At 38.4% G+C, this 57,671-nt stretch carries 55 protein-coding genes and 1 pseudogene (1 of these 56 running past the window's edge); 30 read left to right on the forward strand and 26 right to left on the reverse strand.

What is annotated here, in order from left to right:
• Positions 1-201: 201 nt before the first annotated feature.
• From glpK to QV04_RS04585, 11 genes are all read right to left on the reverse strand, one after another.
• A complete protein-coding gene (gene glpK / locus QV04_RS04535; protein ID WP_018346816.1) occupies positions 202-1,716 on the reverse strand; it encodes a glycerol kinase GlpK in 1,515 nt (504 codons plus the stop codon).
• 23 nt (positions 1,717-1,739) lie between these two features.
• Positions 1,740-2,546, reverse strand: a complete 807-nt coding sequence (locus QV04_RS04540) for an MIP/aquaporin family protein (RefSeq protein WP_039134634.1) — start codon at positions 2,544-2,546, stop codon at positions 1,740-1,742.
• A gap of 301 nt (positions 2,547-2,847) precedes the next feature.
• Positions 2,848-3,168 (reverse strand): stress response translation initiation inhibitor YciH, encoded by a 321-nt coding sequence (gene yciH, locus QV04_RS04545; protein WP_065230819.1) that lies wholly within the window; start codon positions 3,166-3,168, stop codon positions 2,848-2,850.
• A 3-nt stretch (positions 3,169-3,171) separates the two neighbouring features.
• The gene (gene pyrF, locus QV04_RS04550) at positions 3,172-3,867 is read right to left on the reverse strand and encodes an orotidine-5'-phosphate decarboxylase (RefSeq protein WP_039150388.1); all 696 of its coding nucleotides are present in this window, start codon (positions 3,865-3,867) and stop codon (positions 3,172-3,174) included.
• 23 nt (positions 3,868-3,890) lie between these two features.
• Positions 3,891-5,063 (reverse strand): lipopolysaccharide assembly protein LapB, encoded by a 1,173-nt coding sequence (gene lapB / locus QV04_RS04555; protein ID WP_065230818.1) that lies wholly within the window; start codon positions 5,061-5,063, stop codon positions 3,891-3,893.
• On the reverse strand, positions 5,063-5,359 hold the full coding sequence (locus tag QV04_RS04560; RefSeq protein WP_065230817.1) for a LapA family protein: 297 nt from the start codon (positions 5,357-5,359) through the stop codon (positions 5,063-5,065). The genes lapB and QV04_RS04560 overlap by 1 nt, the downstream gene beginning before the upstream one ends.
• 109 nt (positions 5,360-5,468) lie before the next feature.
• Entirely contained in the window at positions 5,469-6,116 is a 648-nt protein-coding gene (locus tag QV04_RS04565) for a YczE/YyaS/YitT family protein (RefSeq protein ID WP_065233242.1), read from the reverse strand.
• An 84-nt stretch (positions 6,117-6,200) separates the two neighbouring features.
• The gene (locus QV04_RS04570; protein WP_158305803.1) at positions 6,201-6,512 is read right to left on the reverse strand and encodes an integration host factor subunit beta; all 312 of its coding nucleotides are present in this window, start codon (positions 6,510-6,512) and stop codon (positions 6,201-6,203) included.
• A gap of 55 nt (positions 6,513-6,567) precedes the next feature.
• The gene (rpsA, locus tag QV04_RS04575) at positions 6,568-8,217 is read right to left on the reverse strand and encodes a 30S ribosomal protein S1 (protein WP_065230816.1); all 1,650 of its coding nucleotides are present in this window, start codon (positions 8,215-8,217) and stop codon (positions 6,568-6,570) included.
• A 101-nt stretch (positions 8,218-8,318) separates the two neighbouring features.
• Entirely contained in the window at positions 8,319-8,999 is a 681-nt protein-coding gene (gene cmk / locus QV04_RS04580) for a (d)CMP kinase (RefSeq protein ID WP_065233243.1), read from the reverse strand.
• Positions 9,000-9,097: 98 nt separating this feature from the next.
• Positions 9,098-10,426 (reverse strand): cation:proton antiporter, encoded by a 1,329-nt coding sequence (locus QV04_RS04585; RefSeq protein WP_039171767.1) that lies wholly within the window; start codon positions 10,424-10,426, stop codon positions 9,098-9,100.
• 105 nt (positions 10,427-10,531) lie between these two features.
• Between QV04_RS04585 and QV04_RS04590 the strand changes: the two genes are divergently transcribed.
• On the forward strand, positions 10,532-11,407 hold the full coding sequence (locus QV04_RS04590; protein ID WP_065233244.1) for an endonuclease/exonuclease/phosphatase family protein: 876 nt from the start codon (positions 10,532-10,534) through the stop codon (positions 11,405-11,407).
• Here QV04_RS04590 and QV04_RS04595 read toward each other — a convergent pair.
• Genes QV04_RS04595 through QV04_RS04605 form a run of 3 tightly spaced genes read right to left on the reverse strand, consistent with a single transcriptional unit; the run spans position 11,404 to position 13,574 of the window.
• Positions 11,404-12,087: a M15 family metallopeptidase gene (locus QV04_RS04595; protein WP_065233245.1), complete on the reverse strand. Its 684-nt coding sequence runs from the start codon at positions 12,085-12,087 to the stop codon at positions 11,404-11,406. The genes QV04_RS04590 and QV04_RS04595 overlap by 4 nt on opposite strands.
• 3 nt (positions 12,088-12,090) lie before the next feature.
• Positions 12,091-13,224, reverse strand: a complete 1,134-nt coding sequence (gene dapE / locus QV04_RS04600) for a succinyl-diaminopimelate desuccinylase (protein ID WP_065233246.1) — start codon at positions 13,222-13,224, stop codon at positions 12,091-12,093.
• The gene (locus QV04_RS04605) at positions 13,221-13,574 is read right to left on the reverse strand and encodes an ArsC family reductase (protein WP_039134606.1); all 354 of its coding nucleotides are present in this window, start codon (positions 13,572-13,574) and stop codon (positions 13,221-13,223) included. Before QV04_RS04605 ends, dapE begins: the two co-directional genes overlap by 4 nt.
• Before the next feature lie 106 nt (positions 13,575-13,680).
• Between QV04_RS04605 and QV04_RS04610 the strand changes: the two genes are divergently transcribed.
• On the forward strand, positions 13,681-14,079 hold the full coding sequence (locus QV04_RS04610; protein WP_065233247.1) for an NUDIX hydrolase: 399 nt from the start codon (positions 13,681-13,683) through the stop codon (positions 14,077-14,079).
• An 83-nt stretch (positions 14,080-14,162) separates the two neighbouring features.
• On the opposite strand, the gene ribA is transcribed toward QV04_RS04610, so the two are convergent.
• Positions 14,163-14,786 carry a GTP cyclohydrolase II gene (ribA, locus tag QV04_RS04615; protein WP_065233248.1) on the reverse strand — a complete coding sequence of 208 codons (624 nt, stop codon included), beginning with the start codon at positions 14,784-14,786 and terminating at the stop codon, positions 14,163-14,165.
• A gap of 209 nt (positions 14,787-14,995) precedes the next feature.
• Between ribA and nagK the strand changes: the two genes are divergently transcribed.
• From nagK to yfaE, 5 genes are read left to right on the forward strand one after another with little or no spacing between them, the layout of a single operon-like run.
• Complete coding sequence (gene nagK / locus QV04_RS04620; RefSeq protein WP_065233249.1) at positions 14,996-15,907, forward strand: N-acetylglucosamine kinase; 912 nt, start codon at positions 14,996-14,998, stop codon at positions 15,905-15,907.
• 30 nt (positions 15,908-15,937) lie between these two features.
• On the forward strand, positions 15,938-16,582 hold the full coding sequence (locus tag QV04_RS04625; protein ID WP_065233250.1) for a hypothetical protein: 645 nt from the start codon (positions 15,938-15,940) through the stop codon (positions 16,580-16,582).
• 13 nt (positions 16,583-16,595) lie between these two features.
• Positions 16,596-18,008: a nicotinate phosphoribosyltransferase gene (locus QV04_RS04630; RefSeq protein ID WP_039134594.1), complete on the forward strand. Its 1,413-nt coding sequence runs from the start codon at positions 16,596-16,598 to the stop codon at positions 18,006-18,008.
• A gap of 14 nt (positions 18,009-18,022) precedes the next feature.
• A complete protein-coding gene (locus QV04_RS04635) occupies positions 18,023-18,754 on the forward strand; it encodes a kinase (protein ID WP_065233251.1) in 732 nt (243 codons plus the stop codon).
• Positions 18,751-19,008 (forward strand): class I ribonucleotide reductase maintenance protein YfaE, encoded by a 258-nt coding sequence (gene yfaE, locus QV04_RS04640; protein WP_065233252.1) that lies wholly within the window; start codon positions 18,751-18,753, stop codon positions 19,006-19,008. The genes QV04_RS04635 and yfaE overlap by 4 nt, the downstream gene beginning before the upstream one ends.
• 126 nt (positions 19,009-19,134) lie before the next feature.
• Here yfaE and QV04_RS04645 read toward each other — a convergent pair whose 3' ends face one another.
• The gene (locus QV04_RS04645) at positions 19,135-20,898 is read right to left on the reverse strand and encodes a YadA family autotransporter adhesin (protein ID WP_065233253.1); all 1,764 of its coding nucleotides are present in this window, start codon (positions 20,896-20,898) and stop codon (positions 19,135-19,137) included.
• A gap of 161 nt (positions 20,899-21,059) precedes the next feature.
• On the reverse strand, positions 21,060-21,392 hold the full coding sequence (locus QV04_RS04650; RefSeq protein WP_065233254.1) for a hypothetical protein: 333 nt from the start codon (positions 21,390-21,392) through the stop codon (positions 21,060-21,062).
• A 249-nt stretch (positions 21,393-21,641) separates the two neighbouring features.
• Here QV04_RS04650 and QV04_RS04655 point away from each other — a divergent pair, with 249 nt between their 5' ends.
• Both QV04_RS04655 and glmS read left to right on the forward strand, forming a co-directional pair.
• A complete protein-coding gene (locus QV04_RS04655) occupies positions 21,642-22,412 on the forward strand; it encodes a DeoR/GlpR family DNA-binding transcription regulator (RefSeq protein ID WP_039171789.1) in 771 nt (256 codons plus the stop codon).
• Positions 22,413-22,434: 22 nt separating this feature from the next.
• Positions 22,435-24,267 (forward strand): glutamine--fructose-6-phosphate transaminase (isomerizing), encoded by a 1,833-nt coding sequence (gene glmS / locus QV04_RS04660; RefSeq protein WP_065233255.1) that lies wholly within the window; start codon positions 22,435-22,437, stop codon positions 24,265-24,267.
• Positions 24,268-24,352: 85 nt separating this feature from the next.
• Here glmS and dapB read toward each other — a convergent pair whose 3' ends face one another.
• Genes dapB through QV04_RS04680 form a run of 4 tightly spaced genes read right to left on the reverse strand, consistent with a single transcriptional unit; the run spans position 24,353 to position 27,578 of the window.
• Positions 24,353-25,165 (reverse strand): 4-hydroxy-tetrahydrodipicolinate reductase, encoded by an 813-nt coding sequence (gene dapB, locus QV04_RS04665; protein WP_039134580.1) that lies wholly within the window; start codon positions 25,163-25,165, stop codon positions 24,353-24,355.
• An 11-nt stretch (positions 25,166-25,176) separates the two neighbouring features.
• Positions 25,177-26,268, reverse strand: a complete 1,092-nt coding sequence (rlmM, locus tag QV04_RS04670; protein ID WP_065233256.1) for a 23S rRNA (cytidine(2498)-2'-O)-methyltransferase RlmM — start codon at positions 26,266-26,268, stop codon at positions 25,177-25,179.
• A gap of 27 nt (positions 26,269-26,295) precedes the next feature.
• Positions 26,296-26,691, reverse strand: a complete 396-nt coding sequence (locus tag QV04_RS04675) for a DUF423 domain-containing protein (RefSeq protein WP_065233257.1) — start codon at positions 26,689-26,691, stop codon at positions 26,296-26,298.
• Complete coding sequence (locus QV04_RS04680; RefSeq protein ID WP_065230807.1) at positions 26,691-27,578, reverse strand: transcriptional regulator GcvA; 888 nt, start codon at positions 27,576-27,578, stop codon at positions 26,691-26,693. Before QV04_RS04680 ends, QV04_RS04675 begins: the two co-directional genes overlap by 1 nt.
• 539 nt (positions 27,579-28,117) lie before the next feature.
• On the opposite strand from QV04_RS04680, the gene argG reads away from it, so the two are divergent.
• From argG to artM, 15 genes are all read left to right on the forward strand, one after another.
• The gene (gene argG, locus QV04_RS04685) at positions 28,118-29,449 is read left to right on the forward strand and encodes an argininosuccinate synthase (RefSeq protein WP_013745517.1); all 1,332 of its coding nucleotides are present in this window, start codon (positions 28,118-28,120) and stop codon (positions 29,447-29,449) included.
• A 147-nt stretch (positions 29,450-29,596) separates the two neighbouring features.
• The gene (gene dnaB, locus QV04_RS04690; protein WP_065230806.1) at positions 29,597-31,045 is read left to right on the forward strand and encodes a replicative DNA helicase; all 1,449 of its coding nucleotides are present in this window, start codon (positions 29,597-29,599) and stop codon (positions 31,043-31,045) included.
• Between the two features lie 17 nt (positions 31,046-31,062).
• Positions 31,063-32,136 (forward strand): alanine racemase, encoded by a 1,074-nt coding sequence (alr, locus tag QV04_RS04695; RefSeq protein WP_018346843.1) that lies wholly within the window; start codon positions 31,063-31,065, stop codon positions 32,134-32,136.
• Positions 32,137-32,159: 23 nt separating this feature from the next.
• Positions 32,160-33,806 (forward strand): glucose-6-phosphate isomerase, encoded by a 1,647-nt coding sequence (pgi, locus tag QV04_RS04700; protein WP_065230805.1) that lies wholly within the window; start codon positions 32,160-32,162, stop codon positions 33,804-33,806.
• Between the two features lie 129 nt (positions 33,807-33,935).
• Positions 33,936-35,552: a phosphoethanolamine transferase gene (locus QV04_RS04705; protein ID WP_065233258.1), complete on the forward strand. Its 1,617-nt coding sequence runs from the start codon at positions 33,936-33,938 to the stop codon at positions 35,550-35,552.
• A 127-nt stretch (positions 35,553-35,679) separates the two neighbouring features.
• Positions 35,680-36,078 carry a YhcB family protein gene (locus QV04_RS04710; RefSeq protein ID WP_039171809.1) on the forward strand — a complete coding sequence of 133 codons (399 nt, stop codon included), beginning with the start codon at positions 35,680-35,682 and terminating at the stop codon, positions 36,076-36,078.
• Between the two features lie 142 nt (positions 36,079-36,220).
• Positions 36,221-37,822: a bifunctional phosphoribosylaminoimidazolecarboxamide formyltransferase/IMP cyclohydrolase gene (gene purH / locus QV04_RS04715; RefSeq protein WP_065230802.1), complete on the forward strand. Its 1,602-nt coding sequence runs from the start codon at positions 36,221-36,223 to the stop codon at positions 37,820-37,822.
• 14 nt (positions 37,823-37,836) lie between these two features.
• Complete coding sequence (gene purD / locus QV04_RS04720) at positions 37,837-39,123, forward strand: phosphoribosylamine--glycine ligase (protein ID WP_065230801.1); 1,287 nt, start codon at positions 37,837-37,839, stop codon at positions 39,121-39,123.
• Positions 39,124-39,293: 170 nt separating this feature from the next.
• Positions 39,294-40,556 (forward strand): serine hydroxymethyltransferase, encoded by a 1,263-nt coding sequence (gene glyA / locus QV04_RS04725; RefSeq protein WP_039171817.1) that lies wholly within the window; start codon positions 39,294-39,296, stop codon positions 40,554-40,556.
• Between the two features lie 279 nt (positions 40,557-40,835).
• Positions 40,836-41,852 carry a hypothetical protein gene (locus QV04_RS04730; protein ID WP_156539678.1) on the forward strand — a complete coding sequence of 339 codons (1,017 nt, stop codon included), beginning with the start codon at positions 40,836-40,838 and terminating at the stop codon, positions 41,850-41,852.
• 42 nt (positions 41,853-41,894) lie between these two features.
• Positions 41,895-43,115, forward strand: coding sequence for an ATP-grasp domain-containing protein (locus QV04_RS04735; protein ID WP_065230799.1), 1,221 nt, complete (start codon positions 41,895-41,897; stop codon positions 43,113-43,115).
• Positions 43,116-43,188: 73 nt separating this feature from the next.
• Positions 43,189-43,917, forward strand: coding sequence for an arginine ABC transporter ATP-binding protein ArtP (artP, locus tag QV04_RS04740; RefSeq protein ID WP_039134742.1), 729 nt, complete (start codon positions 43,189-43,191; stop codon positions 43,915-43,917).
• A 21-nt stretch (positions 43,918-43,938) separates the two neighbouring features.
• Positions 43,939-44,661, forward strand: coding sequence for an arginine ABC transporter substrate-binding protein (locus tag QV04_RS04745; RefSeq protein WP_065230798.1), 723 nt, complete (start codon positions 43,939-43,941; stop codon positions 44,659-44,661).
• 5 nt (positions 44,662-44,666) lie between these two features.
• Positions 44,667-45,338, forward strand: a complete 672-nt coding sequence (artQ, locus tag QV04_RS04750; RefSeq protein ID WP_065230797.1) for an arginine ABC transporter permease ArtQ — start codon at positions 44,667-44,669, stop codon at positions 45,336-45,338.
• The gene (gene artM, locus QV04_RS04755) at positions 45,338-46,018 is read left to right on the forward strand and encodes an arginine ABC transporter permease ArtM (RefSeq protein WP_039171828.1); all 681 of its coding nucleotides are present in this window, start codon (positions 45,338-45,340) and stop codon (positions 46,016-46,018) included. The genes artQ and artM overlap by 1 nt, the downstream gene beginning before the upstream one ends.
• A gap of 48 nt (positions 46,019-46,066) precedes the next feature.
• Here artM and ruvX read toward each other — a convergent pair whose 3' ends face one another.
• Genes ruvX through rsmE form a run of 3 tightly spaced genes read right to left on the reverse strand, consistent with a single transcriptional unit; the run spans position 46,067 to position 47,818 of the window.
• Positions 46,067-46,507, reverse strand: a complete 441-nt coding sequence (gene ruvX / locus QV04_RS04760; RefSeq protein WP_065230796.1) for a Holliday junction resolvase RuvX — start codon at positions 46,505-46,507, stop codon at positions 46,067-46,069.
• Positions 46,507-47,067: a YqgE/AlgH family protein gene (locus QV04_RS04765; protein ID WP_065230795.1), complete on the reverse strand. Its 561-nt coding sequence runs from the start codon at positions 47,065-47,067 to the stop codon at positions 46,507-46,509. The genes ruvX and QV04_RS04765 overlap by 1 nt, the downstream gene beginning before the upstream one ends.
• A gap of 19 nt (positions 47,068-47,086) precedes the next feature.
• Positions 47,087-47,818 (reverse strand): 16S rRNA (uracil(1498)-N(3))-methyltransferase, encoded by a 732-nt coding sequence (gene rsmE, locus QV04_RS04770; protein WP_039171892.1) that lies wholly within the window; start codon positions 47,816-47,818, stop codon positions 47,087-47,089.
• A gap of 159 nt (positions 47,819-47,977) precedes the next feature.
• Here rsmE and tpiA point away from each other — a divergent pair, with 159 nt between their 5' ends.
• On the forward strand, positions 47,978-48,745 hold the full coding sequence (gene tpiA / locus QV04_RS04775; RefSeq protein WP_065230794.1) for a triose-phosphate isomerase: 768 nt from the start codon (positions 47,978-47,980) through the stop codon (positions 48,743-48,745).
• A gap of 193 nt (positions 48,746-48,938) precedes the next feature.
• A pseudogene (gene gshAB, locus QV04_RS04780) lies at positions 48,939-51,198 on the forward strand (bifunctional glutamate--cysteine ligase GshA/glutathione synthetase GshB).
• A 207-nt stretch (positions 51,199-51,405) separates the two neighbouring features.
• On the opposite strand, the gene QV04_RS04785 reads toward gshAB, so the two are convergent.
• Together QV04_RS04785 and msrP are read right to left on the reverse strand one after the other, a co-directional pair.
• Complete coding sequence (locus tag QV04_RS04785) at positions 51,406-52,005, reverse strand: protein-methionine-sulfoxide reductase heme-binding subunit MsrQ (RefSeq protein WP_039083182.1); 600 nt, start codon at positions 52,003-52,005, stop codon at positions 51,406-51,408.
• Position 52,006: 1 nt separating this feature from the next.
• Positions 52,007-52,960, reverse strand: coding sequence for a protein-methionine-sulfoxide reductase catalytic subunit MsrP (gene msrP / locus QV04_RS04790; RefSeq protein WP_039083184.1), 954 nt, complete (start codon positions 52,958-52,960; stop codon positions 52,007-52,009).
• A gap of 186 nt (positions 52,961-53,146) precedes the next feature.
• Here msrP and QV04_RS04795 point away from each other — a divergent pair, with 186 nt between their 5' ends.
• From QV04_RS04795 to leuA, 4 genes are all read left to right on the forward strand, one after another.
• Positions 53,147-54,235 (forward strand): PhoH family protein, encoded by a 1,089-nt coding sequence (locus tag QV04_RS04795; RefSeq protein ID WP_065230793.1) that lies wholly within the window; start codon positions 53,147-53,149, stop codon positions 54,233-54,235.
• Entirely contained in the window at positions 54,225-54,701 is a 477-nt protein-coding gene (gene ybeY / locus QV04_RS04800; protein WP_231924147.1) for an rRNA maturation RNase YbeY, read from the forward strand. Before QV04_RS04795 ends, ybeY begins: the two co-directional genes overlap by 11 nt.
• Positions 54,702-56,654 (forward strand): GNAT family N-acetyltransferase, encoded by a 1,953-nt coding sequence (locus tag QV04_RS04805; RefSeq protein WP_065230792.1) that lies wholly within the window; start codon positions 54,702-54,704, stop codon positions 56,652-56,654.
• Between the two features lie 375 nt (positions 56,655-57,029).
• Positions 57,030-57,671 carry the beginning of a 2-isopropylmalate synthase gene (gene leuA, locus QV04_RS04810; RefSeq protein ID WP_065230791.1) on the forward strand. It continues 912 nt past the right edge of the window, so 642 of the gene's 1,554 nt are visible here — the first part of the coding sequence; its start codon is at positions 57,030-57,032; the stop codon falls past the right edge of the window.

The raw sequence follows: 57,671 nt of genomic DNA on the forward strand, positions 1-57,671 counted from the left end.
ACCGCCATTTATTTTCTTAAAAAATTTTCTTATATAACCTTTTTTTCTCTTATTCCCATTAAGTTTTTATTAAACATTCTGGAACCTTCGGAATAGTTGAAACGCTACTGTATTGAAAAATCTTTTTTGCAAGAAAAAAGAAAACCTGCAATTTAAAGCTATTGCAGGTTTTGATTACAATTAAGAAACGGTTAATTTAAGCTATTCTTCATCGTCCTCTTTTGCCCATTCTAAGGCACGTTTAACGGCTTTTTTCCAACCTTTATAACGGCGTTGCTGTTTAGCTTCGTTTTGATCCGGCAAGAATGTTCTTTCGATAGAAGCTTTGTCACGCAACTCTTCGAGATCTTTCCAGAATCCGGTCGCCAAGCCGGCAAGATAAGCGGCACCGAGTGCGGTGACTTCTTTGACAGTCGGGCGTTCCACTTGCGTGTTAAGAATATCAGCTTGGAACTGCATTAAGAAATTATTCGCGGTGGCACCTCCATCAACACGCAATGATTGCAATTTTTCACCTGAGTCGGACAACATCGCTTCCAAAACGTCCTTAGTTTGGTATGCGATAGATTCAAGCGTTGCTCTGACAATATGATTGCGGTTAGCCCCACGAGAAAGACCAACAATAGCACCACGTGCATATGGATCCCAATAAGGTGCACCTAAACCGGTAAATGCCGGAACAACATAGACGCCGTTACAATCCGGCACTTTTTGAGCGAAATATTCGGTATCGGCACTGTCGTGTACAATTTTTAATTCATCGCGCAACCATTGGATTGACGCACCGGCAATAAAGACAGAACCCTCTAAAGCGTAAGCAGGTTCACCTTTGGCGTTACAACAGATAGTGGTTAATAGCCCATTTTGTGAGGTAATAGCTTTATCACCGGTGTTCATTAACATAAAGCAACCTGTGCCGTAAGTGTTTTTTGCCTGACCGGCGTTAACGCAAAGATGCCCGTAAAGCGCAGCTTGTTGGTCACCGGCAATACCGGCGATTGGAATACGCACGCCACCTTTACCACCGATATTGGTTTGACCATAAATTTCGGAAGAATTTTTCACTTCCGGCAACATACTACGAGGAATATCCAAAATTTCTAACATCTTGTCATCCCACTGTTTGCTATGAATATTAAACATCATTGTACGAGAGGCATTAGTGTAATCGGTAACGTGCACACGACCTTGAGTAAGTTTCCAAATCAACCAAGTATCGACCGTACCGAATAACAATTCACCTTTTTCCGCCTGTTCTCTCGCACCTTCAACGTTATCTAAAATCCATTTCACTTTTGTTCCGGAGAAATAGGGGTCGACCACCAAACCGGTAGTATTACGAATATAATCGGTATAACCTTTCGCTTTTAATTGATCGCAAAATTCGGCGGTACGGCGGCATTGCCACACAATCGCATTGTAAACCGGTTTGCCGGTATTTTTATTCCAAACGATCGTTGTTTCACGCTGATTGGTAATTCCGATTGCAGCGATCTGATCGGAAGTAATACCGGTTTTCGCCACCACTTCATTTAAGGTCGAACTTTGTGTTGCCCAGATTTCCATAGGATCGTGTTCAACCCAACCAGTTTTTGGATAAATTTGTGTGAATTCGCGTTGTGCAATGCCGACAATATTGGCATCGTGGTCAAGCAAAACTGCACGAGAGCTGGTTGTACCTTGGTCTAAAGCAATAATATATTTTTTATCTGTCATAATAAGTTACCTTTTCAAGAAATTTAGTTGTCAATTTTACAGCTATTGCACGGAAGATTTCTGCCAATAAAGCGACGATAACCCCACGCACCGAATAATCCGCCAAGAATCGGCGCAATGATTGGCACTAATGCATATGGAATAACGTGTCCGCCGGTCATTGCGATTTCTCCCCAGCCGGAAAGTGCAGCGAATAATTTAGGGCCGAAGTCACGTGCAGGATTCATTGCAAAGCCGGTTAACGGCCCCATTGCACCACCCAATACCGCAATTAGAATACCGATAAGTAAAGGAGCTAAAGCACCACGCGGTACGCCGTTACCATCATCAGTCAAAGCTAAAATAACACCGACTAAAGTGGCAGTAAGAATAAATTCAACTGTTCCAGCAGTGAGTAAATCAATATGAGGGTTTGCATAGGTAGAGAAAATACCAGCAGTAAATAGGCTTTCGGCAGAACCTCTTACAATATGTTGAGTTGTTTCGTAATCAATGATGACTCCTCGATATAGCAGGTAAACAACTGCGGCTCCGAAAAAACCTCCTAACATTTGAGCGATAATGAAAGGTACTACTTTTTTGCCATCGAAGCAGGCGAATTTCCAAAGAGCGATAGTGACAGCAGGATTAAGATGAGCTCCGGAAACACCGGCGGTAAGATAAACTGCTAATGCAACCCCCATTCCCCAAACGATACTGATTTCCCATAAACCGAATGAAGCACCTGCAACACGGGCTGCAGCTACACAACCGCAACCAAAAAAGATCAATAATGCCGTTCCGAGAAATTCGGCAATACACTGTCCTTTTAATGAATGATCGAGTGCCATAAAGACTCCTTATTTGTAAGACTAAAGTAGAAAAGAAAATATAAATAATGTTCTTAATCGAACTTATGTTTTGTATTTAAAAGAAAAAATGAGCGTTTATAAAGTGTAAATTTTCCAAAATGAGAAGTGTGTCAAAATTTTTATTGCAGATTTATTTAAAAATGAGTGATATGTCGCAAAATGAAATCTTAATGATGCAATTAATGCTAGAAATTTTTCTAAAAAGAGAATATTTGGCGTGAAAGAAAAACTCTCGTATGTGAATTGTTGAATACGAGAGTTTTTAACGAATGTTCAATGCTTAACCACCTGACAGCTTAACTTTAAAGCCTTTTTCTTCCAGCAACTGTTTTAATAGATCACGATTTTCCCCTTGAATTTCAATGGTACCGTTTTTAACTGAGCCACCACAGCCACAACGCTTTTTCAGTAATGAAGCAAGATCAGAGAGAGCTTTGTCGTCTAAAGGCAAACCGCTGATAACACAAACACCTTTTCCTTTACGTCCTGATGTTTGGCGTTGAATACGAACAATACCATCACCTTGTGGACGTTGCTGTACTTGCTTTTGAGGTTTGATACGTCCGTTTTCAGTTGAGTAAACAAGTTGACTGTCAGACATTGATTATCCTTGAATTGATGCATTGATCTGTTTTAATACAGCAACAGGATCTGCGGCTTGTGTAATTGGACGACCGATAACTAGATAGTCTGAGCCGGCATTAATCGCCTCTCTTGGTGTCATTACGCGACGTTGATCACCTAGTTGAGTACCTTCAGGACGAATTCCAGGGGTGATTAATTTAAATTCGCTTCCACAGCGCTGACGTAAGATTTCCACTTCTTGTGGTGAACAGACTACGCCATCCAATCCGGCACGTTGGCTTAGACGCGCTAAACGAATAACGTGTTCTTCTGGAGAAGTATTAACGCCGATTTGCAATAAATCTGCTTCTTCCATACTGGTTAGAACAGTGATAGCAATTAAAATCGGCGCATCTTTGCCATAAGGTTCCAGAATTTTTTTCGCTGCTTCCATCATTCTTAAACCACCACTGGCGTGCATATCGACCATCCAAACACCTAAATCGGCGGCGGAACGTACCGCACGGGCAACAGTATTCGGAATATCGTGGAATTTTAGATCTAAGAACACATCAAAATTACGTCTTTGCAATTCTTTGACAAATTCTGTACCTAGTGTAGTAAACATCTCTTTACCCACTTTAAGGCGACATAAACTGGGATCAAGCTGATCAACCAGTTGCATTGCTTCTTTTTTCGTTTCATAGTCTAAGGCGACAATAACTTTATTTTCCATGATGTTCCCTCTTTGTTTGCAAATTAATTTTCTATTGGTGTAACCGTTTCCCATCGCCGACAGGATGGACATTGCCAAATCAGTTTATGGCTCTGAAAACCGCAATGATTACAGCGATATTCAAAGCTTTTTTTCAAACGTTCGTCAACGATATTATAGAGTAGTTTTAGACTCTCTTTGCCGTTTCCTTCATCAAGCTCATTAATTTGATATTGAATGAATCGATGAAATATTCGCATTGTCGGACGTTTCTCAAGCTGACGATAGAGATGATTTTTTGCAACTTCAGCACCTGATTTCCGTTCAATATAATCTGTTAAGGCAATAACTACGGAGCTATTAGCTTTATGCTGTTGTAATTTGATAAGAAACAGTTCCAAATCGTGGCTATTCGGCAAATGTTGATAATATTCGATAAGTGGTGGTAAGGCTTCACTGATATAGGCAAGATTTTGCTCGGTAATTTGTTGTAATGTCTTGATGGCTTTGGGGTAATTGCCTTGTTTTGCATATTGTTCGGAAAGAATAAGCGTTGCTCTAACGCAAGTTGGTGAAACGATTAAAGCTTTTGTAAGAGCATCTATAATCTGTTGTTGCTGATTGGATTCTAAGGCAAATTCGCAATAGTAATGTGCCAATGCGATATTTTCACTGTGCTGCGTCAATTTACGATAACGCTCTCCCACCTCGATAGCTTTATCCCACTCTTTAGTACGTTGATAAATATTTGCCAGTTCGTGTAAGGCATTTTCTGCGTAGTCTGGCTCTTCACTTAATTTCTGGTAGAGTTTTTCGGCTCTATCCAAGAACCCTACAAACATAAAATCTTTGGCTAATTGCTGGCGAGTGAGCAATTTTTGTTCATAACTGTAATTAGGATTGTTATCGATATTTTGGTGGATACGTAATGCACGATCCACCTCTCCTCGAGAACGAAACAAATTACCTAAAGTCAATTCCGCTTCAAATTGGGAGTCGTTGTCAATAGCGTTTTCCGACTCCTGCTTTTCTAGCATTTTTAAGAAAAGATCAACCGCTTTTTCTTGTTGGTTAGATAAAAGAAAATTTACCCCGGTCATATAATCACGGGATAATTTATTGCTGATCTCCTCCTGATCTTTTTTAGCGCTACGATGTCCCATATACCAGCCATAGGCAGCGGCGATAGGTAACAGCAAAAAAAGCAGTTCCAGCATTATGCGTTTTTATCTCTTGCGGTCATTAATTCATTGATTTGTTGTAGCTGCTTTTTAGTTTGGCGTGTTAATGCCATATTTTTTACTTTAAGCTTGATGTAAAAAATCCCGGTTACTAACCAACCGAGTAAGAAGCCGAAGCCGAATAAAAGTGCAACTAAGCTAGAGAGTTGAATATTGCTTTTTGCGATAATATAGTTTACCGAAATCACTTGATCGTTATTGGCTCCGACAGTAATGCCAACAATGATTAATGCAATAACAATAACTAAAGTTAGAATGTATTTTAATTTCACATTGCCCCCTAGTAGAAAATGAAATGATGCCCATTATGCCAAAAATAGAGCAACTATAATAGCAAAATTCCGAATCGAAAAGGAAAAATGGCGGAGACTTAGCTGTTATTTATTGGGTATTAAATTTTTTGATAATCAATCCGAGCGTAGTTTGTAATACCCAACCGATCGATAACGCAAAAACCAATGTTCCAAGACCGACAACGCCACCTAATAACCAGCCGACAAAACAGACACTGCCTTCGATTAAGGTTCGGATAGTGCCGATTTTGAGACCTGTAGTTTGATAAAGCCCGACCATTAAGCCGTCACGAGGGCCGGCACCCATATGGCAGGTGAGGTAGAATGCAGAGGTGATGCCGCCGATAATAACGCCGATGAGCATAAATAGAAATTGTCCGATAAAGGTTTGAGGTGCAGGAATAAAAGTAACGGTTAGGCCAAGAGAAAGTGCGATTAAAGTGATATTAAGCAATGTACCTAAACCGGGCTTTTGCCGGAAAGGTATCCAAGTCAACATTACAATGATGCTGATGATAAAACTAATAATGCCTATATTGTTCCCTGTTTTAATAGAAAGACCTTGTGCTAATACAGTCCAAGGTGTAGAACCGAGTTGAGATAAAACTAAAAAACCATCTCCAATACCAAAAGTTAGTAGTGAAATAACTAATACAGCGAGGGCAGAAGGAGTTGGTTTCCAAAACGAAAGTGATGACCAAGGTGGTCTAGGCAAACTATGTTTAGGGCAGCTCATAAAATGATAATAGGAGAAAAGTAACGTTGCTAATAAAACGAGAATAGATCAGCAACGTTAAATTGGTATGATCATATTAGTTAATTAAATGTTATCAACACGTTCACGCAATTCTTTCCCTGCTTTGAAATGCGGAACTGATTTTGCTTCAAGACTGACTTGTGTACCGGTTTTTGGGTTTCGACCAGTACGAGGTTGACGATAGCGTAATGCAAAACTACCGAAACGGCGGATTTCAATACGATCACCCTTTTCTAAGGTAAGAGAGAGATGTTCAATAATTTCTTTAACAGAAAATTCAATATGTTTAATCGACATAGTAGGATGGCGATTTATCAACTTTTCAATCAATTCTGATTTTGTCATATGAGTATCCTTCTGTTTTAGGTAGAAAATCCGATATGCCGAAACATATCGGATTTATTGCAATTAAGCAAAACGATAAGGAAGATTATTCACCTTTTGCTGCTTTGAATGCTTCAGCCATTGCGTTAGGAATAACAACTTCTTCTTGTTTGTTATTTACGCTTGCTAATGCTGCAGCTTCTTCAGCTTCATCTTTTGCACGGATTGATAAGTGAACAATACGAGCTTTACGATCTACACCGGTGTATTTTGCTTCAATAACATCGCCAACATTTACTTCACCGTTAAGATCAGCGGTACGGATGTAGCCTTCAACACCATTATCCAGCTCAACTTTAGCACCTTTAGCATCAACATCAACAACTTTAGCACTTACTACACTGCCTTTTTTATTGATAGAAACGAAGTTATTGAATGGATCTTCTTCAAGTTGTTTGATACCTAAAGAGATACGCTCTTTAGCTGCATCAACTTGTAATACGATAGCTTCAACTTCATCTCCTTTCTTGTAGTTACGAACAGCTTCTTCTCCAGGAACATTCCAAGAAATATCTGATAAGTGAACTAAACCGTCAATACCGCCTTCTAAACCAATGAAGATACCGAAGTCAGTGATTGATTTGATTTTACCTGATACTTTGTCACCTTTGTTGTGAGTATCAGCGAATTGTTGCCATGGATTTGGTTTGCATTGTTTTAAACCTAAAGAAATACGACGACGTTCTTCATCGATTTCTAATACCATAACTTCAACTTCATCACCTACGCTAACTACTTTAGATGGATGGATATTTTTATTGGTCCAATCCATTTCTGAAACGTGAACAAGACCTTCGATACCGTCTAAAATTTCAACGAAGCAACCATAGTCGGTTAAGTTGGTTACTTTACCTGTTAATTTGCTGTTTACTGGATAATTTTCAGCGATAGCAGCCCAAGGATCTTGACCTAATTGCTTTAAGCCTAGTGAAACACGAGTGCGATCACGGTCAAATTTCAATACTTTAACAGTAACTTCATCACCGACATTTACGATTTCACCTGGATGTTTAACACGTTTCCAAGCCATATCAGTAATGTGTAATAAACCATCAACACCACCTAAATCAACGAATGCACCGTAGTCAGTTAAATTCTTAACGATACCTTTAACTTCGGCACCTTCTTGTAAGGCTTCAAGTAATTGATCACGTTCTTGGCTGTTTTCAGATTCGATAACTGCACGACGAGAAACAACAACATTGTTACGTTTTTGGTCTAGTTTGATAACTTTAAATTCTAATTCTTTACCTTCTAAGTGAAGAGTATCGCGTACAGGGCGAGTATCCACTAATGAACCAGGTAAGAATGCACGAACACCATTCAACTCAACAGTGAAACCACCTTTCACTTTACCGTTAATTAAACCAACAACAGTTTCTTGATCTTCGTATGCTTTTTCTAAGGAAATCCAAGATTCGTGACGAACTGCTTTTTCACGAGAAAGTTTGGTTTCGCCGAAACCATCTTCAACAGCGTCTAACGCAACTTGAACTTGATCACCAACTTGAACAGTGATTTCACCTTGTGCATTTTGGAATTCTTCAGCAGGGATTGCAGCTTCAGATTTCAAACCTGCATCAACGAAAACGAAACCTTTGTTGATAGCAACAACAGTACCAGTAACGATTGAACCTTGACGAGTTTCAAGTTCTTTTAGTGATTCTTCAAATAGTTGAGCAAAAGATTCTGACATATAAATTAATCTTCAATAAGTTAATAACGACCGCTTAAATTCCTTATTAAACGGGGCTGATAATAAACGTCTATTCTTCCTTGAATAAACACAATATGGTTCTATCCCAAATAAGGGCAACGCTGATGAATATGTTGCAATGCCAACGTGAAAACGTCATTAATAGAAAGGGAAGATGAATCTAACAGAATTGCATCATCGGCGGGTTTTAATGGAGCAACCGCACGATTTCTATCTCGGTAATCGCGTTCCTGAATTTCGGATAAAATCTGGGCAAAATTACCATTAATTCCCTTTTCCTGCAACTGTTTTAAACGTCTTTTTGCACGTTCTTCCGCTGAAGCATCCAAAAAAAACTTAATTTGAGCTTCTGGGAAAACAACTGTACCCATATCGCGACCATCTGCCACTAATCCGGGGGCTTGAGCAAAATCTCGCTGTTTTTGCAATAAAGCAGCACGTACTTGAGGGTATATTGCTATTCTGGAGGCATAATCTGCAACCTGTTGTGTACGAATAATATCGCTTACGTCTTCTTGATTTAGAAAAGTTTTTACGCCATTTTTGTCGCTTGAGAAGGAGATGTTGATCGTTTTGGCAAAAGCGCTTAAAGCCTTTTCATCAGAAAAATCAATATTATGTTTTGCTGCAGCTAAACCGAAAACACGATAAATAGCACCGGAGTCCAATAAATGAAAACCGAAATGTTGAGTCAATGCTTGACATAAAGTACCTTTGCCAACGCCGCTCGTGCCGTCAACAGTAATAATTGTAGTTGTCATAATTGTCTTCTGTTTCTTGATAAAAATATGCCGCACATAACGTGCGGCGAAATTGTGGTTAATTATACTCGTAATTCTTACTACAGCAAAGTTGAAACTTACTCTTGTGCGGAAGAGTGGTGTTCAAAATGTGAACTTGGAGTGAGATATTCCTCACGGTTCGGATCAACCAATTTTGATTTTTTAATCATTTTTTCAATGGTTACGCCTTGCACCAAAATTGAGAATACAACAATGGCATAAGTCATAATCAAGATAATATCTTTTACATCTGTGCCATTAACAAATACCGCTTTTGCCGGAATGGAAAGTGCCATAGCCAATGCCAAACCGCCACGTAGTCCACCCCACGTCATAATTTTTAAAGTGTAAGGGTTATAGGTGCGGAAAAAACGCAATATTGAGTATGGTATCCATAAGCTGATATAGCGTGCTGCTAAACAGACTGGAATTGCTAACAACATCATCAGAAAGCCTTGGAAGGTAAAATCAATCAGCAGTAGTGCAAAACCGATTAGAAAGAATAGTAGAGAGTTCAGGAAGTGGTCGATCATTTCCCAAAAATGATCAAGATAGCGTTGGCTTTGCTCAGAGAAACCGCGATGACGAGTCCAATTTCCTACCATAATACCAGAAACCACCATCGCTAATGCACCGGAAACTTCTAATAGATTTGCCAACATAAAACCAGCAGTTGGAATAGTTAAAGTTAATAAGATTTCTAAGCTACCATCATCAGTGGCTGAAATTAAGAGGTGAGCGACCAAGCCAAGCACAAAGCCAAAGATAATTCCACCGATTGCCTCGTGTAGGAACAGATGTAAAATTTCACTGGCAGACATCTGTTCACCGCTGAAGGCAACGGTAAAAATAGTAACAAAAATTACCAAGCCGACACCGTCATTAAATAGAGATTCTCCTTCAACTTGCATTGATAAACGTTTCGGTGCACGTAAATTTTTAATGATTGCCAATACGGCGATAGGGTCAGTAGGTGAAATTAAAGCACCGAAAAGCAAACAATAAATAAAGCCAATTGGTAAGCTGATAAGATTAGCGACTAAATAAATTAGTGTGCCAATAATGAATGTGGAAGCTAGTGTTGAAAATAACGCAAAGATTGTGATTTCCCATTTTTGATCACGCAACACGGGAATTTTAATACCTAATGCGCCGGCAAACAGTAAGAAGCCTAAAATCCCATTAAGTAGAAAACTTTTAAAGTCGATTTCTTGCATTACTTCTGTTGCAATACTGTCAATTTGAAACCAACCAAGATAACCTAAAGTCAAAAGTAGCAATGAACCAATCATCGCAGCGGCGGTAATTGCGATAGTAGATTGAATTTTATCGCTGATTTTACTGGTGATAAAACCGAGTAAAATAGAAATTGCAGATAAAAAACAAATATATGTGTAAATGCCCATATAATAAGCCTTGTTGAAAAGTCATTAACGCGCGCTATTAAATCAATTAGTGAGTAATATGTAAAGTGTGCAATCGAGGTATATTGAAAAAAGCGAGCAATATTTATGAAAAAAATAATTAAATTAATCAGTGTTTTTTTGCTGATGTTGATATTAGCAGTTATCTTGTTTTTATATCAATCTCTAACCCTTTATCAGCCACCTTTGACCCAGTTTATTTCAATGAATGAAAAGCAAAGTTTTGAACCTTTTGTCGAAATAGACAGCAAATTAAGTTGTTATCGTCCAATGTTGGATGCTGAAACAATTTCAACTACGCAACCATTAAAATTATTGGTTTGGAATGTGCATAAAGGAGAAGATAAAGGATGGCAGTCGTTATTGCTAAATTATGAAGAAAAAACGGATTTTATGTTATTACAAGAAGCAACTTCTTTGCAGAAATTACCACAATTATTGCAACGTATGCCAAATCAATTGTTTGCCAGTGGCTTTTCTTATCGAGATATGCAATCTGGCGTAGCGACACTTTCGTTGTTTTCACCACAATATTATTGTAGTGCTGCAGTTGATGAACCTTGGTTAGGTATTCCTAAAACTAGCGTATCTTCAGTATATCCGTTGGATAACGGCAAATTTTTATTGATAATCAATGTGCATATGATCAATTTTGAGTGGACACCGACAGCGTATCGTCAGCAATTAGAGCAAATTATGCAACAGCTACAACAACGGGTTGATGCCGTGATTATAGCTGGCGACTTTAATGCTTGGAATCAGGAAAGGGTTGAGATATTACAACAGAAAATGGCACAATTTGGTCTGCACGAAATCTCATTTTTTCCAGATAATCGCTTACGTTTCAATGATTTTCCATTGGATCATATTTTTGTCAAAGGATTGAAGGCTATTTCTGCGACAACGAAAAAAACAAAAGCGTCCGATCACAATCCAATGTGGGTCGAACTAGCTTTTGATTAAAGAATAAATTGATCGAAAATTTCTTTAAGATGTTTAGTAAGGATCTTTTTACCGGCGATAGTTTCATTCTTCCACGCTTCTAACAAAACCTCGGGGGTAAGTAACGGCTGTAACTTTTCTGCGATTGGGCGATAGCTGATATGCCAAGGCTCAATGCCAATTTTTTTATCTTCCGGTAGTTCAAGAAAAGGAAGATAAAAATCGAAATCAGCTAGATGTTGTTGTAGAAATTCAACTAGCGGAGCAAAGTAACCATTCTGTTGATATTCTTGAGGTGTCAATTGTAGCGATTGTCCTTTAGGTAGTAGATCCGGATCAAAAACATCAATTTCCGTACCCCAGTGATGGCGACTGGCACCGGGTAATGCCGACCAGCGCAGAATAGCTAAACATTTTTGCCATTCACTAAGCAGAGAAAGATTAATGTTTTCTCCCTGATCATTGTGTACTTTCCTGATACCGTTGAATTTGTTGTCCCAAATCCATTTTTGGCGTGTGAAATCACGGAAAGTGCTTGCCGGCTGTAAATTAAAACCTGCTTTTTTCGCAGCCTGTTGCAAACTTTGGAAGGCTTTCACAGCCTGTGGTTGTAAGAAATGAGCAGTGGAATGGGGAAGCGGTAATAATGCCAAGTGTTGGCGAGATTTTCCTGTTAAGCAATCAAATACAAGCGGCAACATAATTTACTCTCCTAATAATGTATTTAATATTTCTAAATGAGTAACCGCCAATTTTGCTAAATCTTCACAGCTTACACATTCATCAATACGGTGTATGGTTTTATTTAAAGGTCCGAGTTCCACCACTTCCGCTCCCATTAAAGCGATAAATCGACCATCAGATGTACCGCCACTGGTTTCCAATGTTGGCGTAATTGCCGCTACTTTTTGTAATGCGCGTACAACCGCATCGACCAATTTGCCTTTAGCGGTTAAAAATGGTTGTCCTGATAGCCACCATTCAATCCGATAATTCAGTTGGTGGCGTGCCAGTAACTCTGTAACACGTTGTTTAATCTTTTCATCGCTGGTTTCGGTATTAAAACGCAAGTTAAATTGAATATAAAGTTCACCAGGAATAACATTATTTGAACCTGTGCCAGCTTGAATATTAGCAATTTGTAGGCTTGTTGGTGGAAAGAAGTCATTGCCGTTATCCCATTTGATATTCACCAGATCTTGAATAAATCCGGCAGCTTTATGAATCGGATTGTCAGCAAGATGAGGATAAGCAACGTGTCCTTGCACACCTTGAATATAAAGATTGCCGGTAATAGAGCCACGACGACCGTTTTTTACAATATCTCCCAGTTTTTCGGTACTAGAGGGTTCGCCGACTAAACAATAATCTACCTGTTCACCACGAGCCATTAATGCTTCCACTACCCTGACAGTGCCATCTTTAGCGGCTGCTTCTTCATCGGAGGTAATCAAGAACGCAATTCGTCCTTTATGCTGTGGATGTTGTGATACAAACTGTTCTGCTGCTACTACCATTGATGCCAACGAACCTTTCATATCTGCTGCACCACGACCATAAAGTAAATCACCGACAATTTCGGCTGAAAAGGGCGAATGTTGCCATTGTGTTTCATCGCCAGGCGGTACAACATCAGTATGTCCAGCGAAAACAATAGTTGGAGTAGAATTACCGTGGGTAGCCCATAAATTTAAAGTGTCACCGAACGGCATCCATTCAATGTTAAAACCTAATTTACTCAAACGATCAGCTATCACTTGTTGACAACCCTCATCTTTTGGACTGACAGAGGGGCGATGAATTAAATCTTGTGCGAGGGCAATGACTTCTTGTTTCATTCCGCTACTCCAAAAGCCTGCGCATATTGTTTAGCATTAAAGCCGATAAGCTGCACATTATCGCCTAATACGATTGGTCGTTTGATAAGCGTTGGCTGTTCAAGCAATAAAGAAAGTGCATTATCCTGATTAAGTTGATCTTTAACTGTCTGCTCCAAATTACGCCAAGTGGTGCTGCGTTTATTGATTAACGCTTCCCAACCGAACAATGCTTCAATCTGTTGTAAAAAGGCGGCATCAATGCCTTGCTGACGATAATCGTGCAATTTTGCTTCAAGTTGATGTTGTGCCAACCAGACAAGGGTTTTCTTGACGGTATCACAATTTTTTATTCCATAAACAGTCAACATAATTTTCCTATTAAATAAAAAGGTTACGATTTTTAGAAAACTCACTATACTAGCAAACGGTAGGGATGCAAGAAAAGACGCAAATAAAATTAGAGGAGTAGCAAATATGCAACATATCGATAAATTGGCGTGGATTTTAATTAAAGATCGTCAACTATTAATGACACGCTCATACGGAAAAGAGCAATATTATTTGCCTGGAGGTAAACGTGAAGTTGGAGAAAACGATCAGCAGGCATTAGTTCGTGAAATTAAGGAAGAGCTAAATGTTAATTTAATTCCAAACAGTTTACAGCCAGTGGAAACATTTCAAGCACAAGCACACGGTAAAGCTGAAGGGGTAATGGTGATTATGCGTTGTTATCAGGCGCAATATCAAGGTGAATTAATCGCAAGTGCAGAAATCGAAGAAATTCGCTGGATTACCAGTAAAGATCGCGCTATTTGCTCACAAGCCGGCTGTTTGGTGTTGGATTATTTATTGGAAAAAGGATTGATTGACTAAAAGAAAACGCTTTAAAGTGAGTTGAATCTTGAAGGAAAAGGTCGCACGATGGCGACCTTAATTATTTGAAAAATATGAAAAAATTAATGCTCTTTATCGCACTGACAGTCGTGGGAGTGCACAATCATATGTCCCATTTTCTGCTCTTTCACGGTTAAATAGTCTGTATTGTAACGATTTTCACCGACATTTAACGGCACACGTTCCACCACATTAATACCGGCACGTTTCATTGTTTCGATTTTTTGCGGATTATTGGTTAATAAGCGAATCTCTTTTACGCCCAATAATTCAAAAATTTCCGCGCAAACAGTGAAATCACGTTCATCTTCTTTAAATCCTAATGCAAGATTGGCTTCAATGGTATCCATTCCCTGATCTTGCAAAGCATAAGCTCGAATCTTGTTAATCAAACCGATACCACGTCCTTCAGCGCGGTGATAGATTAATATGCCTTTACCTTCTTCACTAATTTGTTTCAGCGCCGCTTGTAATTGAAAACCGCAATCACATTTCAAACTATGCAATGCATCGCCGGTTAGACATTCTGAATGAATTCTGGCAAGAGTAGGTTCTCCGTTGGCAATGTCGCCCATTACTAATGCGACATGTTCTTTGTGGGTTTGTGGATGCTCAAAACCAATAATCTGAAAAATCCCAAATTCAGTAGGTAGGTTTGCTTTTGCGACAAGCTCAATTTTTGCCATATGTTCCTCGCTATTCTAATGTTTTTTGCTTTCTTACATAGAGTATTTATTTGTATAACTCAAAAAATAAAAGGAAATCATTATATACATTATCAACCATTTTTGTTGCGGTTTTTAATTATTGTTGTAGTTGTTTTTATGAATGTAGCAGGTTTATTACAAAATAGGCTATAATTCCAGTAATTTTTTCAACTTACGTAGGTATAAATATGTTATATGGGATCGATATTGGTGGTACAAAAATAGAATTGGCAGCATTTAATCAACAGTTAGAGAGGTTGTATAGTGAGCGAATTGATACACCACAAACTAGCTATGAAGATTGGTTAAATTCGATTGTACGGTTAGTAGAAAAAGCCGATCAAAAATTTGGTAGTAAAGGTACTGTTGGTATAGGTGTGCCGGGCTTCGTTCGCCGTGATACCGGTATAGCCGAAATTACCAACATTCGCGTTGCGGATAATCAACCAATTGCACGTGATTTGGAACAATGTTTACAACGTGAAGTTCGTATTGAAAATGATGCAAATTGCTTTGCTCTTTCCGAGGCGTGGGATGAGGAGAGTAAACAGTATTCAACCGTATTAGGTTTGATCATCGGTACTGGCTTTGGTGGCGGTCTGGTTTTTAATGGCAAAGTGCATTCCGGTAAAGTGGGAATGGCAGGCGAAGTTGGTCATATCCAATTAAATTATCACGCTTTAAAACTGCTTGGTTGGGATAATGCCCCGATTTACCGTTGCGGTTGCGGTAATGTTGCTTGTTTGGATACCTATTTATCTGGGCGCGGATTTGAACTGTTATATAATGATTTATTACACGAAAAATTGTCAGCAAAAGAGATTATCCGGCGTTTTTATCAAAATGATGCAAAAACAGTAGAATTTGTTGAGAAATTCATTGAATTAATGGCGATCAGCATTGGTAATTTGATTACAGTGCTTGATCCGGATGCCATTTTCTTAGGTGGCGGCTTATCCAACTTTGATTATATCTATGAAGCTTTGCCAAAACGCCTGCCGGAACATTTAATGCGTAGTGCAGTTGTGCCAGCAATCCAAAAAGCAAAATACGGTGATTCCGGTGGTGTGCGTGGTGCAGCGGCATTATTTTTAAGTTGAGGTTAATTATTAAACTGTGGAGAAATCATAATGATGAAAGCAAAAAATATATCACTATTATTAAGCGTGGCATTTGCATTTGTATTGTCGGCGTGTAGTCAGTTGACTCCCGGCAAGGCGAAATCTGTTCCGGTAGTGGAAAAGGGGGTAGAAAATGCAGAATTAAAAGCAATCAGTGATAGTATAAAAACATTGCCAAGTTTTATTTATCAAACCGATAATCAAACTTATACAGCTTATTTTAGTGGTAAAAACATTGTTTATATTGATGTGAGCGGTAATAAGGCAGAGAAAATTTACTTGAAAAATGGTCAAGTTATTGCTGTTGCCAATAATACAAAATTGTATGATTTTAATGTTGCTAATGCAGATGTGGATGCATTACAAGTGAAAAGAGAAGCAGAATCTTGGGTGAAAAAATTGAGCTATAACTCAGCAGATAAAAATATTGGTGCAGTTCGCACCGGCGAAGAGGCAAAGCTTAATTATCTCTGTATTGCTAAAGTACAACAAGTTGCCGGCACTAAGCGTGTATTGCGTACTTCCGGTAACAGTGCTGGCAGCACCAGTCGTTTAACTGCGAAAATGCGCCTGAACGGCAATCAGTTCTATCAAATGGATTGTATTTTATCAGGAGATAGAGTGGCAAAATTAAGCTTGATCGCAAATAAATAGAGGCTGAATCGTAATGGATAAAAATATTATTTTGATGAGTGATTCATACAAATACTCTCATTCACGCCAATATCCACCACAAATGACTTATATGCATCACTACATTGAAAGTCGTGGCGGACGTTACGGTTATACTCAATTTTTTGGCTTACAGTATTATTTGAAAAAATATCTTTGCCAGCCGATTACACAAGCAATGATTGATGAAGCAGAACAAATTATGCGTTTGCACGGTTTGCCGTTTGATCGTGAAAATTGGCAATATATTTTGCAACAACATCAAGGTTATTTGCCATTAAAAATTAGAGCAGTACCGGAAGGTAGTTTGGTGAATAACCACAATGTTTTAGTGACGGTTGAAAATACTGATCCCTGTTGTGCTTGGTTAGTGAGTTTTTTTGAAACTTTGCTGTTAAAAATTTGGTATCCGTGTACGGTTGCTACTTTATCTAACTCTTATCACCGCATTTGTCGTAAATTCTTACAGGAAACTGCTGATAGCTTGGATGCATTGCCGTTTATGTTGCACGATTTTGGTTATCGTGGGGTATCGAGTGAAGAGAGTGCGCAGCTTGGTGGTGCAGCACACCTATTGAATTTTAAAGGTACGGATAATGTTGGAGCATTAATGATGTTGCGTCAGTATTATCATGCAGAAATGGCAGGATTCAGTGTACCAGCGGCGGAACACAGCACCATCACTTCGTGGTCAAAAGAACGAGAAGCGCAAGCATATGAACATTTATTGGATACTTATCAAAATTCTGTAATTTCTATTGTGGTTGACAGTTACGATTATTACAAAACGATTGAAGACGTTTTCTGTGGCAAATTAGCAGAAAAAGTGAAACAGCGTAAATTCCCGCTCGTGCTTAGACCTGACAGTGGTGATGCGATTAGTAATGTGCTTTTTGCTTGTGAACGTTTGGGAAATACTTTTGGCGTTACTGTTAATAGCAAAGGTTATAAGGTATTGAATAATGTCAAAGTTTTACAGGGTGACGGCATTAATGAAAATACTACGTGGGACTTGTTGAAAGCATTAAAAGATAACCAATATTCAGTAGAAAATGTGATTTTGGGTTGTGGCGGCTCTTTGTTGCAGGGTAATTTAACCACCAGTATCAATCGTGATACACACCGTTTTGCGATGAAGTGTAGTTGCGTAATTACCGAAGGTAAATTAGTGGATGTATATAAAGCACCGATAACTGATAAGGGCAAGGTAAGTAAAAAAGGTCGTTTAGATTTGATTTGGAATGGTGAAAAATATCAAACGATCAACATTGATCATCTACCGTTAAATCAATATGCTGAAAATTCAATGATGCAAACCGTTTTTGAAAACGGAAAATTATTAGTAGATTGGTGTTTGGACGATATTCAGTATAATGCACAGAAAAATCAACCTAAAATCGAACAATAGTAATTTGGTGGAGTATGCATTTTTCTGATTATGTGGAAAAGTTGGTAGCGGAAAACTCGGAAGAGCGGGTTTTCCCTTTTCAATTTGAGGGTAAAAAATATTGGGTAAAACAGGTGGAGCGCACTAGTGGCGCAATGCGATTGTTGAAGCCTAATCCACAAGCAGCGTTGCAACGAGAGATTAAAACATTACAGTATCTTAACCACAAACAGGCAGCAGTTGCCAAACTAGTGTTAGTCAGTGAGCGTTATTTTGTGATCGAAGATGTGGGGCAGTCAGTCAAACGTTATATATACGATCGAAATATCTCACCTGAATTTAAACAACGTTTATTGCACGATGCCGCGTTGGCGTTGGCAAATTTACATCAAAAAAAACTTTATCACGGCAGACCGGCGATTCGCGATATGGGTTGGTTGGAAGACGGTGTACGTTTTATTGATTTTGAATCAAAAGTGTTCAGCCATAATTTAAATAAACAACAGGCGCGTGATTTGCTGTTTTATATTCATAGTCTTTATGTCAGTGAAGAGATTTCCGATCAGGAAATTGAGCAAAGCATTGCGGTTTATCGCCAAAACGGCGGTGAGCAGCAGTGGCAATATACTTGTTGTTTGGTGCAGAAATACCGTTGGCTTTATTATCTGTTATTGCCGTTTACACCAATCGCAAGAACAGACTTAATCGCCTTAATGAAACTGTTTAAATTTTTCTTGTATTATCAAAAGGATAAAAATAGACAATGAAAGTTTATCAGGTGCATTTAAAACAAAGACAACAGACATTATTGCACGATAATCAAATCTCTTTATTGGAAAATCTGGAACAGAATCAGATTGCGCACGAATATCAATGCCGCTCTGGTTATTGCGGTGCTTGTCGGGCAAAGATATTGCAAGGTTCGGTGCGTTATCGACAATTGCCATTGGCTTTTTTGCAACCGGATGAAATTTTGCTCTGTTGTTGTCTGTTGGAACAGGATATTGTGCTGGATTTATAGCGGATTGTCGCTTTCAGCAAAAATTCCTCTTCATTTCGTGTAAAAATTTATCGCATAAAAAGTGCATAAAAATGGGGCGTTGTGATCTACACCCCATTGTTTTAAATTATTGCAATATCGGCTGAATTAGAATTCGTAACCCACACCGGCACCGACACCATATTTACCGTTGGAGTCACTGGTTCCGGAAAGTTTCAAAATCACGTTGCCTTTTTCGTTTGTATGAGATACCCCGATTGCCACCGCAGATTCACCGCCGTAGCTGCCGCCCGCAATCGCAATCATTGATTTACCGCTGTGCATTGCGTGCGGTAAATTACCGACTGCAATCGCTGCTGCTGTACCGGCATCGGAATGTTTTTCCATTTTTTTCTTCACACGGTTAAGTTGGCTAACATTAACCGCATCGTGAGGTTGTACGCCGTCTGCAACGTTGCTGATACGATTGCCGCCGTTATCCAAACCACGAGAAGTTAAAGAGACTGGAGCTTGGTTGTTGCTGTTTACAGTTACTCCACCGGCATTGACAGTGGTATGTTGGCTGCCGTTGTTGACGTTAACACTTTCAGCGCTGACTTTAGTAGATTGTTTGCCGTTGTTAATAGTCACACTTTCGGAGTCCATTTTGGTGGATTTGCCGTTCTTACCTTTGCTTAAAGTTACACTTTCGGTAGTAATATCTTTGGCTAATCTTAACTTCAAACCGTCCTTCTCTGTTTCCACACCGATATTGGCATTGTGAGATAAACCGGTTGCACCGCCATTAATGTTTAAAGTATCACCGCTTTTCACTTGAGCAGCTTCACCGATATCACCTTTCACTTTAAAATCAGTGCCGCCACCGCTATTGGTTGCAGAGATAACATAGGTGTTATCTGCTCCCTCTTTTTTCTTGATAGAAACATTATCACCGGCTTCATATTGAATGGTAGAGGTTCCATTACCTGTGTTCGTATTGGCAGCTGTCACGGTTATCGTACCATAGTCGGGTTTTGTCGGATCATCCTGTTTTGTGATCGTTACACCATCACCGGCCTTAATGCCATTAAAGAGTGCACCTCGCAACTGACGCAGATTCACCGCATCAGTATCATGCGTCCCATCGGCAAGATGTTTAATCTGACGAACGTAATTGCCTTCTTGTACCGTCAGCATGTTCCCATTTACATTTTTTTGTACATAACGAGGACCGCCGATAGAAATAGCACCGGTTAGATATTCTCCATTTGCGTTACCATCGCTACCTAAGTTACCGCTCTGTCTAAAGGTAATACCGGAGAACAGTGCTTTTGTACCATCTGCCACCATGTCCGCTTCGGTAGCTCTCGAAAAAGCACCTAGCCCCACACTGCCAGCAACCAACGCTTCTGAACCGTTGCCTAGAGACAAAGTGTTATCCGCCATAGCATGAGCATTCGTACCGATAGCAACAGGAGAATCAATATTATCTTTTGTAAGCAGATACTGGAAACCGAGAGTTTGAAGAATAGGGTCGACATCCGTTCCACGATCAAGGGCTTTCAGCTGTTCCAAAGAAGTAATACCAACGGATTTAAAGTAATCTTTGTAAATGTCAAAAATCTTAGTCCTAGCCTCTTCAAGGCGTGCTTCACTATACTTTGTTTCTTCCGTATAGGTTCCGAAAGTGTCCGGATCCCGCATCTGAAGTTCTGAATAATAGGGCTGGTTATTATACCAAAGCCACACGTTATTTAAATAATCCAGGATTTCCTTTTTCCCTGCAACCGCACCTGCACCAATAGCTGTCGCCGTATTTCCCAGAGCGGTAGAATGAAATCCCCAAGCATTACTATGCCTGTTAGCAAAAGCATAGAATCCAATTGCGACTCCACCCCCGCCACCGGCAACATTTTGACCGCCAATAGTCACGCTATGATTTCCAAAGGAATGATTCTGGTACCCAATGGCTATGGCATCATATCCCAAGGCTTGATTATCAAAGCCATGGATATTGGCCTGATTACTGTATGTATTCTTTGACCCAAAAACAGAAGCAGATGGTTTTGTTGTCGTCCCCACATTGTCAGCACCTAAGACAACACCGCCGTCGGAATAACTCTGCAAGCGAACGTATATGGCGCATTAAAGATATACCCGCCATTTTTCTCGGATGTAGGTCCCTGATATTCAAGGGCTTTCTCGTTTTTCTGTAATGTACGCCCTCCAAAGAAAGAAGTAAACCAATCCTTTTCGTCTTGTGACAGCTCTGTTCCCGTTGCGACTTTCTTGATGACTTCTGCTTGATCAACAGCCGCATTTACCGTTAACGGCAAAAGGCTAATACCCCCCCCCAAGAGAATTCCAGTTAAAACAATAAGTTGAGAATATTTGTGATAATGAGTGGTAACCTGATTTAATTTCATTTTAAGCTCCTTATTTTCAACGGATATAATGATATGAATACTTCCTTTGACAGTATAAAACCTTAGTGCTTTATTGTTTAATTTTTAATTAAAGATCTGTTAACTAAATCACAAATTTTCCTTAAATTTACATTTGGCTTATTGCAAAAAGTGAAGGAAATTTTTTGCTAAAAAGAAATAGCATTTGTCATCATTTTTTTATTTTGCTATATTTCGCTTCGAAATTTATAGGGAGCAGTTCAAAATATAATGGCTAAAAGAAATACTAAACAACGTCGTCACGCTATTCTAAAACGTCTAGAAGAACAAGGTGAAGTAACGGTTGAACAGCTTGTTAATCAATTTGAAACATCAGAAGTTACGATTCGTAAGGATTTGTCTGCATTGGAACAAAACGGATTATTACTGCGTCGTTACGGCGGTGCAGTATTAATGCCTGCCGAAGTGTTGGCAGAAGAGGAAATTGAAGCGCTTTCTCCACAGAAAGTCGCTATTGCTAAAATTGCTGCTGCACAAATTCGTGATCATAATCGTATTATTATTGATACGGGTAGTACTACTTCCGCATTAATCAGCCAGCTTAATAAAAAACAGGGATTGGTGGTGATGACTAATTCGTTAAGTGTAGCCGCTGAATTGAGACAGTTGGAAAATGAACCCACTTTATTAATGACCGGTGGTACTTGGGATGCATCTTCTGATTCGTTTCAAGGCAAAGTGGCGGAGCAGGTGCTTCGTTCCTATGATTTCGACCAATTATTTATCGGGGCAGATGGCATTGATTTGCAGCGTGGTACGACAACCTTTAATGAATTGGTCGGTTTGAGCCGTGTAATGGCAGAGGTTTCACGTGAAGTGATTGTGATGGTGGAATCGCAAAAAATCGGACGCAAAATGCCAAATCTTGAACTGACTTGGCAACAGATTAACTGTTTAATCACCGATGATCATATTGATCCGGCGGTTAAACAACAGATTGAAAATATCGGTGTAGATGTGCTTATTGCCTCTACAAATTAATTGATTTAAAAAGGAAAAAATTATGTGTGGAATTGTTGGTGCTGTAGCACAACGTGATGTTGCTGAAATATTAATTCAGGGTTTACATCGTTTAGAATATCGTGGTTATGACTCAGCAGGTGTTGCTGTAGTAGACAGTAATCATAACTTACAGCGTGTTCGTCGTGTCGGTAAAGTGAAAGCATTAGATGAAGCGGTAGAAAAACAGCCGTTAATCGGAGGTACAGGAATTGCACACACACGTTGGGCAACGCACGGTGAACCGTCAGAAACCAATGCACATCCGCATATGTCGGGTGATATTGCGGTGGTGCATAACGGCATTATTGAAAATTATCAGGAGCTTAAAGTAGAGTTACAACAACGCGGTTATCAATTTGTTTCTCAAACTGATACTGAAGTGATTGCTCATTTGGTGCATTGGGAGTTTGAACATTGTCACGACTTATTAAAAGCAGTGCAACAAGCGGTGACACAATTAACAGGGGCTTATGGGATGGTTGTGATGCATCGTCAACAACCGGAGCATTTAATTGTGGCACGTTCTGGCAGCCCATTGGTTATCGGTTATGGTGTTGGTGAAAACTTCCTTGCTTCCGACCAGTTAGCGTTATTGAACGTGACGCGCCGTTTCAGTTTCTTGGAAGAGGGTGATGTGGCGGAAATTACGCGCCGTAGTGTGACCATTTATAATCGTTTAGGTGAAAAGGTGGAGCGTCCGATTTCAGAATCAAATTTAGAACAGGATGCCGCTGATAAAGGGCAGTTCCGGCACTTTATGCAGAAAGAGATTTTTGAACAGCCAACAGCGATTATTAATACTTTGGAAGGACGTATCGCGCATGACAGCATGATTGTTGAAAGTATCGGTAACAAAGCAAAATCTATTTTGGAAAATGTAAAACACGTTCAAATTGTAGCGTGTGGAACTTCTTACAATTCAGGGATGGTGGCGCGTTACTGGTTTGAGGCATTAGCAGGCGTAAGTTGTGATGTAGAAATCGCTTCAGAATTTCGTTATCGCAAATTTGTTACTCGCCCGAACAGCCTGTTATTAACGCTTTCTCAATCCGGTGAAACCGCTGATACTTTGGCTGCATTACGTTTAGCGAAAGAAAAAGGTTATATGGCGGCGATGACCATTTGTAACGTTGCCGGTTCATCGTTGGTGCGTGAGTCCGATTTAGCCTTTATGACACGTGCTGGTGTGGAAATCGGTGTGGCTTCAACCAAAGCCTTTACCACACAATTGGTATCAATGTTGATGCTAGTAGTAGCTATCGGTAAATTGAATGGCAGTATTTCTCCTGAAAAAGAGAAAGAGATTGTTCAAGCTTTGCATACTGTGCCTACTGATATTGAAAAAGCGTTAGTATTTGATAAACAGATTGAAAAATTGGCAGAGGATTTTGCTGAAAAACATAATGCGTTGTTTTTAGGGCGTGGTGAATTTTATCCAATTGCAATGGAAGCAGCGTTGAAATTAAAAGAAATTTCTTATATTCACGCTGAAGCTTATGCAGCAGGGGAGTTAAAACACGGCCCGTTGGCATTGATTGATGCCGATATGCCGGTGATTGTGGTTGCACCGAATAACGATTTATTGGAAAAAGTGAAATCCAATATCGAAGAAGTGCGCGCCAGAGGCGGTCAATTATATGTGTTTGCTGATGCGGAAGCCGGTTTCCAAGACAGCGATAATATGAAAATTATCACAATGCCGAAAGTGAATGAAATCACCGCGCCGATTTATTACACCGTGCCGATGCAGTTGCTCTCCTATTATGTGGCGATTATTAAAGGTACGGATGTTGACCAACCTAGAAATTTAGCGAAAGCGGTAACGGTTGAGTAAGTTAAAAGCAAATTGGAACAAAATAAGAATGGTGAATAGCGTTTGCTTTTCACCATTTTTTATTTCAAGATTTGGGTTTCGTAGATTAAAGGTTATTCAAATCAAGTACATCGGTCATATCGAATAGACCTTTATCGTGATTAGCCAACCATTTTGCAGCACGTACCGCACCGTTAGCAAAAGTCATCCGACTGGAAGCTTTATGTGCAATTTCGACACGTTCACCTTCATCGGCAAACCAAACAGTATGTTCCCCCACAACATCGCCAGCACGAATAGTGGCGAAACCGATTTGATCCTGTTTACGTTCGCCGGTAATTCCTTCACGAGCATAAACAGCGTGATCTTTTAAGTTTTTTCCCATTGCTTTGGCAATGTGTTCACCCATAGATAACGCTGTACCGGAAGGTGCATCCACTTTATGGCGGTGGTGGGCTTCAATAATTTCAATATCACAATAATCGCCCATCACTTTAGCTGCTTTTTCCAACAGTTTGAACACTAGGTTTACGCCGACACTGTAATTTGAAGCAAAGACAATGCCGATTTTTTCGGCAGCGTGTTTAATTGCCTGTTTTCCCTGTTCATCAAAACCGGTAGTACCAATGACCATTTTTTTATTATTGGCACTACAGAATTCTAAATGCGCCAATGTTCCTTCCGGACGAGTAAAATCAATTAAAAGATCAAAAGTATCTGCTTGTTGTGCCAAATTATCGGAAATGGTAATACCGTTATGACCAATGCCAGCAAGCTCTCCAGCATCACTGCCAACCAAGCTTGAATCTTTTCTTTCAAATGCAGCAGTAAGTTGCACTCCATCTGCTTTGGCTATTGCTTGAATTAATTGGCGACCCATTCGACCGCCGGCGCCAACAACGGCAATTCTTAAATTCATAAATTCCTCAATTAATTATTTGTTAAATAGATATGTACTGAGATCTCTTCACGATCGTGATATAGGTGTTTTGCTTGAAGTTTGTAATCCAGTCCTTCATCTAGCAATTTTTGTTCAATTAGGAAGATACATTTCTGCACCTCTTCATAGCGTTTTTTCATCGGCAATTTGAGATTAAAAATGGTTTCACTGCACCAGCCTTTAATTAACCATTTAGCGATAAGATCCGCAATACGAATCGGTTGTTCAACCATATCGCAAACTAACCAATTAATATGATGATCAGCAGGAGGTTCAAATTTGAATCCATCTTCTGAGCAATGCTCAACACGACCACTTTCCATTAAATGTTCATCAATCTTACCGTGATCAACTGCATAGACAAAGAGTCCACGGCGCACAAGCTGATAGGTCCAACCACCCGGGCAAGCGCCTAAATCAACCGCATAATGATGTTCGGTTAAACGTGCAGATTGCTCCTTTGGAGAGAGAAATGTCTTAATTGCTTCTTCCAATTTTAAGGTAGAACGACTAGGTGCAGAATGTGGGAAGCGTAAGCGTTTAATACCCATAAAATCAGGAGAGTGGTTGTTGTTATAAGAGTAACCGAGATAACAATTTTCTGAATCTGTAAAGAAGAGATGAAGCGTAATATTTTCCCAACGTTTGGTGGTGTCGATATTGAAATAGCCTAGTGTTTTCATTTTTTGTCGTAGCGGTACGGTAAATTTGCGGCAGAATGTGAGCAATTCTTTTGCTTTATTGGTGTCCGCTGTTTCCACCCAAAGATCAGTAAATTGTTCCAATTTCAACGAAGATTCTTTCAATGTTTTGATAATCGGTGTGATTCGATCTGAATTTTCTGTGAAATTCAATTTTTGAATAGCAGCAAACCATTGACGACAGAAAATCATAGAATGGAACGGAATTTCTCTTATTAATGTTTGTGCATCTTCTTTGTTATTACACTCAAAGATAACAAAGGCACTTTTATCTTCTGTTTTAGCAAATCCATAAATACCCAAATTAGCCGCTTTATCAGTGATTTCCGCAGCCAATTCTTTTTCAAAACCGGCACGACAATAGAGTATGATTTGATTCATAGCACTTTCCTGTAAGTTAGAACGATGTTATTTACTAAAAGGATAACGTATCCCAGTATAGATTAAATTACCCCATCCCAATAAAAAGCAGAGACCGCCGAATGGCGTAAGATGCGCTAAACTTTTATTACCAGTAATAGCTAAACAATATAAGCTAAAACAGAATAATACAATACCATAAAGCCAACAATAACCGCTAAAAGCAATTTTTTTGGTTAATTTTTTATCATTAAGAGGTAGTAATGAGAATATAGTAACACCGAATAAAGCGAGTGTATGAAAAACTTGGTAATCCCATCCTATTTCTATCCACAGTAATGCTTGTTTGGAGAGTTGTGTACTTAGTATGTGAGACGAAAATGCACCAAAGGCAACACAAAAAAAGCCATTTAGTGCGGTGAAGATTAAAAAACGTTTAAACATTATTTTTCTTGCTCCATTACTGAAATCAACCAATCACGAAATGCCTTTACTTTATCATCATTTTCACGATCCGGGTGATAAACAACATAAAATGATTTCGGATCTTGGAGTTGTAGCTGCAATACTTCATGCAGGTTGCCCTGCTGAATTTCCTGTTCTGCTAATAATTCATTAGCTAAAACAACACCCTGTCCGTGAATGGCGGCCTGTAACGCCATAAATGTGTGGCTGAATACCGGATTATGTTGCAGATCGATATTTTCTAATTTTAATGCTTTCAAAGCCATCTGCCAGTTATCGCGGTTATGTACGTGCAGCAATGTGTGCTGTTGCAAGTCTTCGGCGTGATGAATTGGATGAGAGTGGAGCAGTTCCGGCGAGGCGAGAATCAGTAATCTAGCCTCTTTCAATCGTTTAACGATTAAACTGTGCCAATCACCTTTACCATAATAAACAGCAATATCAATTTCTTGAGTCAATAAGCCCTCATCTTGATCAACGCCATTAATGCGTACATCAATATCGGGATAAAGTTGATTAAATTTGCTAAGTCTAGGAACCAACCATTGCATACCAAATGTTTGAGGAATATTGATCGAAATCACGTTTTGCTCTTTATTTCTTGTAAGACGTTCGGTTGCATCCATTAATTTTTTTAATATATTAGCAACATCAAAAAAATAAATTTTTCCTGCTTCTGTAAGTTCAAGTGTGCGATTTTTGCGCAAAAAAAGAGCAGTACCTAAAAAATCTTCTAAAATTTTTATTTGGTGACTAATGGCGGCTTGAGTAACAAATAGCTCTTCTGCAGCTTTGGTGAAACTTAAATGTCTAGCAGCGGCATCAAAGGCTTTCAGGGCATTTAAGGGAGGCAAACGTTTAACCATAATTTCGTATCCATTATAAAAACTTTTCGTTAGTATCTATTTCATTTGTTATTAGTTTTTTTTATGCTAAAGATAAAAAAAAATTGTTTGTCTATTGTCAGGTTGACCCCTAGAATGGCGCCATACTTAATGATTGGTCATTCCTTACTAGTTAATGAGTTTCAGATTCTTAAGTATGATGTTGTGTTTGCATATTAGTCTAGATTTTCTAGACTGAGTAACTGAGAAGTTACTCATTTCACTTCCTGTATATTTTTATAAACTCTATTTAGTTTATATGCCACTTAAACTTTTAAGTGGCATTTTTTTCGCCCGGATTTTAGCATAGCCGGATCATCTTCTCTAGAATGATTTTTCTCGAATCGCACTGCTTTCGCTTAAAAAGATATTTTTATGCAAATAAATGAATTTTTATGCATATTTGTTGCATTTTTATTTTTAAATTTTATAGACAGTTGTCTGATTTTAGGGAATAATACCGACTCGGTAAATGTTCGTTTTATCACACTATCAAACACATCTCATTAATAGGAATTAATATGTCAACAACAATTCTTGAATCACTTCCAGTGGGCCAAAAGGTCGGTATTGCTTTCTCCGGTGGATTAGATACTAGCGCAGCATTGCTTTGGATGCGTCAAAAAGGTGCAGTGCCTTATGCTTATACCGCAAATTTAGGACAACCTGATGAAGATGACTACGATGCCATTCCGCGTAAAGCGAAAGAATATGGTGCAGAAAATGCCCGTTTAATCGATTGTCGTAGCCAATTGGCAAATGAAGGTATTGCGGCAATTCAGTGCGGCGCATTCCATATCAGTACCGGCGGCGTGACCTATTTCAACACTACTCCGCTTGGTCGTGCGGTAACAGGTACAATGTTGGTTACTGCAATGAAAGAGGATGATGTCAATATCTGGGGTGACGGCAGTACCTTTAAAGGTAATGATATTGAACGTTTCTACCGTTACGGTTTATTGACCAATCCAAAATTGAAAATTTATAAACCTTGGTTGGATCAACAATTTATTAATGAACTCGGCGGTCGTCACGAAATGTCCGAATTCTTAATTGCAAACGGCTTTAATTACAAAATGTCGGTTGAAAAAGCCTACTCTACCGACTCCAATATGCTCGGTGCAACTCACGAAGCGAAAGATTTGGAATTTTTAAACAGCGGTATTCGTATCGTAAATCCGATTATGGGTGTTGCTTTCTGGAAAGATGATGTTGCAATTAAAGCAGAAGAAGTGACCGTGCGTTTTGAAGAGGGTGTTCCGGTGGCGTTAAACGGTAAAACTTTTGCGAATGCGGTTGATCTGTTCTTGGAAGCGAACCGTATCGGTGGTCGTCACGGTTTAGGAATGTCGGATCAAATTGAAAACCGTATTATCGAAGCGAAAAGTCGTGGTATTTATGAAGCTCCGGGAATGGCGTTGTTACATATCGCTTACGAACGTTTGGTTACCGGTATTCATAATGAAGATACTATCGAACAGTATCGTATCAACGGTTTACGTTTAGGTCGTTTGCTTTATCAAGGTCGTTGGTTCGATCCGCAAGCATTAATGTTGAGAGAAACTGCACAGCGTTGGGTGGCTCGTGCCATTACCGGTGAAGTAACACTTGAATTACGTCGTGGTAATGATTACTCAATTCTTAACACTGAATCACCAAACTTAACTTATCAGCCTGAACGTTTAAGTATGGAAAAAATTGAAAATGCACCGTTTGATCCGAAAGATCGTATCGGTCAATTGACAATGCGTAATTTGGATATTACTGATACACGTGACAAGCTAGGCATCTACACTGAAACCGGTTTGTTATTGAATAACTCTGCATTCCCTCAATTAGGTAAAAAAGAGTAATTCTTTTCCTCTTCTGCAAACCGCTAAAAATCGTTAAGGTTTTTAGCGGTTTATCTTTTGCAGCACGTTTTTGCGCTATTTTTGATCCACGCTTTGGTGTTATTTTTGCTATACTTCTGCGCTTAGTATAGTTAAATGGTGAATAGTATGGCGTGGACTCCGACTCGAACATCTCAGCTTAAAAATTCAACGACAACATTAGCAAAAAATAATAAAGATTTAGAACAATTTACGCCGCCGCACTCATTGGAAGCGGAACAGTCGGTGTTGGGGGCATTACTGTTGGATAACGCCTTGTGGGACAGCGTTGCCGAAGCGGTAATTGCTCAAGATTTCTACACTTATGCCCATCGTATTATCTTTCAAGAGATTGAAGCCTTGTTGAGTTATGGTAAACCGGCGGATTTAATCACGTTGGAGCAGGCATTAAATAGTAAAAATTTAGGCGATTCGGTCGGCGGTTTTTCCTACTTGGTTGAGTTATCGCAAAAAACCCCGAACAGCGCCAATGCTTTGGCATATGCCAATATTATTCGTGAAAAAGCGATCTTGCGTGAGTTGATTGCTGCCAGCAATACCATCTCTGAAAACTGTTATTCCACTAACGGACAGGATGTGAAAGACATTCTGGATACCGCCGAAAGTAAGATTTTGCAGATTTCCGAACAGCGAATGGTCGGCACGGAAAGCGGACCGCAGAATGTGAATAAAATCCTCAAAGATACCGTTAATAAAATTGAGTTGTTGGCACAAAACCCGAATGGCGGAGTAACCGGTATTTCCACCGGCTTTACCGATTTGGATAAGAAAACAGCAGGTTTACAACCCGGCGATTTGATTATTGTGGCGGCACGTCCTTCAATGGGGAAAACCACCTTCGCGATGAATTTGTGTGAAAATGCGGCATTACCGGCGGATCAGGATAAAGCGGTGTTGATCTTTAGCTTGGAAATGCCGGCGGAACAGTTAATGATGAGAATGCTGTCTTCATTGGCAAGGGTGGATCAAACCAAATTGCGTACCGGTCAGATCGAATCTGACGGTGCGGAATGGGATGCGCTGGCAAGTTGTATCGGGATGCTGAAACAGAAGCAGAATATTTATATTGATGACACTTCCGGTTTGACCCCGACAGAACTACGTTCGCGTGCCAGACGTATTCATCGAGAAAGTCCGAACGGTTTGGCATTGATTATGGTCGACTATTTGCAGTTAATGCGAGTGCCGGGTTATGCCGAAAACAGAACATTGGAAATTGCAGAAATTTCACGTTCATTAAAAGCATTGGCTAAAGAGTTGAAAGTGCCGGTGATCGCATTGTCACAGCTAAACCGAAGTTTGGAACAACGTGCCGATAAACGTCCGGTCAATTCGGATTTGCGTGAATCAGGTGCGATTGAGCAGGATGCGGACTTGATTATGTTTATTTATCGAGATGAGGTTTATAATCCTAATTCCGAATTTAAAGGTACGGCAGAGATTATTATCGGTAAACAGCGTAACGGACCAATCGGTAGCGTACGGTTAGCCTTCCAAGGTAATTTCTCGAAATTTACTAATCTTCAGTATGATTCAGGCTATGAAGATCATTATTAATTAACAAAGGCAGTTATATGAAAGCAGCAACGGCAAAGATTAGCTCTCTTGCCCTTAAACATAATATAGAAAAAATTCATTCGCTTGCGCCGAACAGTAAAATTATTGCGGTGGTGAAAGCGAATGCTTACGGACACGGTGTTGAGTTTGTTTCTCAGACTGTACAAGACAATGTAGATTGTTTCGGTGTCGCTCGCTTAGGTGAAGCGTTGCGTTTGCGCTCCAATGGAATTACCAAGCCTATCTTGTTATTAGAAGGCTTTTTTTCCGCCTCCGATTTGCCGATTTTGTCGGTTAATAATTTGGAAACAGTGGTACATTGTGATGAGCAGTTGGAAGCATTATTAGCGGCTAAATTACCGAATCCGATCAATGTTTGGATTAAAATTGATACCGGAATGCATCGTTTAGGTGTGCAGCTGGATGAAGTCGATCGTTATTATCAAGCGTTATCCGCTTCGCAAAATGTTAATCAAATCCGCTTTATCAGCCATTTCAGTCGTGCCGATGAGTTGGACAGTGATTATACCTTAAAACAGCTGGATCGTTTCCTAACCGCTTGCGCCGGTAAAGTGGGAGAAAAAAGTATTGCCGCGTCAGGTGGTATCTTGTTCTGGAAAGATTCTCATCTGGATTGGATTCGTCCGGGCATTATTATGTACGGCATTTCCGCCAATAACACACCGAGCAGTGCTTATGATTTAATTCCGGTGATGACGTTAACCTCATCATTGATTGCAGTGCGTAATCATAAAAAAGGCGAGCCGGTCGGCTATGGCGGTCGTTGGGTAAGCGAAAAAGATACTAAAATCGGCGTGGTGGCAATCGGTTATGGTGACGGTTACCCACGTGATGTGCCGACAGGAACGCCTGTTTATATTAATGGTAGGCGTGTGCCTATCGTTGGAAAAGTTTCGATGGATATGTTGACCGTTGATCTTGGTGCAGATGCACAGGACAAGGTTGGTGATGAAGTCATTTTATGGGGTAAAGAATTGCCGATAGAAGAAATAGCTGAAATTATTGGCGTAATCAGTTATGAATTAGTAACGAAACTTACTCCTCGAGTATTAGTAGAGTATATTGATTAATTTTTAATTAAGGAAAATTGCATATGAAAAATATTAATCCTACTTCAACAAAAGCGTGGCAAGCGTTGTTGCAACATCAAAAAGCACAAAGAGATGTTACTATCCAACAGTTGTTTGCACAGCAACCTGATCGTTTTGATCGTTATTCTTTAAAATTTAATGATGATATTTTAGTAGATTTTTCTAAGAACCGTTTTACAGAAGAAACATTAACTTTATTACGCCAATTAATTAATGAAACTGCTGTCAAAGAAGCTATTGAAAGTATGTTTAGCGGTGAAAAGATTAACCGTACCGAAAATCGTGCGGTATTGCATACTGCATTACGTAACCGCAGCAATACACCGGTTTATGTGGATGGTAAAGATGTGATGCCGGAAGTGAATGCGGTATTGGCAAAAATGAAATCTTTCTGTGAACGTGTTATTTCCGGAGAATGGAAAGGTTATAGCGGTAAAGCGATCACTGATGTGATTAATATTGGTATCGGTGGTTCTGATTTAGGGCCTTATATGGTAACCGAAGCGTTACGTCCATATAAAAATCACCTTACAATGCACTTTGTTTCCAATGTTGACGGTACTCATATTGCTGAAACTTTGAAAAAAGTTGACCCGGAAACAACTTTAGTGTTGGTGGCATCAAAAACCTTTACCACACAGGAAACAATGACCAACGCACATTCGGCGCGTGAATGGTTTTTGGCAAAGGCGAAAGATGAAGCACATATCGCAAAACATTTCGCAGCATTATCGACCAATGCAAAAGCGGTAGCGGAATTTGGTATTGATACCGACAATATGTTTGAGTTCTGGGATTGGGTTGGCGGACGTTATTCTCTCTGGTCTGCCATCGGTTTATCGATCGCACTTTCTATTGGCTTTGATAATTTTGAAGCATTATTAAGTGGCGCACACGAAATGGATAAACATTTCAGAAATACAGCAGTAGAAAAAAATATCCCGATGACATTGGCATTAATCGGTTTATGGAACACTAATTTCTTAGGGGCGCAGACAGAGGCAATTTTGCCATATGATCAATATATGCACCGTTTTGCTGCTTATTTCCAACAAGGTAATATGGAATCCAACGGTAAATATGTCGATCGCAACGGAAATCCGGTTGATTATCAAACCGGTCCAATTATTTGGGGTGAACCGGGTACCAACGGACAACACGCGTTTTATCAATTAATTCATCAAGGAACGACCTTGATTCCTTGTGATTTTATTGCACCGGCAAAAACACATAATCCGTTAGGCGATCATCACCTTAAACTGCTTTCTAACTTCTTTGCACAAACCGAAGCATTGGCTTTTGGTAAAACAAAAGAAGAAGTGGACGCGGAATTTGTTAAAGCTGGTAAAAACCTTGCTGATGTGCAGCACATTGTGCCGTTTAAAGTCTTTACCGGCAACAAACCGACAAACTCTATTTTGGTGAGTGAAATTACACCATTTACATTAGGTGCATTGATTGCGATGTATGAACACAAAATCTTTGTGCAGGGTGTTATCTTTAATATCTTCACTTTCGACCAATGGGGTGTGGAATTGGGTAAACAGTTGGCAAACCGTATTCTTCCGGAATTGGTGGGCAATGAAAAAGTGTCTTCCCACGACAGTTCAACCAACGGCTTAATTAATCAATACAAAGCGTGGCGTTAATATAGTCAGGCAGATTGAAGATTCGGAAATGGCTTCGTCAATTTGGCGAAGCTTTTTTTGTTTCTATTGACAGTCGTTTCTGATACACTTCGGTAATTTATAATAAAGCTTAGAATGAGCCGGACTAATATGAACTCATCTGTTAAGAACAAATTAAAAAATTTTTTATTAATTGGAATATATAGTGTTATTTTACTTTTTAGCGAAATTTTATATAGAAATATATTTTCTATTCCCTCATTAACACGCTATTTTGAAAGTTATATTATTATATTTATTTTAGTATCTCTATTTTTCTTTTCTAAATATAGAATAATAAAATTCTTAATCGCTTTTTTCTATTTTTTATGCGTTGTTGTTAATAATGTCCATTTTCAAATATATCAAAGTTGGATCAATGGAACTAATTATTTTTTAATGTTAAAAGAACTTTCTGAAGTCACTCATGCAGGTATGGGGATGTATGAGAAATGGTTTGGAAGTATGATCTGGGGAGTGGTTGATGTTTCTATATTTATCTCAATTTCCTATTTTAGAAAGAATAAGAGTAAATATGCAATTACCGATATTTTATTTTTGTTATCGATGATTTATATTTTTATTCGTTCTTTCTATACTAGTCAGGAACTGGGGATTTCTCCAAGCTCTAATTATTCAAGGATTAAAGCAAATTACTTTTCATTTGGCTATTTTATAGGTAGGGTATTACCGTATAATGTTCTTAAATTATCAGATATTCCGGAATATATTTACCCACAACCACCTATTAGCACAGAACCTAAAATTAAAAATATTGTTTTTATTATGGGAGAAAGTGAAGCCGCTTCTCACCTCTCTTATTTTGGTTATGATAGGGATACCACGCCATTTTTGAAAGAGTTGTCAAAACAACATCCAGATGCGGTTATTATGAAAACTTATTCAGCTGCATTTATGACAGCAGTTTCATTGCCAATATTATTTAATGCAATTCCTTATCCAAACGGAATGCATCAAATTATGAGAGGAGATACCAATTTATTTAATTTAGCCAAACAACAAAATTATCAAACTTATTTTTATTCTAGTCAGCCTGAGAATCAGATGATGATTATGAATTTAATTGGCAGAAAATGGATTGATATATTACGTTTCCCTACAGATGAAGGTTATAAAATCTCTGAATTAATGCCTGATAAAAATTTATTACCTCATTTATTTTCCTTAAATTTAGATAAAGGTAATAATTTTGTAGTATTACACCAGCGAGGTTCTCACAGTGTATACGGTGAAGCATTAACAGAAGATGAAAAAATATTTAAGGGAAAAACTCAGTTAGATGAGTATGATAATACAATTTTTAATACTGATAAAATTATTCAACAAACATATCATTATTTAAGTCAACGTGAAAAAGATGATTGGATATTAATTTATACTTCCGATCATGGACAAAATGTTACATCAAAAATACAAAATCAAGGAACACAAGCGACAGATAATTATGTTGTTCCATTGGTGATTTATTCTACAAATAGAGAGATACAACAAAAGGTAAAAACAGTTTTCCAAAAATGTGAAATTGCTTTCCATCAACAGTTAGCTACCTTATTGATAGATCTGATGGGATATGATATGCCGATATCGGATTGTACTCATGGTACGGTAACAGGAAACTTTATTACAGGGGATGCCGGTTATTTAAATATTGATGCAGATGGAAATTCGGAATATATTTATCCTAAGCGAGGAAGGATTAAGAATTAAAAAATGCTTATTTTTAAGAAAATTTTGTGAACTACAACAAATAATTGAAGATTGCTACAAGACAAATTATGTCGAAGACATTATGATTAGGGAATTGGTTAATCATTGCTGTTATTAAGGAGTTTGTATGCAAAATTGGAGTGAAGAAATGTGGCACATTTTGTTGATTGGTTTGATTGCCGGCTTTTTTATTGGCTATTTAGTGGCTCGTTTTACTAACGGTAGTGTACGAAAACAAAAACAAGTTGAGCAACAGCTGCAACAAGCTAAAGAAACAATTTCTGAACAAAAACAGCAACTTGAACAGCATTTCACTGAAGCATCTGATTTAATGAAAACTTTAGCTCAAGACTACCATAAGTTGTATCAACATTTTGCTTCGACTTCTACCACTTTATTGCCAAATTTAGATAAGGCAGTATTTACAGCGATTGAAGACGATTCTTCAGCAAAAACGCTCAATATCAAGCAACAACCGAAAGATTACTCTGAAGGTTCATCTGGTCTTTTTAAGCAAGAAAGTTAAATTTTTGCTTTAGTCATTTTAAAGTTTAGGTTTGCTTTTTTTAAGGAAAACCTAAACTTTTAATTTATAAAAGCAAACGTTTGCTTTATACTTATGCCCTCAAAATTTCTCATCTTTTTAATCACTAACAAAGGAAAAAATGATGCAATTACAACGTCCTATTCAACGTGCGTTAATTAGTGTTTCGGATAAAACCGGTATTGTCGAATTTGCTAAAGGTTTGATTGATCGTGGCGTACAAATTTTATCAACAGGCGGTACAGCAAAATTATTAGAAAAAAACGGTTTGATAGTGACGGAAGTTTCTGATTATACACAGTTTCCTGAAATGATGGATGGGCGTGTTAAAACGTTACATCCAAAGGTTCACGGCGGTATTTTAGGGCGTCGCGGCATTGATGATGAAGTGATGGCGCAACATCAAATTGATCCGATTGATATGGTGGTGGTTAATTTATATCCATTTGCACAAACTGTTGCCAGAGCGGACTGCACTTTAGAATTAGCAGTAGAAAATATTGATATTGGTGGGCCTACAATGGTGCGTTCTGCCGCGAAGAATCATAAAGATGTTGCGATAGTTGTGAATAATAGCGATTTTGATGCGATCTTGGCGGAAATGGATCAAAATCAAAATAGTTTAACGTTTGAAACTCGTTTTGATTTAGCGATTAAAGCATTTGAACATACCGCACAATATGATGCGATGATTGCAAATTATTTTGGTCGTTTAGTCAAACCTTACCAAGCTGCAGATGAACAGGAATTAGCAGAACCTTGTGGGCAGTTTCCTCGCACATTAAATCTTAACTTTATTCGTAAGCAAACAATGCGCTACGGCGAAAATTCGCATCAAAACGCCGCTTTTTATGTGGAAAAAGAGTTGAAAGAGGCAAGTGTTTCGACAGCAACTCAATTACAAGGAAAAGCCCTTTCTTACAATAATATTGCAGATACTGATGCAGCATTGGAATGTGTAAAAGAGTTTTCAGAACCAGCCTGTGTTATTGTAAAACACGCTAATCCATGTGGCGTGGCTTTAGGCAAAGATTTATTAGAAGCCTATAATCGTGCGTATCAAACCGATCCAACTTCTGCTTTTGGAGGCATTATTGCATTTAATCGCGAGTTAGATGTAGAAACTGCGAAAGCGATTATTGATCGTCAATTTGTAGAAGTTATTATTGCGCCGATTATTTCTGTTACAGCAAAAGAAGTGCTTAAATCGAAGAAAAATGTTCGTGTTTTAGAATGTGGGGAATGGCAGCAACGTCAGCCACGTTTAGATTTTAAACGTGTAAATGGTGGTTTATTAGTTCAAGAAGCTGATCTGGGTATGGTTGAGTTAGCTGATTTGAAAGTTGTAAGTAAACGTCAACCAACACCACAAGAATTGCAAGATCTCTTATTCTGCTGGAAAGTAGCTAAATATGTGAAATCAAATGCGATTGTTTATGCGAAGAATAATCAAACAATTGGTATTGGAGCGGGTCAAATGAGCCGTGTTTATTCTGCAAAAATAGCTGGCATTAAAGCAGAAGATGAAGGATTAGAAGTTAAAGGCACCGTAATGGCATCCGATGCGTTCTTCCCATTCCGTGATGGTATTGATGCTGCTGCGAAAGTCGGTGTAACTTGTGTTATTCACCCAGGTGGTTCAATCCGTGATCAAGAAGTGATTGATGCCGCGGATGAACATAATATGGTGATGGTATTAACAGGTATGCGTCATTTTAGACACTAATTGAGGATTGCTAGATGAAAATTTTAATTATTGGAAATGGCGGACGTGAACACGCTTTAACCTGGAAAGTGGCACAATCACCATTAGTGGATAAGGTTTATGTTGCCCCTGGAAATGTTGGTACGGCACAAGAAGCAAAAGTTGAAAATGTTGCTATTAGTACAACCGATATTACGGAGTTAGTGGAGTTTGCTAAACAGCACCAAATTGATTTAACGATTGTTGGTCCAGAAGCACCATTAGTTATTGGCGTGGTTGATGCATTTCGTGCGGCAGGTTTAAAGATTTTTGGCCCAACCAAAGCAGCAGCACAATTAGAAGGTTCAAAAGCTTTTACTAAGGATTTTTTAGCTCGTCATCATATTCCAACAGCAGGATATCAAACTTTTACTCAAGTTGAACCTGCATTAGCTTATTTGCAAAAAAAAGGTGCACCAATCGTGATTAAAGCAGATGGTTTAGCAGCTGGTAAAGGCGTAATTGTTGCTATGACATTAGCTGAAGCGGAAGCTGCAGTGAAAGATATGCTTTCTGGCAATGCGTTTGGTGAAGCGGGAAGTCGTGTGGTAATTGAAGAGTACCTTGACGGTGAAGAAGCTAGTTTTATTGTGATGGTCGATGGTAAAAATGTTGAACCAATGGCAACTAGTCAGGATCACAAACGGGTCGGTGAAGGTGATACCGGTTTGAATACTGGCGGTATGGGGGCATATTCTCCAGCACCAGTGGTAACGCCAGAAATACATCAACGTATTATGCAGGAAGTGATCTATCCTACGGTAAATGGAATGGCATCTGAAAATAATGTCTACACCGGTTTTCTTTATGCCGGTTTGATGATTATGCCTAATGGTCAACCTAAAGTGATCGAGTTTAATTGCCGTTTTGGTGATCCGGAAACGCAACCGATTATGATGCGTTTGCAATCAGATCTAGTAGAACTATGTTTGGCAGCGTGTGATGGAAAATTAGATCAAGTGAAATCACAATGGTGTGAACAAGTGGCGCTAGGTATTGTGCTGGCAGCGGAGGGCTATCCTAGTACACCAAGAAAAGGAGATGTGATTCGTGGTTTGGATGTGCCAACAGAATCGGACAAAAAAGTTTTCTATGCTGGCGTTGCTAAACAGGAGAATGAAATTGTTACTAATGGAGGCCGTGTTTTATGTGTGACTGCATTGGGTGATACAGTGCTAGAATCACAGCAAAAAGCAGTATGTTTAGCAGAATCTATTCATTGGAGTGGGCGTTTTTATCGCCATGATATTGGTTGGCGTGCTATTAAACGAGAACAGCTCTAATGTATTAGTTAAATGATCAAATTTAACCATATTTTATTTTTCGCTTGTCAATATGAATAAAATTCATCAAAGAAATGAAAAAATTAATTTTAGATTTTTATGACAATAGTATGGATAAAAAGCTAAACTAAACGGGATTAGACCACCATTTAATTTAAGAGGAAATTTAAATGCTTAAAAGAAGTATGAACATCGCAGATTATGATAAAGAGTTATGGGATGCTATTTGTAACGAAGATCGTCGTCAGGAAGAACATATTGAATTAATTGCTTCCGAAAACTATGCGAGCCCACGTGTGATGCAAGCGCAAGGTTCGCAACTTACTAACAAATATGCAGAAGGTTATCCGGGTAAACGTTATTATGGTGGCTGTGAGTATGTTGATATTGTTGAACAATTAGCAATTGATCGTGCTAAAGCATTATTTGGTGCGGATTATGCCAACGTGCAGCCACACTCAGGTTCACAGGCAAATGCTGCGGTTTATATGGCATTGGCTGAACCGGGTGATACTATTTTAGGAATGAGCTTGGCTCATGGTGGTCACTTAACTCACGGTGCGGCGGTGAGCTTTTCAGGTAAGATTTATCACGCAGAACAATACGGTATTACCGATGACGGTGTAATTGATTATGACGCATTACGTGAACAAGCATTGCGCGTTAAACCGAAAGTGATTGTTGGCGGTTTTTCAGCCTATTCTCAAGTTGTTGATTGGAAAAAAATGCGTGAAATCGCCGATGAAGTCGGTGCTTATCTTTTTGTTGATATGGCACACGTTGCAGGATTAATTGCTGCTGGTGTCTATCCAAATCCATTGGAATATGCACACGTTGTTACTACTACTACTCATAAAACATTGGCAGGTCCACGTGGAGGTTTGATTTTAGCTAAAGGCGGTAACGAAGAGTTATATAAAAAATTAAACAGTGCTGTATTTCCAGCAGGGCAAGGTGGTCCATTAATGCACGTAATTGCAGCGAAAGCTGTTTGTTTTAAAGAGGCAATGGAACCCGAATTTAAAGCTTATCAACAACAAGTAGTGAAAAATGCGAAAGCAATGGTAGAAGTGTTTAAACAGCGTGGCTATAACGTGGTATCTAATGGTACAGAAAACCATTTATTCCTTGTTGATTTAGTTAGTCACGGTTTAACCGGTAAAGCTGCCGATGCTGCATTAGGCAAAGCCAATATTACTGTTAATAAAAATGCAGTGCCAAATGATCCTAAGAGTCCATTTGTGACCTCTGGTATTCGCGTTGGTACGCCATCAGTAACTCGTCGTGGTTTCAAAGAAGAGGAAGTGAAAGAGTTGGCGGGTTGGATGTGTGATGTACTTGATGCCGTAGGCAAAGAAAACGAAGAAGAAGTTATTGCTGCAACAAAAGAAAAAGTGCTAGAAATCTGTAAACGTTTACCGGTTTATGCATAAGTCTTAGAAAATCTAGTATTAAAAAATCCTTTTTCTTTATGAAAAAGGATTTTTTATTAACATTTTGTTTTATTTATGTTTTATTTTTGATATTTTATAGGTGAACAATAGTTAATAGGAGAGTTTATGTTAATTTTTTAAGATTTTCTCCTAATATAAAGTCCGCTTTTCTTTGTATTTCGTTGCAATGTACCTTGAGGTTCAAAAATGATAAATAAAACTTTATTATTATTTTATAGCAACCTTATTTTTTTCTATTTCAGTGATATGGCGTTGCTTATGATTATTTTGTGGTTTTCTTATCAAGTAACGCAATCTTCTTTATTATTGGCAGTTATTTTAGCGATCAGTGCAATTTTCCCATTAATCATTAGAAAGTTCATTAAAAAATGGGATTTATTGCATCTTTCATTGAGATCATTACTTAAACTTCGTATTCTGGTTTATCTTGCGATTGCACTTATTGTACCATTTTTTAGTCATTATATTTTTACTTTTATTGTTATTTCATTATTTTTTGGTTTATTGAGTTTGACGTTGCTAAGCACATATGAAACTGAAAACACAAAATTGGTGTTGAGGGGAATGCTGACCGCTAATTTAGCAGCAAGATTAATGCAAACGGTTATTCAAGCTGGAGCATTTGCCGGTGCGATGATAGGCACATTATTATTAGACAAATTTTCTTTTGTTTTTACTATTTTAGTTATCTCTTCTCTAGATATTTTTATTTGCTCGATTTATTATTTTTTTGTAGAAAATACAAGGGAAGAGATAAGTAAAAAAGAAATAAAAATTAGGGAAAAATCAATATCTAAACAATCCATTTTTATTTGTATTACTTTAGGCTTTATTGGATTACATATTTCAACGTTTAACCTAACAACGCCTATTTTCTTTCAAGAAATACATCATTGGAACGCAAGTGATTTTGGTAGAGCGAGTGGATTTGCCGGCATAGGTGCATTTTTAGCAGTATTTATGCCAATCACCAACAGAAAATGGTTTCTTCCTATTGGATTAATCTTTTTTGATCTGTTGTTCGTAATGAATACGACACTCTATTTAATGCCGATTTTCTGTTTTTTGCTAGGATTTCATATTAATAGTTTACGTATTTTTCTGCGTGAGAAATTAATTCTTTTAGCAGAGAATGATCAGCAAGCATCCTATTTAGGTGGATTAAGTGCGTCTTATTATACTTTATTTCAATCAATTGGTAGTTTAATTATCGGTATTATCATCAGTAAACAATTTGGTTTGGTGAGCTTGGCACAATGGGGTTACCGTTTGTAGCGGTATTACTGTTAATTTCTTTTTTAATAATGGGAGCTTATGATGAATAATGTCATTTTAATTGTTGATCCATTTTCTACTGGGAAATTATACGCCCCTATTTTTAAGCAGAAAGGATTTGACTGTTATGCGGTCTTTTCCGGTGAAAATATTGCTTCATTTTATTTATCCTCTTTCAATATGAGAGATTTTAGTAATCAACAGCCACTTACACCACAACAGGCAAAACAGCAGTTTTCTCCATCGCAAATTCGAGCAGTGGTGATTGGATCTGAAAGTGGTGTAATTGTCGGCGAAGCGTTGGCAGACTATTTTGGTGTGAATAGCAATGATATATCCGATTCGGAGCTGAGAAGAAATAAATTTAAAATGCAACAGGCGTTATCTCAAGCAAATTTAAATGCAATAAAAACAATAAAAATAACCGAAAATAATAAAAATGTATCATTATTTGACAGTGAAAAAGGATATATTGTTAAACCTTTAAATTCGGCTGGCTCTGAAGATGTCGTATATTTAGTCAATAAAAATAAGGTTTTATCTGAAATCACGACTTTGAATTGGCATAAAAGAAATATTACTGGTGAAGTGAATAGTCACTATTTAATTCAAGAATATTTGGAAGGTATTGAATTTGTGGTGGATATGGTTGCATATCAAGGCAGTTACTTTGTTCTTTCATTATGTAGATATAAAAAGGGAATACACAATGGTAGTCGTTTTGTATATGAAAATATGACAATGTTAGATTCGCAAGAAGGGGTATATCAAAATATTATTCAATATGCTAAAGCTGCCGCTGAGGCATTAGATTTTAAATTTGGACCTATTCATATGGAAATTATGTTGACAGCACGAGCTCCTGTTATGATTGAAGTAGGGGCAAGGTTACACGGAGGAATGGCCCCACAAATTTTTTCTCGTTGTTATCAACCACATTTGTTGGAAAGTGCTGTTTCAGCTTATTTAAATCATCCAATATTGGAAGATGGTCATTTAATAAAACAGGCAAGAATCGTTTTTTTGATTAATGAAAAAATAAATTATAGGTTAGATAATGAAAAGTTTTTGCAAAAAATTTCGTTATGTCCCTCCTTTGTTGATGCCATATTTCCATACAAATCAGCTTCACCATTACCATTAACCGTTGATCTATTAAGTTGTGTCGGCTATATCAGTTTGGTTTCGGATAATTTATTACAAATCGAACGAGACGAGCGTTTAATTCGTCAGTTATTCAATGAGTTATTATATATAGAGTAAAACTTTATTGCATAAATATGCAGAAAATATTAATATATTTGCATTTTTAGCGTATCAAGTAGAGTTTAGCTCAATGACCATCAGCATTAAAAATGTAAACTTTTTTTATGGTTCCACCCAAGCGTTATTCGATATCAATTTGACCGCCGAACAGGGCGACATTGTGGTATTGTTAGGTCCTAGTGGCGCAGGAAAAAGTACTTTTATTCGTACATTAAATTTATTGGAAGTTCCTAAAAGCGGTGAGTTGGTGATTGCCAATAATCGATTTGATCTTTCCACTAACAATGATCCTAAACAGATTCGTCAGTTACGGCAGGATGTTGGAATGGTATTTCAACAATACAATTTGTGGCCACATATGACAGTAATGCAGAATCTAATTGAAGCCCCGATGAAAGTGCTTAATCTGAATGAAGCAGAGGCAAAAGAGCAAGCATTTGGGTTGTTAAAGCGTTTACGTTTAGAGGCTCAAGCAGATCGCTTTCCACTTCATTTGTCTGGTGGACAGCAGCAACGTGTTGCCATTGCCAGAGCATTAATGATGAAGCCACAGGTTTTATTATTTGATGAACCAACAGCAGCATTGGATCCGGAAATTACCGCTCAAGTAGTTTCAATTATTCAAGAATTGCAACAAACTGGTATTACCCAGTTTATTGTGACTCATGAAGTAAATGTGGCGCGTAAAACCGCGACTAAAGTCGTGTATATGGAGCAAGGACACATTATTGAAGTTGGTGATGCCTCTTGTTTTGAAAATCCGAAAACACAACAATTTAAACAATATTTATCACACTAAATCCCATACAGGAGAAACAGAATGAAAAAAGTTTTATTAGCCAGTTTATTATTTGGTACAGCAGTAGCAGCAAATGCACAAACCATTACTTTTGCGATGGAACCGACTTATCCACCGTTTGAAAATACCAATGAAAAAGGTGAGATTGTTGGTTTTGATGTTGATGTTGCCAATGCGATTTGTAAAGAGATCAAGGCGGATTGCAAATTCAGTAGCCAATCTTTCGATAGCTTAATTGCTGGATTAAAATTTAAACGTTTTGATGCTGCTATTTCAGCAATAGACATTACACCAGAACGTGCAAAACAGGTGAGTTTTTCTGATCCGTATTACGATAGTTCTGCTAGCTTTGTGGCAGCAAAAGAGGGCATTACTTTAGAAAATGCGAAAAACGTAGGTGTACAGAATGGAACAACATTCCAACAATATGTTGCTGCAAAAGCAAAACAGTACGATAGTAAACCGTATTCCACCTTGCAAAATGCGATTCTTGATTTAAAAAATGGCCGTATTGATATTATCTTCGGTGATACTGCAGTATTGGCTGAATGGATTAAAAGTGATAAAGCGGTGCATTTTGTAGGTGATAAAGTGACTGATCCGGAATATTTCGGTACAGGCTTAGGAATTGCCGTTAATAAGAAAAATACCGAACTATTGGGTCAACTTAATCAAGGCTTGAAAGAGATTAAAGCAAACGGCGAATACCAAAAAATTTATGACAAATGGATGTCTGGTAAATAATTAATATGTTTTCAGATTTTATCAATTTAATGTTTTCCGCTACCTTAGTTACACTGGGGTTAGCGGTTTGTTCTTTGATACTTGGATTGATTTTAGCCATCATTTTTGTGGTGTTGGAAACTAGTAAAGTCCGTTGTATCAGTCGACCTACCTCAATAATCGTAACATTATTGCGTGGATTACCTGAAATACTGGTTGTATTGTTGATTTTCTTTGGTTCAACGCAAGTGTTGTTTTTATTAACAGAAGAGTACATTGAATTCAGTGCATTTTGGTGTGGTGCAGTAGCGTTAGCGATTATTTTTGCAGCATATGCTTCTCAGTCATTGCGAGGTGCGATTCAAGCTATCCCATTGGGACAATGGGAATCTAGTGTAGCATTGGGATTAAGTCGTTCTCAAACTTTTATCCGCATTATTATGCCTCAAGTGTGGAGACACGCATTACCGGGATTGAGTAATCAGTGGCTAGTTTTATTGAAAGATACGGCGCTGGTTTCATTAATCGGTGTCGATGATTTAATGCGTCAGGCGGAATTGGTTAACGCCAGTACACATCAACCTTTTACTTGGTACGGTATTGCGGCATTGCTTTATTTGGTGATCACATTAATCAGCCAAGCGGGTATAAGAAAATTGGATCTCTATTTTACGCGTTTTGAACGGGAGAAAAGCTAATGGTTCAAGAGTATTTTGTAACTATTGCTCAAGGGATTCCTACCAGCCTATTGTTAACCGTAGTTGCACTGGTTATAGCTTTCTTTTTAGCAATTTTATTTACTTTCCTATTGGCATTGGGAAATCCAATTATTAAAAAACTTGTCGGTATTTATCTCACTTTATTTACCGGTACGCCGTTATTAGTACAAATTTTCTTAATTTATAGTGGCCCAGGGCAATTTCAATGGGTTGTGAATAGCCCATTATGGTCGCTGTTATCAAATGCTTGGTTCTGTGCAATGTTAGCACTGGCATTAAATAGTGCAGCCTATTCGACACAGCTTTTTTATGGGGCAGTTAAAGCGATTTCCAAAGGGCAGTGGGAAAGTTGTGCCGCCTTGGGGTTATCGCGCGCGCAAACGTTGAAGATCTTGATTCCATATGCCCTTAAACGTGCATTGCCATCTTATACTAATGAAATTATTTTAGTTTTCAAAGGGACTTCGTTGGCATCCACTATTACCATTATGGATATTATGGGCTATGCTCGCCAGCTATACGGTACAGAATATAATGCACTGTTAATTTATGGTTTGGCAGGCGTGATATATTTAGTGATTACCGGTGTTGCCACCTATTTCTTGCGTAAGCTGGAAAAACGAGTGTTGGTTTTTGAGCGCTTAGAAGTAGCGAAATAGAATGTTTGTAGAAAGCGTGATAAAAAACTTGGGCTATACCCAAGTTTTTTATTGTCTATCATTGTGTTTGAAAAGTTGATTTTCAAACCAGCTTTCTAGAATAAGACAAGCTGAAATAGAATCGATTTTTCCTTTGTTTAAGGCTCGGTAACCGCCACGAGAAAAAATTTCGGCACGCGCTTCAGTAGTGGTTAATCGTTCATCTTGTAAAGCGATTTTAACACCGAAACGACCATTTAAACGATTAGCAAATTTTCTTGCTCTTTGTGTTATTTCTTGTTCCGTCCCATCCATATTTAGCGGTAAGCCAACAACTACCAAATTAGGTTTCCATTCATCAAGGCATTTTTTTATCGCATCCCAATTAGGAATACCATCTTGTGCTTTGAATGCCGGCAAAGCTTGAGCGGTTTGTGTAATGCTTTGTCCTACGGCACAACCAATACTTTGTGTACCGAAATCAAAAGCAATAATGGTTAAATTTTGCATTATGCTCTCCCCATTTCGTGGCTTAATTCATAGCTTTGATTAATACCTAAAAGTTTATTCGCTGCCTGCCAACGTTGTTCAAAAGGGAGCTTAAACAAAATATTGTAATCTGCCGGCACGGTTAACCAGTCGTTATTCTTGATTTCATCAGCAAGTTGTTCCGGTTGCCATAAAGCACAACCAAGAGCAATAAAATAATTTTTCGGTGCGTCTTCACTGTTTAATGACAATAAAATATCGGATGATGTTGTCAACATTAAATCATCATTGATGGCAAACGAGTAGCGATAGTTTTTATTAGTGATGGTATGTAGTACAAACCCTTGTTCAATATTGACTGGACCGCCGGCGAAGATCATCTTTTCCGGATATTGAGGCTCGGTTGGCATTAGATGATTCATTTTTGCCATCATTTCCGCCAGACTTAAATCGGTCGGCTGATTAATCACTAATCCCATTGAACCCTGCTCGTTATCTTCACAGATATAAACCACAGAGCGTTGGAAAAAAGGATCGTCTAAATCGGGCATTGCTACAAGAAATTGATTTTGTAATGTCATACAGTTCCTTAAAACTAAACTACAAATCACCAAAACAGATCTGTAATGCACTGATTGCAACGAGCGAAGCAGTTTCGGTACGCAAAACACGTTTGCCGAGCAACACTTCGGTGAAACCTTGTTGAACAGTTTGTTCAATCTCCTGTTCAGATAAGCCACCCTCTGAGCCGATTAATAAACGCACACCAGCTGCAGGTGGTGGAGGCAGTTGCTTAATTGATTGTGAGGCACGCGGATGGAGATTTAATTTCAACATTCCATCATTTTCTGCGCACCAATCTTGCAATTTCATCAATGGGCGAATTTCCGGAATGATATTACGTCCGCACTGTTCACACGCTGCAATGGCGATTTTTCTCCACTGTTGTATCTTTTTTTCCATTCTCTCTGCATCTAATTTTACACCGCAACGTTCAGACCATAATGGTGTAATTGTTTTTACGCCCAGTTCTACTGATTTTTGAATGGTAAATTCCATCCGTTCGCCACGTGAGATAACTTGCCCGAGATGAATATTTAATGGTGATTCGCGATCATCAAAGATTGCATTTTGTAGTGCAACCGTAATCTGTTTTTTGTTGATTTCCGTAATTATGGCAGGATAAATATGATTACTGCCATCAAATAATTCAAGGGCTTCACCCACTTTCATTCTTAAAACGCGCCCTACGTGGTGCATCGCCTCTTCAGTTAATTGGCATTGAGAGAGATGAGCTAAGAATGTCGGATGATAGATGCGTGGTATTCTCATAATCTGTTTTGATTTGTTGTTATTAAAAATCGGGTTAATCATTAAATTAGCGGTTATTGTAAAAAATTATCGCTTTTTTTGATATATCTCTAATGATTTTTAGTGATTTTTGCTATAGTAAGCGCCGTTATTTTTTTGAATATAATCAAGGAGAAAATTATGGCTCGTCGTCCTTTAGTTATGGGCAATTGGAAGTTAAATGGTAGTAAGGCATTTACCAAAGAATTGATCAATGGTTTGAAAGCTGAATTAGCAGGCGTTGAAGGCTGTGATGTGGCAATTGCTCCACCAGTAATGTATTTAGCAGAAGCGGAAGCAGCATTAGCTGGTAGCAAAATTGCACTAGGTTCACAAAATGTTGATCTTAAACAGTCTGGTGCGTTTACCGGTGATATTTCTGCAACAATGTTAAAAGATTTCGGTGCAAAATATATTATTATCGGTCACTCTGAACGCCGCGCATATCACCACGAAAGCGATGAATTTATTGCGCAAAAATTTGCAGTATTAAAAGAGCAAGGATTGGTGCCTGTACTTTGTATTGGTGAAAGCGAAGCGGAAAATGAAGCAGGAAAAACAGAAGAAGTTTGTGCAAGACAAATTGATGCAGTATTAAATACATTAGGTGCGGAAGCCTTTTTAGGTGCAGTTATTGCTTATGAACCAATTTGGGCAATCGGTACAGGAAAATCTGCTACTCCGGCACAGGCTCAAGCGGTGCACGCTTTTATTCGTAGCCATATTGCGAAGAAAGATGCAAAAGTTGCAGAACAAGTGATTCTACAATACGGCGGTTCTGTTAATGATAGCAATGCGGCAGAATTATTTGCAATGCCTGATATTGATGGTGCATTGGTCGGTGGTGCATCATTAAAAGCGCCTGCATTTGCTACTATTGTTAAAGCAGCGGCAAAAGCAAAAAATTAATTGATTTTAGTATAAAAATTTGAATAGACCCTTTCACCAAGTAGAAGGGTCTTTTTGTTGCTTGTTTTTCATAACAAAAGATAACTTTCAAATACTGAATCTATATAACATATAGTTAAAAGTTATTTGCATTTCTTGATGAAATTTCATATTAATGCTCGGTTAATTTGGGACTCGAGAAAGGCTAATAAATATGAATATTCAGCAACTGATAACACAAAATCACCTTGAACTGTTATTCCAACAAGGTACGTTTGGCATTGAGAAAGAGAGTCAACGTATTGATGAAAAAGGAAAAATTGTTACCACATCGCATCCGAAAGTTTTTGGAAACCGCTCCTATCACCCTTATATTCAGACCGATTTTGCAGAAAGCCAGCTGGAATTAATTACACCGCCACAGCAGAGTGTTAAAGATGCTTATCGTTGGTTGTCTGCGATTCACGAAGTGGTGTTGCGATCTTTGCCGGAAAATGAATATCTTTCACCGTTCAGTATGCCTTTGGCGTTACCACCGGAAAGTGAAATTAAAGTAGCACAGCTGGATAATGCGGATGATGTCGCTTATCGTGAGCATTTAGTCGAGAGTTACGGCAAATACAAACAGATGATCAGCGGTATTCACTACAATTTCCAATTGGCGGATGATCTGATCGAAAAATTGTTCCAATTACAAAAAACATATCAGGATCCAATCATTTTTCGTAATGATCTTTATCTAAAACTAGGAAAAAATTTCTTACGTTATCAATGGCTGTTGCTCTATTTATTTGCCGCTTCACCCAGTGTTGAAAATGCTTTCTTTAGAAAAGGACAACAAATCCCTCAACAATTTGTTCGTAGCTTACGCTCTAGCTATTATGGTTATGTTAATCACGAAGAAATTAAAGTTTCCTATGAAAACTTGCATCAATATGTAGAAACGTTGGAACATTGGGTAAACAATGGGAAATTGATTGCAGAAAAAGAGTTCTATTCCAATATCCGTTTCCGTGGTGCGAAAAAACAGGTGAGAGAATTATTGGTACCTAGAATTCCGTTTATTTGATCTTAATCCTTTTGCTCAATATGGCATTGAATTGGAAGACGCGGAATTTATTCACTATTTTATATTATTGATGTTATGGCTGGAAAATACAGCAGATCAACGTGATGTTGAAAAAGGACGGGAAATGCTAGCGGAAGTGGCATTGGAACACCCTCTATCAATTACAGCTTATCAACAAGAAGGATTGGCTTTATTTGATCAATTTGAGCAGATGTTAGCACAGTTAAACGCACCTGAATCAGTGAAACAGACCGTACAACAAAAACGTCAGCAACTGTTATCGCCAGAAATGACACTTTGCGGACGCCTAGTGCAAAATATGCAAAAACCGACAGACTATCATCAGTTAGGATTGGCATTAGCAAAACAGAATAAGGCAGCAGCGACAGCACGTTATTATGCATTAACTGCTTTTGACAATATGGAACTTTCAACGCAAGCACTGATATTTGACCTAATCCAACAGGGTATTAAAACTGAGATCTTAGATGAAAATGATCAGTTCCTCTGTTTACAAGTCGGTGATCATATTGAATATGTGAAAAACGGCAATATGACCTCAAAAGATAGCTATATTTCACCATTAATTATGGAAAATAAAGTAGTGACGAAAAAGGTGTTGGCGAAAGCCGGTTTTAATGTACCACAAAGCCTTGAGTTTAGAAATGTTGAAGATGCGGTGCGTGCCTATCCGTTATTTGAACATCGTGCGGTGGTGATTAAACCAAAATCAACCAATTTCGGTTTGGGAATTACCATTTTTAAACAAGGCGTAGAAAATCGGGAAGATTTCCGCCAAGCGGTAGAAATCGCTTTCCGAGAAGATAAAGAGGTTATGATTGAAGATTATTTAGTCGGTACCGAATATCGTTTCTTTGTATTAGGCGATGAAACTTTAGCGGTATTGTTGCGTGAACCGGCAAATGTGCTTGGTGATGGACAACATACCGTTGCTGAATTGGTTGCAGCAAAAAATGAACACCCATTGCGCGGTGACGGCAGCCGTACGCCATTGAAGAAGATTGCATTAGGCGATATTGAAAAATTACAGTTAAAAGAGCAGGGATTAACGGTTGATTCAGTACCGGAAAAGGGAAGAAAAGTGCAATTACGGGCGAACTCCAATATCAGCACCGGCGGTGACTCAATCGATATGACCGACTTAATGCATCCAAGTTATAAAGCGTTGGCGATAGGCATTACCAAAGCAATGGGCGCAGCGGTTTGCGGCGTGGATTTGATTGTGCCTGATTACACTAAACCGGCAGAGCCTAAATTAAGTTCTTGGGGCGTGATTGAAGCCAATTTTAACCCAATGATGATGATGCACATTTTCCCCTATCAAGGGACTTCAAGACGCGTCACAAAAAATGTGATTAAGATGTTATTTCCAGAGTTGTTTTAATTGGGAATTAGGAATTGGGCATCAAGGCAAGATTGCAGATTGGTCTCAATTTGGTCACAAATTTAATAAATGCTTAATCTATTCCCTCTCACACTTGTAAAAAATCTTATTAGAATGAGGATTAGCAAGTGTGCGAGGGGCGTGAAACCTAAATAACTGTTAACAGAAAAATGCGCTAACAAAATCTAAAATTAGGCTCACTTAATATTAACGGTAACACCAAGCCAAAACCCGCCTTGCAAAGGTTTTCCATAACACAAATACTCCACAAAGCGCTAAAAACAGTAACGAATCAATGTTATAGGCTTTTAGTGATAGGTAATAATGAATTGCTGCTAAAACAACGACCAATAAGGATAATTGGTGTAGCGAAAACCAACGCTTACCTAATCTTCTTTTGATATAAGGAATTGAAGATAAGGCAATCAAAACCAACAGAATCATTGCAATAAAGCCAATTTGTAGATAGGTTCTACTCACGATTTCGCTAATAAAAAGTTGGAAATCAAAGCCTAGTTCTAACGCAAGATAACCAACAATGTGCAACGATAACCAAAATAATCCCCATAGCCCCAAACTGCGGTGTAGTGGGAGTAATATTGGTTGCCGTAAGCACTGCGTAATAATCCTAAAACTAAATAAGATTAATAAAAATAATAAGGCGGTATAGCCTAGAAAATGAATAATCTCTTTAATTGGATCAGTACCAAAGCTACTTACCAAATTAAAATTGATCGCATAGATAAGCCAAAGGAGAGGGATAACTCCTCCCAAATGAATACAATAACGCAAAATTTTAAATAACATCTTAGTAATTCTTGCTTAAATCCAGGTGAGAATATAAGTGAGCAACTTGTTCTTCATAACCATTAAACATTAATGTTGGCTGTCTTTTAATATCAAATAATCCACCAGACCCAATTACGCGTTCGGAGGCTTGTGACCAACGAGGATGATCTACTTTTGGATTGACATTGGCATAAAAACCATATTCATGTGGAGCGAGTTTTACCCAAGTGGTTAATGGGCGAGTTTCACTTAAGGTAATTTTGACAATGGATTTAATACTCTTAAACCCGTATTTCCAAGGTACAACTAAGCGAATCGGCGCGCCACTTTGTGGTGCTAAGGTTTTACCATATAGCCCGACAGACATCAGCGTTAGTGGATTCATTGCTTCTTCAATCGTCAATCCCTCGATATAAGGGTAATCAATATTACCACCGAAGAAAGGATTTTTTTGCCCTGGCATCTGCTCTGGATCATACAGCGTTTCGAAGACAACATATTTTGCTTTACTAGTAGGAGCAACAGCTTTTAATAAAGAGGAGAGTGGGAAACCAATCCAAGGAATAACCATTGACCAAGCCTCGACACAACGGAAACGGTAGATTCGCTCTTCTAATGGAAATTTAGTGAGGAGATCTTGGTGATCTAAGATAAGTGGTTTCTCAACTTCACCACCAATTTCTAATTGCCAAGGATCCGTTTTGAAATCTTTTGCGTAGTGTGCGGGCGATCCTTTTTCAACACCAAATTCATAAAAATTATTATAACCAATCACTTTTTCTTCAGGCGTTAATGGCAATGTATTTTCTGCTTGGGTAGAAAAATCTAATGCGATACGGCGATCGATTTTATCTTCTGCATAACTTAGTTTAGGCAGTAATGGCGTAATACTTGCTCCCCCTAATAAAGCAATTAGTTGGCGACGTTTTTTAAAAATATGTTCGGGAGTAACATCGTGTTCAGTGAGTTTCATATACTATCCTTAATAATAAATAAAAGTAATTAATTAACCGATATTCAGATTGGCATTTTTAGTAGAAGTTCCTGATGAATTGGAAAAGTTTATAGATTGCTGTAATAGGTAAGATAAAAGGGAATTTATTGCTCACCAGAAAAACGCTATACTACCAACACTTTTATGTAACCACTGAGGTGGAACTTGACCACAACAATTTCAGAAGTTTTTACGTTAGAACCACAAGATAATGCTCGTTTGCAATCACTTTGTGGTCCTTTTGATGAACATATCTCATTGATTGAAAAACAGTTTAACCTAATTATCTCTCGCCGTAATTTTACGTTTACCTTAGAGTCAGCAGACGAAGAAAGTAAACCTCATCACGCACAGTTGTTGAAAAATGTGGCAAAGCTCATTCAACGTTTATATGTCGAAACGGCAATGGTAAAAGGCAAAGTGAATGAACTCGATCTTGAGCAAATTCATTTAGCAATCCAGGAAAGCAGAATGTTGCTGCAACAGGTTGATACCGTTGAAGATGATGAAGCTAAAGTCTTTAGTACCACGATCAAAACTAAGCGTGGTGTGATCAAACCACGTGGCAAAAATCAGATCCAATATTTACATAATATTTTGCGTCATGATATTAGCTTTGGGATTGGACCTGCGGGAACGGGGAAAACCTTTTTAGCGGTGGCGGCAGCAGTTGAAGCACTAGAAAAACAGCAAGTACGCCGTTTATTATTAACTCGTCCAGCGGTGGAAGCAGGGGAAAAATTAGGTTTCTTACCTGGGGATTTAGCCCAAAAAATCGATCCTTATTTGCGACCTTTATATGATGCGCTTTTTGAAATGCTCGGTTTTGAGAAAGTGCAGAAGTTGATGGAGCGCAATGTGATTGAAATTGCACCGTTGGCATATATGCGCGGTCGAACTTTGAATGATGCTTTTATTATTTTGGATGAAAGTCAAAACACGACCATTGAGCAGATGAAAATGTTTTTGACCCGTATCGGTTTTAATTCTAAAGCGGTCATTACCGGCGATATTACTCAGGTTGATTTACCGCGCGGGCAAAAATCAGGCTTGCGACACGCGATTGAAGTGTTAAGCAATGTAGACGATTTAAGTTTTAATTATTTTAAGAGCGAAGATATTGTGCGCCATCCGGTGGTGGCGAAAGTGGTGCAGGCGTATGAAAAATGGGACGAAGAAGAACAGTTACGCCGTAAAGCGCTTGCGGAACAACGTCGTCAAGCAAAATTAGAGGAACAACAAAATGACGAATAATGCTGAAATGCTGGTAGATCTACAAATTGCCAGTGAGGATCAAAGCAATTTACCGACATTACAACAATTCACCTATTGGGCGACACAGGCGGTTAAACCGCAGCAGGATAATGTAGAAATGACAATTCGGATCGTGGATGAGGAAGAAAGCCATCATTTGAATTTTACTTATCGAGGCAAAGATCGTCCTACTAATGTGCTTTCGTTCCCGTTTGAAGTGCCGGAAGGCATTGAATTGCCGTTATTGGGCGATTTAGTCATTTGTCGTCAAGTGGTTGAAAAAGAGGCTCAGGAACAGCAAATTTCTTTAGAAGCTCATTATGCACATTTGACCGTACACGGCTGTTTACACCTGTTGGGCTATGATCATATTGAAGATGATGAAGCTGAAGAAATGGAAAATTTGGAAACAGAGATTATGCTGTCAATGGGATATGCTGATCCTTATGTAAGTGAGAAAATCTAAGTGCAAGATTTTTCTCGTCAAATTATTATTTTTTCCGGGTCATCACACTGGAAAATAGAACAACAGCTCAAGATTATTCAACATTATCAACATTATCACGGTGTATATTGCGGTTATCAGCTACCGCAATATACTCAGGATTCTCTTTCTTGTTATGCTTTTCAACAAAGTCGCAATATATTAGGACAAGAATTTCAATTTGCTATTTTTGATGCGACAGTGGAAAAAGATATTGCATTCCATTTGGATAGTTTATTGATCTTATCAGCAACATTACAGGCTGGCGGTGCTTTATTTCTTTTCATACCTGAATGGCACAAGCTGGATGAATGTATCGATTTTGATAGTGAACGTTGGAACAACGGTCAACGACCGCATACCGTGCCACATTTTATGAATTGGTTTAAACAAACTGTTGCTTGGCAACAAATTGTTGTTTATCAAGAAAATGGAAGTGAAATCATACTTCCACAGCTGACTTCCGCTAATTGGCATATACCACCTTCTGCTATAAAGCATCAACAAGCAGTATTGATGCAGCTAGCTCAACAACCCAATGGCATTCTATTATTATCTGCTCGCCGTGGACGAGGTAAATCAGCTTTGCTTGGTCAATTAATTCAGCAACAGTCACAAACAGCAAATATTTTAATTACTGCTGCGAATAAAAAAGCAGTAACAACTGTTGCCAAATTTGCTTTACCTCAGAAATTGAATTTTATTGCACCAGATGAACTACTACAAAAAATTAAACAAAAACAGTTCAATAATAACGAATTTTTAATTGTTGACGAGGCTGCAATGTTGCCATTGTCAAGTCTTGCATTATTTTCCAATGCCTTCAGCAAAGTGCTGTTGACAAGCACCAGTGAAGGTTATGAGGGATCAGGCAAAGGCTTTATCTTGAAGCTACAAGGATATTTAAAGCGAAAAATTCACTTTTTTGATTTAGACATTCCGTTACGCTGGCAGCAGAATGATCGACTTGAACAATGGATGGATCAATTAGCATTAGTAGCTCAAAACATCTCCAATATCCCTTATCAAAATAGTAAACCGAAATTTAATGTTTATAATACTTTGCCGATCAATTTTCCCTTTGCTGAACTATATCAATTACTCAACTTGTCTCATTACCGCACTTCACCTACTGATTTACGTCGTTTAATGGATGGTACTAATCAATATTTTATAACGGTAGAAATAGCGGAACGTATTATTGGTGTAGTATGGTGTTTAGAAGAGGGGGGTTTTTGTGATGAAAAACTAGTTGAACAAATTCGGTTAGGTTATCGTCGTCCAAAAGGAAATTTGGTTGCTCAAGCTTTGTGTTTTCAAACCAATTTATCACAAGCCTTAACATTACGTTCAGTACGTATTTCGCGGATTGCTGTGCTCCCTCAATATCAACATCAAACCTTAGGAACACAGTTAATTCAGCAATGTATACAAAAGTATCAGCATCACGTTGATTATCTTTCAGTCAGTTTTGGCTTTGAAACCTCATTATTTCGATTTTGGAAAGAATTAGGTTTTCAATTAAGTGCTGTTAGTGTTAAGCCGGAAGCAAGCAGTGGCAATTACAGCGTAATGATGATTTATCCGTTATCTACTGCTGGTACAGTTTTTTGTCAACAGGCAGTGAATCGTTTCCAACGCGATTTTATATTAAGTGAACATCCATTATTAACAAAACTTGATTCACAAGTAGAAACAGATTGGCATTTAAATTCAGAAGATTGGCAGTTTATTGATGAATTTATTCAATATCAACGCACTTTAGCAGTAAGTTATGCTGCTTTACGTCGATTATTTCACCATTATCCAAATGACAATCTAGAAAAACAGTTGAAACAATTTAAAAGCTTATTTTTTACACAAAAAAAACTAAAAACAACAATTTTTAAACAACAACTTGAGCATTTTTTAGCTAATAAAAATAAAAAAATTTAGTTTTATATTAAGAAGAAAAGCTAGAGAATAAAATTAATCTTTTTATATTTATTAGTTAAAAATAGCTGTTTTTTATATTTGTTTAGGTTTTAACACTATATTCTGTATTTTAAAAAAGCAAAATAAGCCATTATTTAGCATAAAATGCTATTGACTTAAAATACTCTTTTCGGCAAAATCGATCACGTTTTTCAGTTTTATAAGGTTTTGAACAATGTTTTCTCCTATTTCTTTATCTCTGATTCTGTTACTCACAAATTAACAATTTGTGCGGTAAGGCGTGGATAAAGAAAAAATTGAATTTAAGCAAACACACATCTGCCCGCACTTAGCGGGCTTTTTTTTAACTCTTTTTTATGTTGACGACGGTGGAGTATGAGTAATCAAGTTATTATTTTCGATACAACCTTAAGAGATGGTGAACAAGCGTTAAAAGCCAGTTTAACGGTAAAAGAAAAGTTGCAAATCGCACTTGCCCTTGAGCGTCTTGGCGTTGATGTGATGGAAGTGGGCTTCCCTGTATCTTCAGCGGGGGATTTTGAATCTGTCCGAACCATTGCACAACAGGTTAAAAATAGTCGCGTTTGTGCCTTATCTCGTGCGGTGGATAAAGACATTGATGTGGCTGCGGAAGCCTTGAAAGTGGCTGAAGCCTTTCGTATTCATACTTTTATCGCCACCTCCGCCTTGCACGTTGAAGCCAAATTACGCCGTACTTTTGACGATGTGGTAGAAATGGCAATCAACGCGGTGAAACATGCCAGACGTTATACCGATGATGTGGAATTTTCTTGCGAGGACGCAGGGCGTACGGGGATTGACAATATTTGCCGTATCGTAGAAGCGGCGATTAATGCGGGGGCAACCACCGTGAATATTCCCGACACCGTGGGCTATTGCTTACCGATGGAATACGGCAACATTATCGCCAATGTGATGAACCGCGTGCCAAACATTGATAAAGCCATTATTTCCGTGCATTGCCATAACGATTTGGGTATGGCGACTGCCAATTCT

Origin of the sequence: Gallibacterium genomosp. 1, assembly GCF_001678575.1 — a bacterium.
Lineage (GTDB): Bacteria > Pseudomonadota > Gammaproteobacteria > Enterobacterales > Pasteurellaceae > Gallibacterium.

Excerpts from the sequence above, each read along its gene's own strand:
- cmk (WP_065233243.1), bottom strand. The coding sequence starts at position 8,999 with ATGACAACTACAATTATTACTGTTGACGGCACGAGCGGCGTTGGCAAA.
- QV04_RS04745 (WP_065230798.1), top strand. The coding sequence starts at position 43,939 with ATGAAAAAAGTTTTATTAGCCAGTTTATTATTTGGTACAGCAGTAGCA.
- pgi (WP_065230805.1), top strand. The coding sequence starts at position 32,160 with ATGAAAAATATTAATCCTACTTCAACAAAAGCGTGGCAAGCGTTGTTG.
- QV04_RS04605 (WP_039134606.1), bottom strand. The coding sequence starts at position 13,574 with ATGTTGACTGTTTATGGAATAAAAAATTGTGATACCGTCAAGAAAACC.
- alr (WP_018346843.1), top strand. The coding sequence starts at position 31,063 with ATGAAAGCAGCAACGGCAAAGATTAGCTCTCTTGCCCTTAAACATAAT.
- glyA (WP_039171817.1), top strand. The coding sequence starts at position 39,294 with ATGCTTAAAAGAAGTATGAACATCGCAGATTATGATAAAGAGTTATGG.
- rlmM (WP_065233256.1), bottom strand. The coding sequence starts at position 26,268 with ATGAATCAAATCATACTCTATTGTCGTGCCGGTTTTGAAAAAGAATTG.
- artM (WP_039171828.1), top strand. The coding sequence starts at position 45,338 with ATGGTTCAAGAGTATTTTGTAACTATTGCTCAAGGGATTCCTACCAGC.
- dapB (WP_039134580.1), bottom strand. The coding sequence starts at position 25,165 with ATGAATTTAAGAATTGCCGTTGTTGGCGCCGGCGGTCGAATGGGTCGC.
- QV04_RS04655 (WP_039171789.1), top strand. The coding sequence starts at position 21,642 with ATGGCTAAAAGAAATACTAAACAACGTCGTCACGCTATTCTAAAACGT.
- ybeY (WP_231924147.1), top strand. The coding sequence starts at position 54,225 with ATGACGAATAATGCTGAAATGCTGGTAGATCTACAAATTGCCAGTGAG.
- QV04_RS04735 (WP_065230799.1), top strand. The coding sequence starts at position 41,895 with ATGAATAATGTCATTTTAATTGTTGATCCATTTTCTACTGGGAAATTA.
- QV04_RS04595 (WP_065233245.1), bottom strand. The coding sequence starts at position 12,087 with ATGTTGCCGCTTGTATTTGATTGCTTAACAGGAAAATCTCGCCAACAC.
- QV04_RS04675 (WP_065233257.1), bottom strand. The coding sequence starts at position 26,691 with ATGTTTAAACGTTTTTTAATCTTCACCGCACTAAATGGCTTTTTTTGT.
- tpiA (WP_065230794.1), top strand. The coding sequence starts at position 47,978 with ATGGCTCGTCGTCCTTTAGTTATGGGCAATTGGAAGTTAAATGGTAGT.
- yciH (WP_065230819.1), bottom strand. The coding sequence starts at position 3,168 with ATGTCTGACAGTCAACTTGTTTACTCAACTGAAAACGGACGTATCAAA.
- QV04_RS04635 (WP_065233251.1), top strand. The coding sequence starts at position 18,023 with ATGCATTTTTCTGATTATGTGGAAAAGTTGGTAGCGGAAAACTCGGAA.
- ruvX (WP_065230796.1), bottom strand. The coding sequence starts at position 46,507 with ATGCAAAATTTAACCATTATTGCTTTTGATTTCGGTACACAAAGTATT.
- yfaE (WP_065233252.1), top strand. The coding sequence starts at position 18,751 with ATGAAAGTTTATCAGGTGCATTTAAAACAAAGACAACAGACATTATTG.
- QV04_RS04540 (WP_039134634.1), bottom strand. The coding sequence starts at position 2,546 with ATGGCACTCGATCATTCATTAAAAGGACAGTGTATTGCCGAATTTCTC.
- QV04_RS04625 (WP_065233250.1), top strand. The coding sequence starts at position 15,938 with ATGATGAAAGCAAAAAATATATCACTATTATTAAGCGTGGCATTTGCA.
- QV04_RS04565 (WP_065233242.1), bottom strand. The coding sequence starts at position 6,116 with ATGAGCTGCCCTAAACATAGTTTGCCTAGACCACCTTGGTCATCACTT.
- QV04_RS04710 (WP_039171809.1), top strand. The coding sequence starts at position 35,680 with ATGCAAAATTGGAGTGAAGAAATGTGGCACATTTTGTTGATTGGTTTG.
- QV04_RS04730 (WP_156539678.1), top strand. The coding sequence starts at position 40,836 with ATGATTATTTTGTGGTTTTCTTATCAAGTAACGCAATCTTCTTTATTA.
- QV04_RS04680 (WP_065230807.1), bottom strand. The coding sequence starts at position 27,578 with ATGGTTAAACGTTTGCCTCCCTTAAATGCCCTGAAAGCCTTTGATGCC.
- QV04_RS04765 (WP_065230795.1), bottom strand. The coding sequence starts at position 47,067 with ATGACATTACAAAATCAATTTCTTGTAGCAATGCCCGATTTAGACGAT.
- ribA (WP_065233248.1), bottom strand. The coding sequence starts at position 14,786 with ATGGCAAAAATTGAGCTTGTCGCAAAAGCAAACCTACCTACTGAATTT.
- purD (WP_065230801.1), top strand. The coding sequence starts at position 37,837 with ATGAAAATTTTAATTATTGGAAATGGCGGACGTGAACACGCTTTAACC.
- msrP (WP_039083184.1), bottom strand. The coding sequence starts at position 52,960 with ATGAAACTCACTGAACACGATGTTACTCCCGAACATATTTTTAAAAAA.
- glmS (WP_065233255.1), top strand. The coding sequence starts at position 22,435 with ATGTGTGGAATTGTTGGTGCTGTAGCACAACGTGATGTTGCTGAAATA.
- QV04_RS04705 (WP_065233258.1), top strand. The coding sequence starts at position 33,936 with ATGAACTCATCTGTTAAGAACAAATTAAAAAATTTTTTATTAATTGGA.
- dapE (WP_065233246.1), bottom strand. The coding sequence starts at position 13,224 with ATGAAACAAGAAGTCATTGCCCTCGCACAAGATTTAATTCATCGCCCC.
- QV04_RS04610 (WP_065233247.1), top strand. The coding sequence starts at position 13,681 with ATGCAACATATCGATAAATTGGCGTGGATTTTAATTAAAGATCGTCAA.
- argG (WP_013745517.1), top strand. The coding sequence starts at position 28,118 with ATGTCAACAACAATTCTTGAATCACTTCCAGTGGGCCAAAAGGTCGGT.
- QV04_RS04630 (WP_039134594.1), top strand. The coding sequence starts at position 16,596 with ATGGATAAAAATATTATTTTGATGAGTGATTCATACAAATACTCTCAT.
- nagK (WP_065233249.1), top strand. The coding sequence starts at position 14,996 with ATGTTATATGGGATCGATATTGGTGGTACAAAAATAGAATTGGCAGCA.
- QV04_RS04585 (WP_039171767.1), bottom strand. The coding sequence starts at position 10,426 with ATGGGCATTTACACATATATTTGTTTTTTATCTGCAATTTCTATTTTA.
- lapB (WP_065230818.1), bottom strand. The coding sequence starts at position 5,063 with ATGCTGGAACTGCTTTTTTTGCTGTTACCTATCGCCGCTGCCTATGGC.
- artQ (WP_065230797.1), top strand. The coding sequence starts at position 44,667 with ATGTTTTCAGATTTTATCAATTTAATGTTTTCCGCTACCTTAGTTACA.
- rpsA (WP_065230816.1), bottom strand. The coding sequence starts at position 8,217 with ATGTCAGAATCTTTTGCTCAACTATTTGAAGAATCACTAAAAGAACTT.
- pyrF (WP_039150388.1), bottom strand. The coding sequence starts at position 3,867 with ATGGAAAATAAAGTTATTGTCGCCTTAGACTATGAAACGAAAAAAGAA.
- purH (WP_065230802.1), top strand. The coding sequence starts at position 36,221 with ATGCAATTACAACGTCCTATTCAACGTGCGTTAATTAGTGTTTCGGAT.
- dnaB (WP_065230806.1), top strand. The coding sequence starts at position 29,597 with ATGGCGTGGACTCCGACTCGAACATCTCAGCTTAAAAATTCAACGACA.
- artP (WP_039134742.1), top strand. The coding sequence starts at position 43,189 with ATGACCATCAGCATTAAAAATGTAAACTTTTTTTATGGTTCCACCCAA.
- rsmE (WP_039171892.1), bottom strand. The coding sequence starts at position 47,818 with ATGAGAATACCACGCATCTATCATCCGACATTCTTAGCTCATCTCTCT.
- glpK (WP_018346816.1), bottom strand. The coding sequence starts at position 1,716 with ATGACAGATAAAAAATATATTATTGCTTTAGACCAAGGTACAACCAGC.
- QV04_RS04650 (WP_065233254.1), bottom strand. The coding sequence starts at position 21,392 with ATGAAATTAAATCAGGTTACCACTCATTATCACAAATATTCTCAACTT.
- QV04_RS04590 (WP_065233244.1), top strand. The coding sequence starts at position 10,532 with ATGAAAAAAATAATTAAATTAATCAGTGTTTTTTTGCTGATGTTGATA.
- QV04_RS04785 (WP_039083182.1), bottom strand. The coding sequence starts at position 52,005 with ATGTTATTTAAAATTTTGCGTTATTGTATTCATTTGGGAGGAGTTATC.